Annotated in this window: 52 protein-coding genes (2 of these 52 only partly in view); 34 read left to right on the top strand and 18 right to left on the bottom strand. The window is 61.2% G+C overall.

Going from position 1 to position 56,920, the window contains the following annotated elements; genetic code table 11:
* Positions 1-923 carry the 5' portion of a phosphate/phosphite/phosphonate ABC transporter substrate-binding protein gene (phnD, locus tag IEX57_RS11275; RefSeq protein WP_188704408.1) on the bottom strand. 52 nt of this gene lie to the left of the window's left edge, so only the first 923 of its 975 coding nucleotides appear in the window; its start codon is at positions 921-923; the stop codon falls past the left edge of the window.
* A 145-nt stretch (positions 924-1,068) separates the two neighbouring features.
* Here phnD and IEX57_RS11270 point away from each other — a divergent pair, with 145 nt between their 5' ends.
* A complete protein-coding gene (locus IEX57_RS11270) occupies positions 1,069-1,257 on the top strand; it encodes a tautomerase family protein (protein ID WP_188704407.1) in 189 nt (62 codons plus the stop codon).
* A gap of 108 nt (positions 1,258-1,365) precedes the next feature.
* On the opposite strand, the gene IEX57_RS11265 is transcribed toward IEX57_RS11270, so the two are convergent.
* Complete coding sequence (locus IEX57_RS11265; protein ID WP_188704406.1) at positions 1,366-2,400, bottom strand: imelysin family protein; 1,035 nt, start codon at positions 2,398-2,400, stop codon at positions 1,366-1,368.
* 200 nt (positions 2,401-2,600) lie between these two features.
* Here IEX57_RS11265 and IEX57_RS11260 point away from each other — a divergent pair, with 200 nt between their 5' ends.
* The 4 genes from IEX57_RS11260 to IEX57_RS11245 all read left to right on the top strand — a co-directional run bounded on the left by IEX57_RS11260 (position 2,601) and on the right by IEX57_RS11245 (position 7,035).
* Positions 2,601-2,948, top strand: a complete 348-nt coding sequence (locus IEX57_RS11260; RefSeq protein WP_188704405.1) for a hypothetical protein — start codon at positions 2,601-2,603, stop codon at positions 2,946-2,948.
* Complete coding sequence (locus IEX57_RS11255; RefSeq protein ID WP_188704404.1) at positions 2,948-3,661, top strand: N-acetylmuramoyl-L-alanine amidase; 714 nt, start codon at positions 2,948-2,950, stop codon at positions 3,659-3,661. The genes IEX57_RS11260 and IEX57_RS11255 overlap by 1 nt, the downstream gene beginning before the upstream one ends.
* A gap of 167 nt (positions 3,662-3,828) precedes the next feature.
* Positions 3,829-5,541 (top strand): proline--tRNA ligase, encoded by a 1,713-nt coding sequence (locus tag IEX57_RS11250; protein ID WP_188704403.1) that lies wholly within the window; start codon positions 3,829-3,831, stop codon positions 5,539-5,541.
* A 75-nt stretch (positions 5,542-5,616) separates the two neighbouring features.
* Positions 5,617-7,035 (top strand): 3'-5' exonuclease family protein, encoded by a 1,419-nt coding sequence (locus tag IEX57_RS11245; RefSeq protein WP_188704402.1) that lies wholly within the window; start codon positions 5,617-5,619, stop codon positions 7,033-7,035.
* An 8-nt stretch (positions 7,036-7,043) separates the two neighbouring features.
* Here the strand turns inward: IEX57_RS11245 and IEX57_RS11240 are convergent, their stop codons facing one another.
* The gene (locus IEX57_RS11240) at positions 7,044-9,860 is read right to left on the bottom strand and encodes an EAL domain-containing protein (RefSeq protein WP_188704401.1); all 2,817 of its coding nucleotides are present in this window, start codon (positions 9,858-9,860) and stop codon (positions 7,044-7,046) included.
* Between the two features lie 286 nt (positions 9,861-10,146).
* Between IEX57_RS11240 and IEX57_RS11235 the strand changes: the two genes are divergently transcribed.
* Positions 10,147-10,308, top strand: a complete 162-nt coding sequence (locus tag IEX57_RS11235) for a hypothetical protein (RefSeq protein WP_188704400.1) — start codon at positions 10,147-10,149, stop codon at positions 10,306-10,308.
* 188 nt (positions 10,309-10,496) lie between these two features.
* Here IEX57_RS11235 and IEX57_RS11230 read toward each other — a convergent pair whose 3' ends face one another.
* The gene (locus IEX57_RS11230; RefSeq protein WP_188704399.1) at positions 10,497-11,354 is read right to left on the bottom strand and encodes a PIG-L deacetylase family protein; all 858 of its coding nucleotides are present in this window, start codon (positions 11,352-11,354) and stop codon (positions 10,497-10,499) included.
* Positions 11,355-11,528: 174 nt separating this feature from the next.
* Here IEX57_RS11230 and IEX57_RS11225 point away from each other — a divergent pair, with 174 nt between their 5' ends.
* Positions 11,529-12,590 carry a DUF475 domain-containing protein gene (locus IEX57_RS11225; RefSeq protein ID WP_188704398.1) on the top strand — a complete coding sequence of 354 codons (1,062 nt, stop codon included), beginning with the start codon at positions 11,529-11,531 and terminating at the stop codon, positions 12,588-12,590.
* Between the two features lie 129 nt (positions 12,591-12,719).
* Here IEX57_RS11225 and IEX57_RS11220 read toward each other — a convergent pair whose 3' ends face one another.
* The 8 genes from IEX57_RS11220 to IEX57_RS11185 form a co-directional block, all read right to left on the bottom strand.
* A complete protein-coding gene (locus tag IEX57_RS11220; protein WP_188704397.1) occupies positions 12,720-13,625 on the bottom strand; it encodes a carbohydrate kinase family protein in 906 nt (301 codons plus the stop codon).
* A gap of 95 nt (positions 13,626-13,720) precedes the next feature.
* A complete protein-coding gene (locus tag IEX57_RS11215) occupies positions 13,721-16,627 on the bottom strand; it encodes a bifunctional diguanylate cyclase/phosphodiesterase (RefSeq protein ID WP_188704396.1) in 2,907 nt (968 codons plus the stop codon).
* 290 nt (positions 16,628-16,917) lie between these two features.
* Positions 16,918-17,970 carry a septal ring lytic transglycosylase RlpA family protein gene (locus IEX57_RS11210; protein WP_188704395.1) on the bottom strand — a complete coding sequence of 351 codons (1,053 nt, stop codon included), beginning with the start codon at positions 17,968-17,970 and terminating at the stop codon, positions 16,918-16,920.
* A 41-nt stretch (positions 17,971-18,011) separates the two neighbouring features.
* Positions 18,012-19,124 carry a rod shape-determining protein RodA gene (gene rodA, locus IEX57_RS11205; RefSeq protein WP_188704527.1) on the bottom strand — a complete coding sequence of 371 codons (1,113 nt, stop codon included), beginning with the start codon at positions 19,122-19,124 and terminating at the stop codon, positions 18,012-18,014.
* A complete protein-coding gene (gene mrdA, locus IEX57_RS11200; protein ID WP_188704394.1) occupies positions 19,117-21,009 on the bottom strand; it encodes a penicillin-binding protein 2 in 1,893 nt (630 codons plus the stop codon). The genes rodA and mrdA overlap by 8 nt, the downstream gene beginning before the upstream one ends.
* Positions 20,999-21,514: a rod shape-determining protein MreD gene (gene mreD / locus IEX57_RS11195; RefSeq protein WP_188704393.1), complete on the bottom strand. Its 516-nt coding sequence runs from the start codon at positions 21,512-21,514 to the stop codon at positions 20,999-21,001. The genes mrdA and mreD overlap by 11 nt, the downstream gene beginning before the upstream one ends.
* Positions 21,514-22,413: a rod shape-determining protein MreC gene (gene mreC, locus IEX57_RS11190; RefSeq protein WP_188704392.1), complete on the bottom strand. Its 900-nt coding sequence runs from the start codon at positions 22,411-22,413 to the stop codon at positions 21,514-21,516. Before mreC ends, mreD begins: the two co-directional genes overlap by 1 nt.
* A 97-nt stretch (positions 22,414-22,510) precedes the next feature.
* Complete coding sequence (locus IEX57_RS11185; RefSeq protein WP_188694203.1) at positions 22,511-23,557, bottom strand: rod shape-determining protein; 1,047 nt, start codon at positions 23,555-23,557, stop codon at positions 22,511-22,513.
* Positions 23,558-23,819: 262 nt separating this feature from the next.
* Here IEX57_RS11185 and gatC point away from each other — a divergent pair, with 262 nt between their 5' ends.
* The 5 genes from gatC to gatB all read left to right on the top strand — a co-directional run bounded on the left by gatC (position 23,820) and on the right by gatB (position 28,460).
* On the top strand, positions 23,820-24,107 hold the full coding sequence (gene gatC, locus IEX57_RS11180; protein WP_188704391.1) for an Asp-tRNA(Asn)/Glu-tRNA(Gln) amidotransferase subunit GatC: 288 nt from the start codon (positions 23,820-23,822) through the stop codon (positions 24,105-24,107).
* The gene (gene lpcA / locus IEX57_RS11175; protein ID WP_188704390.1) at positions 24,104-24,688 is read left to right on the top strand and encodes a D-sedoheptulose 7-phosphate isomerase; all 585 of its coding nucleotides are present in this window, start codon (positions 24,104-24,106) and stop codon (positions 24,686-24,688) included. Before gatC ends, lpcA begins: the two co-directional genes overlap by 4 nt.
* Positions 24,689-24,803: 115 nt before the next feature.
* On the top strand, positions 24,804-26,255 hold the full coding sequence (gene gatA / locus IEX57_RS11170) for an Asp-tRNA(Asn)/Glu-tRNA(Gln) amidotransferase subunit GatA (protein WP_188704389.1): 1,452 nt from the start codon (positions 24,804-24,806) through the stop codon (positions 26,253-26,255).
* 4 nt (positions 26,256-26,259) lie between these two features.
* Positions 26,260-26,997 carry a GNAT family N-acetyltransferase gene (locus IEX57_RS11165; protein WP_188704388.1) on the top strand — a complete coding sequence of 246 codons (738 nt, stop codon included), beginning with the start codon at positions 26,260-26,262 and terminating at the stop codon, positions 26,995-26,997.
* Between the two features lie 35 nt (positions 26,998-27,032).
* A complete protein-coding gene (gene gatB, locus IEX57_RS11160) occupies positions 27,033-28,460 on the top strand; it encodes an Asp-tRNA(Asn)/Glu-tRNA(Gln) amidotransferase subunit GatB (RefSeq protein WP_188704387.1) in 1,428 nt (475 codons plus the stop codon).
* A gap of 141 nt (positions 28,461-28,601) precedes the next feature.
* Here the strand turns inward: gatB and IEX57_RS11155 are convergent, their stop codons facing one another.
* The 4 genes from IEX57_RS11155 to IEX57_RS11140 are packed head-to-tail and all read right to left on the bottom strand — an operon-like array spanning position 28,602 to position 31,948.
* Positions 28,602-29,894 (bottom strand): dihydroorotase, encoded by a 1,293-nt coding sequence (locus IEX57_RS11155; RefSeq protein WP_188704386.1) that lies wholly within the window; start codon positions 29,892-29,894, stop codon positions 28,602-28,604.
* 17 nt (positions 29,895-29,911) lie between these two features.
* Positions 29,912-30,874, bottom strand: a complete 963-nt coding sequence (locus tag IEX57_RS11150; RefSeq protein ID WP_229708971.1) for an aspartate carbamoyltransferase catalytic subunit — start codon at positions 30,872-30,874, stop codon at positions 29,912-29,914.
* 45 nt (positions 30,875-30,919) lie between these two features.
* Positions 30,920-31,375: a Holliday junction resolvase RuvX gene (ruvX, locus tag IEX57_RS11145; protein WP_188704385.1), complete on the bottom strand. Its 456-nt coding sequence runs from the start codon at positions 31,373-31,375 to the stop codon at positions 30,920-30,922.
* 21 nt (positions 31,376-31,396) lie between these two features.
* Entirely contained in the window at positions 31,397-31,948 is a 552-nt protein-coding gene (locus tag IEX57_RS11140; protein WP_373285178.1) for a YqgE/AlgH family protein, read from the bottom strand.
* 128 nt (positions 31,949-32,076) lie between these two features.
* Between IEX57_RS11140 and IEX57_RS11135 the strand changes: the two genes are divergently transcribed.
* The 3 genes from IEX57_RS11135 (at position 32,077) to argS (ending at position 37,983) form a co-directional block, all read left to right on the top strand.
* Positions 32,077-33,468, top strand: a complete 1,392-nt coding sequence (locus tag IEX57_RS11135; protein ID WP_188704383.1) for a cryptochrome/photolyase family protein — start codon at positions 32,077-32,079, stop codon at positions 33,466-33,468.
* 207 nt (positions 33,469-33,675) lie between these two features.
* Positions 33,676-36,183, top strand: a complete 2,508-nt coding sequence (locus IEX57_RS11130) for an ATP-binding protein (protein WP_188704382.1) — start codon at positions 33,676-33,678, stop codon at positions 36,181-36,183.
* 81 nt (positions 36,184-36,264) lie between these two features.
* On the top strand, positions 36,265-37,983 hold the full coding sequence (argS, locus tag IEX57_RS11125) for an arginine--tRNA ligase (protein ID WP_188704381.1): 1,719 nt from the start codon (positions 36,265-36,267) through the stop codon (positions 37,981-37,983).
* Between the two features lie 74 nt (positions 37,984-38,057).
* Here the strand turns inward: argS and IEX57_RS11120 are convergent, their stop codons facing one another.
* Positions 38,058-38,798: an LOG family protein gene (locus IEX57_RS11120; RefSeq protein WP_188704380.1), complete on the bottom strand. Its 741-nt coding sequence runs from the start codon at positions 38,796-38,798 to the stop codon at positions 38,058-38,060.
* A gap of 240 nt (positions 38,799-39,038) precedes the next feature.
* Here IEX57_RS11120 and IEX57_RS11115 point away from each other — a divergent pair, with 240 nt between their 5' ends.
* Together IEX57_RS11115 and IEX57_RS11110 are read left to right on the top strand one after the other, a co-directional pair.
* Entirely contained in the window at positions 39,039-39,728 is a 690-nt protein-coding gene (locus IEX57_RS11115; RefSeq protein WP_188704379.1) for a hypothetical protein, read from the top strand.
* A 69-nt stretch (positions 39,729-39,797) separates the two neighbouring features.
* Positions 39,798-40,295 (top strand): Fur family transcriptional regulator, encoded by a 498-nt coding sequence (locus IEX57_RS11110; protein WP_188694257.1) that lies wholly within the window; start codon positions 39,798-39,800, stop codon positions 40,293-40,295.
* A 17-nt stretch (positions 40,296-40,312) separates the two neighbouring features.
* Here IEX57_RS11110 and IEX57_RS11105 read toward each other — a convergent pair whose 3' ends face one another.
* Positions 40,313-40,645, bottom strand: coding sequence for a YnfA family protein (locus IEX57_RS11105; protein WP_188704378.1), 333 nt, complete (start codon positions 40,643-40,645; stop codon positions 40,313-40,315).
* A 247-nt stretch (positions 40,646-40,892) separates the two neighbouring features.
* On the opposite strand from IEX57_RS11105, the gene galT reads away from it, so the two are divergent.
* The 17 genes from galT to IEX57_RS11020 all read left to right on the top strand — a co-directional run.
* Positions 40,893-41,942, top strand: a complete 1,050-nt coding sequence (galT, locus tag IEX57_RS11100) for a galactose-1-phosphate uridylyltransferase (protein ID WP_188704377.1) — start codon at positions 40,893-40,895, stop codon at positions 41,940-41,942.
* The gene (gene galK, locus IEX57_RS11095) at positions 41,942-43,093 is read left to right on the top strand and encodes a galactokinase (protein WP_229708970.1); all 1,152 of its coding nucleotides are present in this window, start codon (positions 41,942-41,944) and stop codon (positions 43,091-43,093) included. The genes galT and galK overlap by 1 nt, the downstream gene beginning before the upstream one ends.
* 7 nt (positions 43,094-43,100) lie before the next feature.
* A complete protein-coding gene (locus IEX57_RS11090) occupies positions 43,101-44,075 on the top strand; it encodes an aldo/keto reductase (protein ID WP_188704376.1) in 975 nt (324 codons plus the stop codon).
* Positions 44,076-44,205: 130 nt separating this feature from the next.
* Complete coding sequence (locus tag IEX57_RS11085) at positions 44,206-45,450, top strand: cation:proton antiporter domain-containing protein (RefSeq protein WP_188704375.1); 1,245 nt, start codon at positions 44,206-44,208, stop codon at positions 45,448-45,450.
* 115 nt (positions 45,451-45,565) lie between these two features.
* The gene (locus tag IEX57_RS11080; protein WP_188704374.1) at positions 45,566-46,273 is read left to right on the top strand and encodes a beta-ketoacyl synthase chain length factor; all 708 of its coding nucleotides are present in this window, start codon (positions 45,566-45,568) and stop codon (positions 46,271-46,273) included.
* Positions 46,270-47,052 carry a lysophospholipid acyltransferase family protein gene (locus IEX57_RS11075; RefSeq protein ID WP_188704373.1) on the top strand — a complete coding sequence of 261 codons (783 nt, stop codon included), beginning with the start codon at positions 46,270-46,272 and terminating at the stop codon, positions 47,050-47,052. Before IEX57_RS11080 ends, IEX57_RS11075 begins: the two co-directional genes overlap by 4 nt.
* Positions 47,033-47,293 (top strand): phosphopantetheine-binding protein, encoded by a 261-nt coding sequence (locus IEX57_RS11070; RefSeq protein WP_188704372.1) that lies wholly within the window; start codon positions 47,033-47,035, stop codon positions 47,291-47,293. Before IEX57_RS11075 ends, IEX57_RS11070 begins: the two co-directional genes overlap by 20 nt.
* Before the next feature lie 84 nt (positions 47,294-47,377).
* The gene (locus IEX57_RS11065; protein ID WP_188704524.1) at positions 47,378-47,623 is read left to right on the top strand and encodes an acyl carrier protein; all 246 of its coding nucleotides are present in this window, start codon (positions 47,378-47,380) and stop codon (positions 47,621-47,623) included.
* 39 nt (positions 47,624-47,662) lie between these two features.
* Entirely contained in the window at positions 47,663-48,193 is a 531-nt protein-coding gene (locus IEX57_RS11060; protein WP_229708969.1) for a COG4648 family protein, read from the top strand.
* Complete coding sequence (locus tag IEX57_RS11055; protein ID WP_188704371.1) at positions 48,186-49,871, top strand: ApeI family dehydratase; 1,686 nt, start codon at positions 48,186-48,188, stop codon at positions 49,869-49,871. The genes IEX57_RS11060 and IEX57_RS11055 overlap by 8 nt, the downstream gene beginning before the upstream one ends.
* On the top strand, positions 49,868-50,620 hold the full coding sequence (locus IEX57_RS11050; protein ID WP_188704370.1) for a glycosyltransferase family 2 protein: 753 nt from the start codon (positions 49,868-49,870) through the stop codon (positions 50,618-50,620). The genes IEX57_RS11055 and IEX57_RS11050 overlap by 4 nt, the downstream gene beginning before the upstream one ends.
* A complete protein-coding gene (locus tag IEX57_RS11045) occupies positions 50,620-51,573 on the top strand; it encodes a lysophospholipid acyltransferase family protein (RefSeq protein ID WP_188704369.1) in 954 nt (317 codons plus the stop codon). Before IEX57_RS11050 ends, IEX57_RS11045 begins: the two co-directional genes overlap by 1 nt.
* Positions 51,570-53,105 carry an HAL/PAL/TAL family ammonia-lyase gene (locus IEX57_RS11040; RefSeq protein ID WP_188704368.1) on the top strand — a complete coding sequence of 512 codons (1,536 nt, stop codon included), beginning with the start codon at positions 51,570-51,572 and terminating at the stop codon, positions 53,103-53,105. The genes IEX57_RS11045 and IEX57_RS11040 overlap by 4 nt, the downstream gene beginning before the upstream one ends.
* Entirely contained in the window at positions 53,086-53,508 is a 423-nt protein-coding gene (locus IEX57_RS11035; RefSeq protein ID WP_188704367.1) for an acyl-CoA thioesterase, read from the top strand. The genes IEX57_RS11040 and IEX57_RS11035 overlap by 20 nt, the downstream gene beginning before the upstream one ends.
* On the top strand, positions 53,505-54,107 hold the full coding sequence (locus IEX57_RS11030) for an outer membrane lipoprotein carrier protein LolA (protein WP_188704366.1): 603 nt from the start codon (positions 53,505-53,507) through the stop codon (positions 54,105-54,107). The genes IEX57_RS11035 and IEX57_RS11030 overlap by 4 nt, the downstream gene beginning before the upstream one ends.
* The gene (locus IEX57_RS11025) at positions 54,091-56,418 is read left to right on the top strand and encodes an MMPL family transporter (protein WP_188704365.1); all 2,328 of its coding nucleotides are present in this window, start codon (positions 54,091-54,093) and stop codon (positions 56,416-56,418) included. The genes IEX57_RS11030 and IEX57_RS11025 overlap by 17 nt, the downstream gene beginning before the upstream one ends.
* Positions 56,419-56,420: 2 nt before the next feature.
* Positions 56,421-56,920 carry the start of an NAD(P)/FAD-dependent oxidoreductase gene (locus tag IEX57_RS11020; protein WP_188704364.1) on the top strand. It continues 742 nt past the right edge of the window, so the window shows 500 of its 1,242 coding nt (coding positions 1-500); the start codon lies at positions 56,421-56,423; the stop codon falls past the right edge of the window.

The raw sequence follows: 56,920 nt of genomic DNA, 5'->3' as shown, positions 1-56,920 counted from the left end.
GCTTTCTCTTTTTGCGCCGAGGCCGTCGCGCTGCTGTTTTTGTCCAGAGCCAACTGGAACAAGGCGTAGAACAGCTGCAAGTCCGTGACCTCACGCAACTGGCGGTTGCTGGAAGGCAGGAAACCCGACAGTTCATCGGCGTAATACAGCTTTTCTTTTTCGTGCGTGGCGTTGGCGCCCTTGCGGCCATAGTTCAGGAAGAACTGACTGACTTTCTGCTGCATGGCCGGCGCCAGATCCTTGCGCATGATCAGCGGGTCATAAGAGAACGCGGGCGATTCCCAGATCACGCGCAATTGCTGATAGTCACGCGGGTATTTGTCGTGCAGTTTTTCCAGGTCATCACTGTTGATCGAGGCCACGTCTGCCCGGCGTTCGACCAGCGCGCGGAAATTGTCCTCGCTGGGGCCGTTGCTGATCTGGCTGAAAAACTGCGTGACCAGCACGTTGTTCTTGGCAAAGGCGTAGTACTGCGGGATCAGATAGTTGGCGGTGGAATCCTTGGTGCCCGTGGCGTAGCGCCAGTGTCTGGGTTCGCGCAGCACGTCATCAAGCGAAGCCGGGCCGTCTTTGCGGGTCAGCAATACCGAGCGGAACTCCGACACTCCACCGGTGAGCGCCAGACGGGCAAAGATTTGCCCCTGTTTTTGCTCTACGCTGGTCAGTGCTGCCTGCGTGCCCAGACGGGCAATCTGGATATGGTTCTGGCCGAACTCGCTCAGGAGTTCCTGCTCGGTCTTGAGTGCAACCAGTCTGACGTTCTGGCCGGTGGCAGCCGACAGATCGTCCACGATGGGTTGCCAGTCTGCTTCGGCTTCTTCCACGCCACGGCTGGCCAGCACACCCATGACAATTTCCGGGCGGGCGGCGTGCGCAGTGGCGGTCACCAGTGAGAGTACCAGGAAGAGCGCGCGCGGTGACATGACGTTTAAGCCTTTGCTTATTTTCAGTAAGTGGGCGAGCTTACAAGCCGATTGTGACGATCGGATGACAAGTGGCACGCATTGGTAAGACAGTGTTGCGCGCCAGTCGGAAATCCTTCTTCAGTGCCTTGAACGGAGCCAGATCATGCCGTTTATCAACATCAAGATCGCAGGCGAGCTTTCCCGTGAGCAGAAAAAGCAGATCGTGGACGAGATCACCGACACCATGGGGCGGGTGGCCAACAAGCCCAGGCAATACGTGATTGTGAATTTTGATGAAACCCCGGAAGAGAACTGGGGCTGGGGCGGGACGTTGCTGGACGGAAAAGGCTGATGGCCGGCTGGCCGCGCTGCCACTGCGCGGCCAAAAGCCCGGTACATCCATGGCAACAGCAAAACCCGCGTCAGCGCCGACCACGGGTTTTGCTGTTGCGGGTGTGGTTTATTTCTTGAACGGTACACCCATCGCGTCGGTCATCGGGCCTTCGATATAGTCAGCCAGCTCATTCAGGCGCCGTTGCAGGATGACAATTTCGCCGCGGCTGGCGCCAGGCTGGCTGGCGTAGTTGCCCGGCAGGGCGGTGAGGGCAAGCCGGGTGTTGATCAGTCTTTCTTTCAGCCCGTCCACAATGTCTTGCCGGTCATGCGCGATCAGCATGTCGTCAAACCCCATGCCTGACGGCGAGCCCAGCAAGACGTATTCGATACCGTCGATACCGGCGGTGACATCGGCCTTGCTGGTTCCGGCGCGCCAGCCAGGGAAAAAGTCCGGCAGGGGCGATACCTCGCCAGCGGCAAGCTGGTGCGTGGCAATGGTGCGGGCCCCCACGGCAGCGTTCTTGAGGGCTTCGGTCAGAAAGGGCGTGTGATAGGCCGGGTTGTATTTCATGCCCTCGGCCATAGAGTTCCACTCAAAAATCAGCGTCTGGCCGCGTCGGGCCATGCCACCGGCAACCCAGCGGCCAAACTGGCAGCTTTTGCCTTTTTGCAGGGCGGGCAGCGGCGGGGCCTTGCTGTCAGCGAACAGCAGTTTTTCCAGCGCCGGCAGGCCACTGGCACCAGCGGGCAAGTGGGCAGACTCAAACACGGATTTGGGCGAGACCGGGTCATCCGGTGTGGTGGACACGGTTTTTTTAAGCAGCGCGTCGTCAACCGCGGCAGCTTCGAATGTCAGCATGACGTCGCGCTGGCGATTGGGGCCAAGGCGCAGCGGCGCAATGCGGTTCCAGGTGTTGCTGGTGTTTTTCCACGCGCTTTGGGCGGCGGCCAGCGTGGTGTCGTTGGGTCTGGCGCATAGCGCATTCATGCTGCTGGCCAGTTGGGCGGTATTGTCGGCCAGCGCGCGCTGGGCTGGCATGACTACATCATTGAAGAGACTCAGGCTCAGGTCACTTGTCTGGGCGCCGGTCAGCTCTGCCCGGGCGGGCGCAATCAACAACATCAACAAGCAAGGCAAGGCGGGAATGCAGTACTTCATGTCTCGATCCATCCATCATGAACCGGCGACCATCCAGTGTTTGTGGTCTATCCGTTTGTTTTATCGGTTATTCCTGCAGACTGCGCAGGCATCATAACCTGACTGCGCAGCATGGCAAACGTCTTGCGGCTTCCTTGATTTTTGGCGCCTGTCGGGCGACACTGGCGCGCTCATAAAGTGATCTTGATGGATGCAACAGCATGGCTTTTTATTTCCGCCCCGATGATGTGCCCGAACTGCAAGGGCTGACCCGCTGGGAACAACGCGTTTTGTTGCGCGGTACCTTCGTCAAAGAGCGGCTGATTTCTACAGTGGTGCTCTTGCTGGCCGTGCTGGTCTCGGTGCAGTTCGGCATCAACCCGGTGCTGCATGCCGTGGCACCGCAAGTGACCAATAATTCTTTCCCTTATATGGCTGTGTTGCTGGTCTGGCTGTTTGTGCTGATCTGGCTGCGTGACACCGTCATGATGAACCTGTTGCGTGGCAAAATTGCTGCGCGCCGCGCCCAACTGGCTGCTGCTGCGCCGGCGGCACCAGGAAACGAATAATGAACAAGCTCCTTGCCGCGCTGGCGCTGGTTGGCGTGGCTGCCGCACCGCTGGCCATGGGCAAGCCGCGACCGCTGACTGTGGCCGTGGATGTCGGCCACTATCTGGACGCGCCAGGTGCGACCAGTGCCTATGGCGTCACCGAATTCACCTACAACAGCAAGCTGGCCGATGTTCTGACCGAGCGCTTGCTGGCGGCCGGCTACACGGTGCGGTTGATCGGTGACGACGGCCAGAGCAAGGATCTGCAAAAACGCGCCAAGGCTGCAGAAGGCGCCGATGTCTTTGTCTCTTTGCATCACGACTCCACCCAGCCGCAGTTCCTGCAGGAATGGGAAGTAGATGGCCAGAAGCAGAAATACGCCGATCGCAGCCACGGTTTCTCTGTTTTTGTGAGCAAGATCAACCCGCAATACAGCAAGAGTCTGGCCTGCGCCAAAGCGCTGGGCGGCCAGATGAAAGCGCAAGGCTTTGAGGTGAACGCCAGCCACGCCGAGAAAATTGAAGGCGAAGGGCGCGAGTGGGCGGATGAAGCCAACGGCGTGTACACCGCAGACTTTGTGGTCCTGCGCGCCACCACCATGCCTGCGCTGTTGCTGGAGTCTGGCGTGATCGTGAACCGGGACGAAGCAAAAAAGCTGGATCTGATCACGACACGGAACAAGATTGCCGATGCCGTGATTGCGGCCCTGGGCGAATGCATGAAGAAGTGATGCGTTAACGTATAGCCGGGTTGCCGCTGCGCTGAGCCCGCCCTCCCGGCGCAGCCCGGGATGGGGCAAGAAATAGCGGCGGCCCGTAGCCCTCTCGCCGGCCCACACGCCGCACGCCCTTCACGCTACAATTGGCGGTTTGCAGATTCCCTACAGACCGACCCACAATGCGTACCTCCCAGCTTTATCTCAACACCCTGAAAGAAGCGCCTTCCGAGGCCGAACTGACTTCGCACAAGTTGATGGTGCGCGCCGGGCTGATCAAGAAGCTTGGCTCGGGCCTGTATACCTGGATGCCGCTGGGCATGCGCGTATTGCGCAAGGTAGAAGAGATTGTGCGCGACGAAATGAACGCCGCCGGCGCGCAAGAGTTGCTGATGCCGACCATCCAGCCGGCTGAACTGTGGCAGGAAACCGGCCGCTGGGCGTTGTTTGGCCCGCAGATGCTCAAGATTAAGGATCGCCACGAGCGCGATTTCTGCTTCGGCCCGACGCACGAAGAAGTCATCACCGATATCGCCCGTTCCGAGCTGCGCTCCTACAAGCAACTGCCGGTGAACATGTACCAGGTGCAGGTGAAGTTCCGCGACGAAATCCGCCCGCGTTTTGGCGTGATGCGCGCGCGTGAATTCGTGATGAAAGACGCGTACTCGTTCGACGCTGATTTTGCCGGCCTGCAAGTGTCTTACGGCAAGATGTATACCGCGTACTCCAACGTGTTTACCCGCCTGGGTCTGAAGTTCCGCGCCGTGGCCGCCGATACCGGTGCCATTGGTGGCGATGGCAGCCATGAATTCCAGGTGCTGGCCGATGCCGGCGAAGACATCCTGGCCTACGCGCCCGAATCCGATTACGCCGCCAACGTCGAACTGGCAGAAGCGCTGGCCCCGGCCACCCCGCGTGCTGGCGCTGCAGAAGCCCTGCGCGATATCGACACCCCCAAACAGACCACCTGTGAAGCCGTGGCTGAACTGATGGGCATTGGCATTGAGCGCACAGTGAAGCTGATTGCGCTGGTGAACAACGACGGCAAGTTTATCGTGGCGCTGTTGCGCGGCGATCACTCGCTGAACGAAGTCAAACTGGGCAAGGTAGAAGGCGTGGGCGAGTTCCGCTTTGCCACGGAAGAAGAAATCCGCGCGCGCTTCAACTGCCCGCCGGGGTTCCTTGGCCCGGTCGGGATCGATGCCGATATCCTCGTGGTGGCAGACCGCTCCGTCGCCGTGATGAGCGACTTTGTCTGCGGCGCCAACAAACCCAAGTTCCACATTGCCGGCGTGAACTTTGGCCGCGATCTGCCGGAACCCAACGTGGTGGCCGATATCCGCAACGTGGTGTCGGGTGATCCGTCGCCGGATGGCAATGGCAAACTGGAACTGTGCCGCGGTATCGAAGTTGGCCATATCTTCCAGCTGCGCACCAAGTACTCTGAAGCCATGAACGCCACGTACGTGGCGGAAGATGGCCAGCCGAAGTTCTTTGAAATGGGCTGCTACGGGATTGGCGTATCGCGCATTGTGGCCGCCGCCATTGAGCAGAACTACGACGAGCGCGGCATTATCTTCACACAAGCCATGGCACCGTTTGCCATCGCCGTGGTGGCCGTGGGTTATCACCGTTCGGAAGCCGTCAAGGCCGCTGCGGACCAGCTCTACGCTGATCTGAAGGCCGCAGGCGTGGACGTGCTGCTGGACGATCGCAACGAGCGCCCGGGCTCCATGTTTGCCGATATGGAACTCATTGGCATTCCGCACCGCATTACCATTGGCGACAAGGGTCTGGCGGATGGCCTTGTTGAATACGTGGCCCGTGCCGGTGGCGAGATGCAGAAGATCGCGCTGGCCGATGCCGTGAGCTTTGCCAGAAAACAACTGGCCTGATCAGGGCTGACTGGCCTGCCTTACCAGGCCGGTGGCGCGCAGGCGTCACCGGCCGCTGTTTTTTTTGAGCCCAGGATGAACAACGCGTATTACGACGAACCGCTGGTGCTGGTGGATCTGGAAACCACCGGCGCCAATGCCACGCACGACCGCATTACCGAGATCGGCCTTGTGCAGATCGACGAACACGGCGTGCGTTCGTGGTCGTGCCTTGTGAATCCGCAGAGAAGCATCCCGCCCTTTATCCAGAATCTGACCGGGATCAGCAACGACATGGTGGCCGACGCGCCGGTTTTTGCCGATGTCGCCCAGGATTTGCTGACGCGGCTGGCTGGCCGCGTATTCATTGCGCACAACGCGCGCTTTGACTACGGGTTTCTGAAAAACGAATTCAAGCGCGCCGGGATCGCCTTTCGCGCCAAAGTGCTGTGCACGGTCAAACTGTCACGCAAGCTTTACCCGGCCGAATACAAGCACAGTCTGGATGCGCTGGTAGCACGCCATGCGCTGGCCATTGAGGGCGACCGCCACCGCGCGCTGACCGATGCCGCTTTGCTGCAGCAGTTTCTGGAGGCCGCCGGCCGCGATCTGGGTCAGCCGCAGGTTCAGGCGGCCATGGCTGAGATGCTGCGCCAACCCGCGCTGCCGCCAGGCATAGACCCGGCCATGATCGACGATCTGCCGGAAACCGCCGGCGTGTATCTGTTCTATGGCGACAATGACGCGCTCTTGTATGTGGGCAAGAGCACCAATATCCGCAAACGGGTGCTGAGCCATTTCGCGGCGGATCACCGGGCCGGCAAGGAAATGCAACTGGCGCATCAGTTACGGCGGATCGACTGGCAAGAAACCGCTGGCGAGCTGGGCGCGCTGTTGCTGGAAATGCAACTGATCAAGACGCGCGCACCACTGATGAACCAGCAACTGCGCCGCACGCGTGAGTTGTGCGCATGGCGACTGGATGAGACTCCGACAGGCGCGCTGGTGCCCAGTCTGGTGTTGCTTGATGAACTGGCAACGGGCGGTACAGCGGCGCGTCCGTTTGTGTTTGGCCCGTATCGCAGCAAGCGTGAAGCACAGAACGTGCTGACCAAAGTGGTGGAAGGCAACGGCCTGTGCCGGCAGGTGCTGGGGCTGGAGGCCAAACCGCGCTCAGGCAGCGGGCCGTGTTTTGCCGCGCAGTTGCATCAGTGCCGTGGTGCTTGTGTGGGCAAGGAGCCGCTGTCGGTCCACAACGCGCGCTTGCTGACGGCGCTGGCCAAACAAAAGCTGACTGACTGGCCATTCCCCGGCCCGGTCGGCCTGCGTGAAGGCAAGTATGAAGGCGCGCCGTTGCAGGTGGTTGACCAGTGGTGCTGGCTGGGCACGGTGTACGAGGCAGGCGACCTGGCCGACGTGCTGGCCAGCCCGCGCCCGGCGTTTGATATTGATGTCTTCAAGCTGATCAAGACCGAACTCAAACGCGGGCAATATCCGCTGGTGCCGCTGTACTGACAGGGCGGTCAGGCGGCGCGGCTGTCGGCCGAGAGATCACTTTGCATCAGCCGGAAAGGCTCCGGCATGGCCAGGCCATAACCCTGACCGAAGTCCACGCCCATGCGGCGCAACTCGTCGGCAATGGCCTGGTTCTCGACAAACTCGGCCACCGTTTTCTTGCCCATCAAATGGCCGATTTCATTGATGGCGCCGACCATGGCGCGGTCGATCGGGTCGGTCAGCATGTCTTTGACAAAGCCGCCGTCGATCTTCAGGTAATCCACCGGCAAATGCTTCAGATAACCAAATGACGACATGCCGGCGCCAAAGTCATCCAGCGCAAACTTGCAGCCCAGTGCAGACAGTTGCTGCATGAAATGCGTGGCACGGGTCAGGCTGGCAATGGCGGCGGTTTCAGTCAGCTCGAAACACAGGCGGGAGGCATCGACACCGCTGCGGGTGATCTGGTCGAGCACATAGCCCAGAAAGTGTTCGTCGCCAATCGAGGTGCCCGACAGATTGATGGCGCACACGGCCAGCGCCTCCAGCCCCGCCCGGTCACGGGCGCTCAGCGTTTCCAGCGTATTGCGCAGCACCCAGCGGTCGATCTCCGGCATCAGGCCATACCGTTCTGCCGCGGGGATGAACGCCATCGGCGGGATGATCTCGCCATTGTCGGCCGCAAGCCGCAGCAAGACTTCCACATGCCGTGCCGCCGTGCCGGACTGCAAACGCACGACTTCTTGCGCATACAGGCGGAACTGGTTTTTCTCCAGCGCGCGGCGCAGCCGGTTGACCCATTCCATTTCGCCATGGCGCAGGCTGACTTCGCTGTCTTGCGGAGAATAGCGCTGCACGCGGTTGCGGCCTTTTTCCTTGGCCATATAACAGGCGGCATCGGCCGCACGCAGGGCTTCTTCCGGCACGATGGAGGCGTCGGCCAGTTCCACCAGACCGATACTCACGCCGACGGTGAACGACTGGTTGCCAAACGAATACGGGAAGTCGAGCACGGCCTGGCGCAGCGTCTCGCCAATGCGCAGGGCCGCTTCGATCTGGCAGTTTTCCAGCAGCACGCCAAACTCGTCACCGCCAATGCGGGCCAGCGTATCGGACTGGCGCAGATGCTGTTGCAGCGCGCTGGAAAGCTGACGCAGCAACTCGTCGCCCGCCGCGTGGCCGCAGGTATCGTTCACGATCTTGAACTGGTCCAGATCCAGGAACATCAGCGCATGTTCGCCCGGGCGCTGCACCAGCCGCGCGTGCAGGCCAGACAGGCGCCGTTCGAACTCACGCCGGTTCACAAGGCCGGTCAGCGCGTCGTGGCTGGCTTGCCAGGACAGGCTGGCGGCGTACTGGCGCTCACGGGTGACGTCGTGCAATACCAGCACCACGCCGGCGACCCGGCCTTCGCGATCATGCACCGGAGAAATCGCCCGGTTGACCGAGATCTCGGTGCCATCGTTGCGGATAATGTTGAGATCACGCTCCAGCGGGGCGATTTCATAATTGCGGATTTCGCCCAGCAGCGACACGGCGGCGTTCTCGTGGCCCGGGTCCATGGCCTTGAACAGCGTATCGAGCGGCTGGTGCACGGCTTTATCAAGCATGATCCCGATCATGCGTTCGGCCGCCGGGTTCATGTATTCCACGCGGCCGACGGTGTCGGTGGTGATGACCGCGTCGACAATCGATGCCAGCGTGACCTGGGCTTTTTCTTTCTCGCGGTGCAGCGCGGCTTCTGCTGTTTTGGCGCGGGTAATGTCGGTGAACGAACCGGCCATGCGTACCGGGTTGCCCGCCTCATCAAAAAACGCCCGGCCCCGTACGCGGAACCAGCGGTAAACACTCTCGAACGCCTGGCCCGTGCGGACGCGGTATTCAATATCGTGCGGTTCGCCATCGTTGAAATGGCGACGATGGGCATTGAGGATGACGTTTTTGTCTTCCGGATGCACCCGCGCCAGCCAGGCATCGGCACGGTTGGGCAGTTCGTCGTCGGTGACGCCCAGCAAATGCCGGAAACGCGGCGAGAACCAGGCGTGGCCAGTCAGCAGGTCCCAGTCCCAGATGCCGTCATTGCTGCCGCCCACCGCGCGCTGAAACCGGGATTCGCTGGCGCGCAGCGCTTCTTCAGACTGGTTGCGCTGATCCAGAAACCGCGCCGTGCGCCGCAACGCCAGGAACACCAGCAAGACGGCCGCCAGCAGGTAGGCAATGGCAATCCAGGTGCCCGTCATGCGCAGGCCGACAGCGATGCTTTCGGAAAACTCGCGCTCGATCGGCGTGAGTTTTTTGTTGATGTCCTGGATTTCTGCGCGGATCTGCACAATACGGGCCGCTTGCAGATCGCCCTGATTGGCGTGGGTGTGCAGTTCTCCGGCCAGCCGCTGCAACTGCGCCAGGTATTCGTCCCCCTCGCCCCACAAGGCAATGGAACGATCGACAAACGGGACATGCCGGAAATTGCGGAACAGCCGGATCATGCCGGGGATGTCTTCGGGCAGATTGCCGCCTGCCAGCAGGCCTTCGCGCGCGGTATACAGATCAGGCTCGCTGATATCCAGAGCCCGGCGGGCGCGTTCATCTCCTTGCGGTACCGCCAGCGCGTTCAGATAGGCTTCGTATTCGCGCTCATCAAGCGTAGAGGCGTAGCGGTCCAGATAATAGATGGCGTCTTTCTGCCCTTTGGACCACAAACTCTCGCCGCCGACAAAGGCCCGCCCGGCCGACAGGATGTCCAGACAGGCCCATTGCAGCAGCACCAGCAGCGACACAATAAGCATGTAAGGCCAGGCGATCGGCAAGATACGCTTGATGTAGATCCAGCGCGAAACGGGCATGACGGCTTCGTTCCTCCACGGCGCTCAGGGTGAGCTGGTGTCAGGTGCGGCGATTGGACAGGCTGGGTACGACGCTTGCGGCCTACTTACGGTTGCGCATAAGAAATCCATTGAATACTAGCCGGTTTTTGATATGCCAAATGCAAATACCCGGTTAGTGGTGCAGTTCCGTAACATTTTGTGGACGGTGATACGGCTCACCAGTACGTGCATGCTGTTACACAAGCGGTCGTCGGCGCTTTTTTCATACCCGTTATAGGGATATGAACCTCACAAGGAGAGGCCGATGAAAACCGTTCTGATCATGCTGGGTCTGCTCGCCGGGCTGACTGGCTGTGTGGTGGTGCCTGCGGGCCCGCCGCCGCGTGCCTACGTGCGCGCCCCCGTTATTGTTGAGCCCGCGCCGGTGGTGGTCGCACCGGCGCCGTGCTGCTGGCACCGGTACTGAGGGGAGGGCGCATCATGAAATGGCTGCTTGCCCTGACACTGTTGCTGCTGCTGGCGGGGTGTGTCGTCGTCCCCGCGCCGATTTACGTGCCGGTACATCACGGCTACTGGCGGTGATACCGGACGGTGATCCGGTGCCATAAAAAAAGCGGCCAGGCTGGCCGCTTTTTTTTTGCTGGATGCCTGCGATCAGGCAAACAGTTTTTTGATGTCATCGCCCGCGGTGACCGTGAATTTCTTGTCGGTCGGCTGCACGGCTTTGCCATCGAAATATTCAACGCGGTACAGCGTGCCGAACGAAAAGCTCGGTGCGGCTTCACCCTGGCCGCCGACCACTTCGGCGCCACGACGCACGTTGTCGGCCATCCAGCCCGGCAGGCGCAGGTGGTACGGATTGCGTTCCACTTCACCCACGTGGCAGGCCAGTGCGGTGATCAGATCGGCCGTGTCTTGTACATTGGTTTCGATCAGCGTGTTGGGCTTGTCCATCTGGCGCCAGAATTCGCTGTTGGCCACGTAGCAGGCGTGGCCAATGCTGGCCAGCGCATCCATGGTCAGGTAGTGCGTGCCAATGTGTGCAGAGTGATAGTCGTTGTCGTTGGGGAACACGCACACGGCCGGCTTGTATTCCTGGATCAGACCGGCGATCACCGCCACTTTCTCGGCCCACTCGGCCGGTGCGCCATCGCGCGTTTTGGTCGATACATTACCCAGGCCGCCCGGGATGGTTTCACGCAGGCTGAAGCCCAGGTAATCGCAGGCATTGGACAACTCTTCCCAGCGCGGTTGCTTGCGGGCGGCATTGGAGCCCTGTGTCACGGCGACGTTGACGACGTGATAGCCGGCTTCGCGGGCAAGGCGCAGCGGCAGCGCGCCGATAATGCATTCATCATCCGGGTGCGGGGCGAAAATCATCACCACCGGGGCACCGGCTTTGGCGGTCGAGGCGGCCGGGTTCAAGCCATCCAGCGAGCTGTACAGGGGCGCATCTTTTTTCTGCAGCAGCGCGTCGTGCGCTTTGACGAGTTCGAGGTATGCCTGACTCATTGTTGTTTCCATCCTTTTTTACGTGGTTTCGTGCCGCGTCCCGATTGCACTGTGGGTCGTGCTTGCGGCGCAACAGGTCGAGTATAGGCGTACAAGCGGGTGCACTCAAAGCCCTGTATGCCGCTGGCAAACGGGCATAATGCCGGTTCAGCCGCAGAACAGAACAAACCATAAATGAAGACACTGAAATACTTTCATCACGCCATCTGGGTCAGCTGTGCCGGTCTGGCCATTGCCGCGGTACTGGGCGGCAGCGCCGGCTTGTGGGCCGCGTTCAACCTAGCGTTGTTGGAAACCAGCCTCAGTTTTGATAACGCCGTCGTGAACGCCAGCATTTTGCGGCACTGGGACAAGCGCTGGCAGCAGCGTTTTCTGGTGTGGGGCATGATCGTCGCCGTGTTCGGCATGCGCGTGCTGTTCCCGCTGGTGATCGTCGCCATCATCGCCCACGCTCCGCCCCTGCCCGGGCCCTTCTCCGTGTACGAATGGATCAGCAGCGGCCAGTGGCCGGCCTCGGACGTCCTGACCATGGCCATCGTGGCGCCGCAGCGCTATGCCACCACCTTGCAGTCGGCGCATATCGAAGTCATGGCCTTTGGCGGGACGTTCCTGTTACAGGTGTTCTGGCATTTCTTTCTGAACCAGAACAAGGAAAGCCACTGGCTGCGCCCGCTGGAACGGGCCATGCAGCAACTGGGCCGCCTGGAAATGGCCGGCGTGGTGCTGACCTTGCTGATCTTGCTGGCGCTGGCCAGCGCGCTGCCATTGCCAGAGGCCTGGCGCTTGCTGGTCGCCGGGGTATGGGGGCTGATCGCGTATACCGTGGTCAACGGCATCAGCGCCTTGATGGGCCAGGACAGTAGCGTGGTGCGTGCCGGCTGGGGCGGGTTTATCTATCTGGAACTGCTGGACGCCTCGTTCAGCTTTGACGGGGTGCTGGGCGCGTTTGCGCTGACCCGCAACATTTTCCTGATCGCCATCGGCCTTGGCATTGGCGCCATGTTTGTCCGCAGCTTCACGCTGATGCTGGTCGACAAAGGTACGCTGTCAGAACTGCGCTACCTGGAACACGGCGCCTTCTGGGCCATTGGCGCGCTCGCCGTGGTCATGCTGATCGCCCCGATTGCCGAAGTCCCCGACGCCGCCACTGGTGGCATCGCCGCAGTGCTGATCATCCTGGCCGCCCTGCATTCCTGGCACGCGAACCGGAAGGATCGGCGGGAAGGGCGGGGGTAGACGGGATTTTGCAGCGGCCACTGGCGGTGGCCATGCTGGATTCTGGCTCAAGGCCGGAATGACGAGTCAGTGGTGGGCAGATAAACACGCAACTGCACATCCACCAACTCACACCGGCCTTGCCACTCCTTAGCCTTGCGCCATCAGCGCCAACACCTCATCCATCGTCGGCGCATAAGCCCCATGCTGCCGGCAAACTGTCGCCGCAGCCGCAGCCGCAGTATCAATATGCGTCTGCAACGGCGCATCAGGGTTATTCAGCACACTGGCAATCCAGCCACCCATGCTGGCATCACCCGCGCCGACGGTGTCGGCCACATCCACCTTGTACACCGACCGGCTGGCTTCGCCTTGCGGGGTCAGCAGGGTCATGCCGTCGCCGCCTTTGGTCAGCAGCACCCAGGCGTCCGGGGCCCACTCGCGCAGGATATCCAGCGCGCCGTTGACGGTCTTACCCGGGAACAGGTGCAGCAGGTCTTCGTCAGAGACCTTGATGTAATCGGCCAGCTCGCTCATGCGCTGCAGCGTGGCGCGGTAGCCGGGGTCTTCCATCAGGTTGCGGTAGTTGGGGTCAAAGCAGATGCGCTTGCCCAATGCCTTGATCTGCTCTGCCGTCTGCACCAGTCTGGCGGCCAGCGGCTGGCGCACAAGGCTGATACAGCCAAAATGGGCGATCTGCAGATCGTTCATCCAGTTTTGCGGAAAGCGGGCGAAATCCAGATGCTGGTCAGCGCTATCGTTGCCAATGAAGAAATAGCGTGGCGGATGCTTGGACGGCACCATGGCCAGGAAAGGCGGGCGATCAACCTGCTGCATAAAGCGCATGTCCAGCCCGGATTCACGGGCAAGGCGGACCAGGTCATCACCGAAATTATCTGCACTGACCGAGCCCGCGTACGCCGTGGGCAAGCCCAGGCGTGAGGAGACGCGTGCCACGTTCCAGCAAGAGCCGCCAGGCACGGCACGCCACAGGCCATCGCCTTCTGAAATGAAGTCGGTCAGTGCTTCGCCAAATACGACAAATTTCGGATTCATTGCCTTTGTTCCAGAAAATCGGTGGGGTGGGGCTGGCTTGCGCCAGTGCTGTTTTGAGCATTATCCCAGTGCGCGAGCATTTGCGGTGATCGGGTTTATACCGTAGCGTCGGGCAAGGTGCGCTGGTGCGGGGCGTCGATCGGGGTGAGCAGGGCTTCGAAAGCATCAGGGCTGATCGGGCGGCTCAAGAGATAACCCTGTACCGAGTCGATGCCCGCCAGTTCCAGGAAGGCCAGCTGATCCTTGGTCTCCACACCTTCGGCCAGCACTTTCATGCCCAGCGTTTTACCCAGGCCAATAATCGCCAGCACGATGGCTTCATCGTTCGGATCGGTCGACAGATCACGCACAAAGCTCTGGTCCACCTTGAGTTTGTCGAAGGCAAAGCGCTTGAGGTAAGACAAGCTGGAGTAGCCCGTCCCAAAGTCATCAATCGACAATTTTACGCCCAGCTTCTTGAGCCGGTGCAGCGCCATGGTCACCTGCTCGCCTTCTTGCATGATGACTGACTCGGTGACTTCCAGCTCTAGATACTGCGCATCAAGACCCGCGTCGGCCAGCGCCTCGGCCACAATTTCGGGCAGATTGGGCTGATGCAGTTGCAGTGGCGAAAGGTTGACCGCAATGGTGATCGGCGGCAGGCCGGCGGCCTGCCATTTTCCGGCCTGACGCACCGCGCTTTGCAGCACCCACGTGCCCAGTGCGACGATCATGCGCGAGTCCTCGGCAATCGGGATGAAGCGCGAGGGCGAGATCAGGCCATGTTCCGGGTGCTGCCAGCGGATCAGCGCCTCTGCGCCGATGATCTGATGATCGGGCAGGCTGACCTGCGGCTGGTAATGCAGCTTGAATTGCTCGTTGTGCAGCGCCATGCGCATGCTGCTTTCCAGTTGCAGCCGTTCCGAGGCGCGCGCGTTCAGATCGGCGGTAAAGAACTGGAAATTGTTGCGGCCGTTGGCCTTGGCCTGGTACATGGCGACGTCAGCATTGCGCACCAGCACATCCGGGCTTTCCGCGTCGGTCGGGTAGACGCTGATGCCGATCGAGGTAGAGGTAGCAAAGCTGCCGGCTTCCAGCTCGAACGGATCAGAGAACACCGCCAGGATATGCGAGGCGACGTCGGTAACTTGTTCGCTGCTCTTTACATCGGTCAGGACCACCACAAACTCGTCGCCACCCAGCCGCGCCAGAATATCTGAACGGCGCACAGTGCCGCGCAGGCGCTGGGCTACCTGCTTGAGCACTTCGTCGCCCGCCGCGTGACCCAGCGAATCGTTCACGGTCTTGAAGCGGTCCAGATCCAGGAACAGCACCGCCAGCAGATGCCCACGCCGTTCGGCGGAGGCAATCGACAACCTCAATTCGTCGCGCAGCAAGTTGCGGTTGGCCAGCCGGGTAACCGGGTCAAAATTGGCCAGTTCGGTAATACGGTCCTGCGCCTGTTTGCGCTCGGTGATGTCGGTCACCGTGCCGATCAGCCGCGTGGGGCTGCCGCTTTCGTCATGCTCCACCAGCCGGCCGCGGCACTGGAACCAATGATACTGGCCGTGGCGCGTGCGGCGGCGGTACTCAATGGCAAACTGGGCGGCGGCGCCGTTGTAATAACTGCGCAGGGCGTCGAGCACGTCTTCGCGGTCATCGGGGTGCAGCTGGTTTTTCCACTTCTCGAACGTCTCGATCATCTCGCCGGGCTCGTAGCCCAGCAGCCGGTCATATTCCGGGCTGGTGACTGCGGGCGTGCGGCCATCAAGCGGCATGTCGAACAGACCGGTGGCAGAGGCTTCCAGAGCCAGTCGCAACTGTTGTTCGCTGCGCACAATGGCTTGCTCGGCCATATGCCGTTCCGAGATATCACGCACCACCGCGCAGTTGTATTCCTCGCCCTTGAAGACGATGTAATTGGAATAAACCTCAATCGGGAACACCTGCCCTGTGCGCGTGCGCAGCGTGCTTTCTTCCACCAGGTGCTTGTGGCGCGACAGGCGCTCCCAGAATTTGGGCCAGACCTCGCCACGGATGGCCGGGTTGATGTCAGAGAGGCGCATATGGCGCAGTGCCTGTTCGGTATATCCCAGGCGCTGACAGGCAATGGTGTTCACGTAACAAATGCGCCCGTTGCGATCCAGCCAGACCGCCATATCCGCGCCGCGCTCGACCGCTGCTTTGGTCAGGTAGAGATCAAATTCGGCTTTTTCCAGGCGGGTGAGCTGGCGCAGCACATAAAACAGCAGCAAGGCGCCGGCCGCGATCATCAGCAACAAGATCATGCCGTTGACCACAATGGAGCGCTGCCAGGCCACCAGCACCGTTTGCTGGTTGACGCCCACGGCAATGCCCAGCGGCCATTTGTCGATGCGCTGCCAGCCATAGATCAGCGTCTGATGGTCAACCGGGCTGGTCTCGGTCATCACGCCGCCGGTATTACGGGCGAACACCTGATCAAAAAACCGCATGAAAGAGATATCACGGCCGATTTCGGCCTCATCTTGCGGATAGCGCAGCAGCAAAATGCCGTCGTTGCGGAACAGGCGGATCGTCAGGTGGCTGGTTTGTTCGCTTTGATAGAAACGGTAGAAAAAGTCCGGGCTCAGGCTGGCTACGATTACCGCCGCCGTCACGCCGTGGGCCGCTTCCATATTGCCCACCAGCGGCAGCACGTTCTGGCTGCCGGCCGGGTCAGGCTGCTGTTCTGCCACATACCAGGGCAGGCCGGGCTGGACGTTGACGAGGCGGAAATACCGCATTTGCGACACATTGCGCGGCGGCACCTGTGGCATGGCCGAAGCCGCCAGCAAATCGCCATTGGGGGCGATCAGGGTGAGGTTGGATATTTGCGGAAAGCGCGCGGCAATGTGCTTGAGTTCGTTGTGCAGGCAGGTTTGGTCGTTGCTGATCAGGCAGGCTTTGATCTGCGGCGTATCGCGCACCATTTGCAGCGACTCGGCGGCGGCATCGGCAGTGCGGCCGACATGCTCTTCCAGCGCCCGGGCAAGTGTCAGCATCTGTTGCTGTGCGGCACCGATGCGGTCCAGATAACTCTGATAAATGGACCATCCGATGACACAAAGTGTCAGCAACAGAACGAGCAAAAACAAAGAAATCAGGATGCGCCTGATTTGACCAAATGATTGGCCCGCATCCTGCTCTTGCGAAGTTTGGGGCCGCTGCACAAGCAAAATTCTCAAAAACGAGGATGCTCATTTTTGAGTCAATTGCTGTCAGTTGGCAACGCGAAGTCGGGCAGAAGAGACACTTCTGACGACCGTTTAGGCCTTTACCTGACAGAAGCCGATTAACGGGCGATGACCGCCTGCAGATTATGTTCGCCTGTCAGCTTCTCAGCGGCAGCCAGGGCCGTGGCGCGGTCCGGGTAGGGGCCAAGACGGACACGGTGCACGCTGCCGGTCGACTGGATATTGAGCCGGGCGACATCGCCATCCAGATCACGGGCCCAGTGGTCGCGGAAATTCTCTGCGTTGGAACGCGAGCCAAATGCACCCAGTTGCAGATAAACGCCTGCGGCCGTCATGGTCACCGGCACGGCTTGCGGTTTGTCGGCCGGAGCCGGCGCGGGCAAGGGCTGGCTGGTGGTCACGGGGGCCGCATCGGCCAGCGGGGTAGTCACAACCGCGGCGGGCGCGGCGGCCAGTTGCGGGGTATCACCGGGGATGGGTTCGCCCGGGGTCAGGCTTTCCACGACCACATCGGTACTGCCATTCATGGCGTAGCCCAGGCGGCAGGCAGCCAGGAACGAGAGATCCATCACGCGCCCTTTCTTGAACGGGCCACGGTCATTCACCCGCACCACCACGCTGCGACCGTTTTTCAGGTTGGTCACGCGGGCATAGCTGGGAATCGGCAGGATGGGGGAGGCTGCTGTCATGGTGTACATGTCATAGACCTCGCCACTGGAGGTTTTCTGGCCATGGAACTTGCGGCCATACCAGGACGCAATGCCTTGCTGCTTGAGGCCGCCGGGCGCCTTCAGCGGGGTAAAGCTCTGGCCCAGCACGGTGTACGGATTATTGGCGAAGCGGTTCAGCACCTCGGCGCGCGGGGTGGGTTCGGGCACGTAGTCCAGCCAGGCGGGCAGGGTTTCGTGCGGGCCGTCATCCAGATAAAACTGGCCAGAACCGGGTGCGCCGGCGGTATAAGCGCAGTGATAGGGCGAGGCCGTGCTGGAAAGCTGGGATGGCGGCGCTTCAGTTGATTGCGGCAAGTTGCCGGCCGAACCCTGAACCGGGGCGGGCGAACGCGGTGTGGTACTACATGCCGCCAGCAATGCAACCGTGGCGGCCAGTGCGACGCGTTTCAGCCAGACAAGGGTATTCGGGGTAAAGCGCACGCCAGACTCCAGATTTACGTATTGTGTGCAGGGCCGGCCGGTCAGGCCTTCATCAGCTTGCGATCCTTGCCGACGCTCATCAGGATGCCGAAGGCCGCCATCAGCGACACCATCGACGTCCCGCCGTAAGAGACCAGCGGCAAGGGCACGCCCACCACGGGCAGAATGCCGGACACCATGCCCATGTTCACGAAGGCATAGGTAAAGAACGTCAGCGTCAGCGCGCCGGCCAGCAAGCGGCCGAACAGGGTGGCGGCGTTGTTGGCAATGGTCAGGCCGCGCACGATCAGCATCAGGTACAGCAACACCAGCACGATATTGCCGACCAGGCCGAATTCTTCACCGAACACGGCAAAGATAAAGTCGGTGGTGCGTTCCGGAATGAAATCCAGGTGTGTCTGCGTACCGTTAAGCCAGCCCTTGCCCAGCAGGCCGCCAGAGCCGATGGCAATCGTGCCCTGGATAATGTGATAACCCGCGCCCAGCGGGTCTTGCATCGGGTCCAGCATGGTTGCCACGCGCTGGCACTGGTACTCCCGCAGGATATGTATGCACAGATTCCAGTGCGTCACCACATAGGCCAGGCCGCCACCGGCCATGACCATCAGCCCGATCAGTTTCCAGGACAGGCCAGCAAAGAACAGCACATAAAAACCGGCTGCGGCGATCAGCAAACTGGTGCCCAGATCGGGCTGCTTCATGATCAGGCCCACCGGCACCACCATCAGCACCGCCGCGACGATGAAGTGTTTCCAGTTGAGCGTGGCTTCAAAATGATGGAAGTACCAGGCCAGCATCAAGGGCAGGGCCAGTTTCATCAGTTCGGAAGGCTGGATTTTGGTCACGCCGATATTGAGCCAGCGCTTGGCGCCATGACTGCTGGAGCCAAACAGCGCCACCGCAATCAACAGCAATACGCCAAAGACATACATGGGCAGTGCCAGTCGCATCAGCACTTGCAGCGGCATGCTGGCCAGCGCCCACATGACACACAGCGCTACGCCCAGGAAGGTGAACTTGTCGCTGATCTTGTCCATGTCCTGGTTGGAGGCCGAATACAGCACGATGCAGGACAAGAGAAAGACCAGGAACGTGAACAGCAAGAGCCAGGGGTCGATCGGGCGGACAAAGCGCCGCAGGAAATCCTTAATCACTGTCACTGCTCTCCACGTCCGACGCGGCCTGCGCCGGTTGCTTGCCGGTCAGGTAGTAATCCAGCACCTGGCGGGCGATCGGGGCCGCTGCCGCGGCGCCCCAGCCGCCGTTTTCCACCAGCACGGCCAGTGCGATCTTCGGGTGGTCGGCCGGCGCATAGGCAATAAACCAGGCGTGATCGCGCAGATGGGCCTTGGTGCCGCTTTCTGAATACTTGCTGCCCTTCAGGCTGAACACCTGTGCCGTACCGGTTTTGCCCGCAGCCGTATACGCGGCGCCGGCAAAGGCTTTGGCGCCGGTGCCTTCCTTGATCACGCCTTCCATGGCGTGCTGTACTGTCGCAATATTGGCCGGCTTCCACGGCAATACGCGCTCTGGCCTTGGCTCGACCACGGTTTTGTTCCCGTTCACGCCATCGACAATGTACTGTACCAGGTGCGGGTGGAACATGACACCGGAATTAGCGATGGCCGCCGTGGCATGCGCCATCTGCAGCGGCGTATATGCGTTGTAGCCCTGACCAATACCAATGGACACCGTTTCACCGGCGTACCACTTTTGCGTCGCCGGGGTGCGGAAGCGCTTGCGCTTCCATTCTTGCGACGGCAGTACACCGCTTTGCTCGCCGTCGATATCAATGCCGGTCGGGCTGCCGAAATCCAGCGTGGCCATGAAGCGGGAAATCGCGTCGATCCCCATGGTGTTGGCCAGCGAGTAGTAATAGACGTCGCACGACACCACGATGGATTTATACATATCCACCGCACCGTGGCCGCCCACCTTGTCGTCTCGGAACGCGTGGCCGCCAAAGTTGAACACGCCGGTATCATTGATCACTGCGCCGGCAGAGCGGTAATTGCCTTCCAGCGCGCCCAGCGCCATGAACGGCTTGAAGGTGGAGCCCGGCGGGTAAGTACCCCGCAGTGCGCGGTTGTTCAGTGGTTTGTCCGGATCGGTATTCAGGTCATTCCAGCTTTGCGGATCAATACCATCCACGAACAGGTTGGGATCAAATCCGGGCTTGGACACAAACGCCAGCACGCCGCCGTTTTGCGGGTCAATGGCGACCAGCGCGCCCTTGCGATCGCCAAAGGCGTCTTCGGCAATCTGCTGCAATTTGATATCAACCGACAGTACCAGGTTCTTGCCCGGGGTCGGCGGTGTGCGCTTGAGCGTACGGATGGCGCGGCCACCGGCGTCGATCTCGACTTCTTCAAAGCCGGTCACGCCATGCAGATCGCTCTCGTAGCTCTGCTCTACGCCCACCTTGCCGATATGATCGGTGCCGCGGTAATTGGGCAGATCGCCAGAGTCATCCAGGTCTTTCAGGTCTTTGTCGTTGATCCGGCCGATATAGCCAATCAGGTGCGAAGCCACCTTGCCCAGCGGGTACTGGCGGAACAAGCGCGCTTTGACTTCCACGCCGGGAAATTGATAGCTGTTGGCGGCAAACCGCGCCACTTCTTCATCGTTCAGGCGGGTCTTGATCGGCAGCGACTCAAAATCCTTGGTGTCTTCCATCAGCTTTTTGAAGCGACGGCGATCCTTGGGCGTGATGTCGATGATGGTGGCCAGCCGGTTGATACAGTCTTCCAGCGGGCCAGCCTTGGATGGGGTGATTTCCAGCGTATAGGCCGAGAAATTGTGGGCCAGCACCACGCCGTTGCGGTCATAGATGACGCCACGCGGCGGCACGATCGGCACCAGCGAAATGCGGTTTTGCTCAGCCAGCGTCTGGTAGCGGCCATGCTGGGCCACCTGCAACCAGGAAAAACGCGCGATCAGGATGCCAAACAGAACCAGGACAAACAGCGCCGCAGCGGCAAGGCGGAGCTGGAACGCATAGCGCTCCGCCAGCTGGTTCTTGATCTCGCTACGATTCATATTTCGATTCAGACTTCGGTTTGCGCTGGTACATCAGCAACAAATTGGAAAGCGGCGTCCAGATTAGCGCAGACAGGAAGCAACCGGCAAAGTAACCCCAGCCTACGAACGGGCTGCCCAGCGCCAGGCGAATCAGCACCATCAGCAACTGCGAGAGCAGCAAAAAGCCCAGCGCGACAAACGCCTGCTGCCAGAACGGGAACACATTGAGCTGGCGCTGGCGGGCCAGCGTCAGATAAGCGATCACGCTATAGGCAAATGCATGTTGCCCCAGCACGTTGCCATCGCCCACATCCATCAGGATACCAAGCACAAAGGCCCAGCCCACCCCGACGCGGCGCGGCTGGTTGAGCGTCCAGTACACAATGAACAGGGCGACGAAGTCGGGGGCGAAGTTGGCCAGGCCGACTTGCCACGGCAACAGGTTGACGACCAGCGCCACCAGGAAGGTAAAGAAAATGAGCGTGCCGCGAACTGGCCGCAACAACTGGCTGGATACCGGCATCAGCGTCCCCGTTTCTTTTTGTTGTTTTCCGGCGCGGTTTGCGGTTCGGCCGGGTAGGCGGGCAGGGGGCGCGGCGGTTCAAGGACCAGCAAGAAGCGGTGCTGATCCACCTGGGCCACCGGGGCGCAGACGATATGGGCAAACGCGCTGCTGGAAGAACGATCAACCCGCTGTACTTTGGCCACCGGCAAGCCTGCCGGGTAAATCCCGTCAATGCCTGAGGTCACCAGCACGTCGCCGTTCTGGATATCGACATTGGGCGCCATGTTGCGCACTTCCAGCGGCTGGTTGCGGCCCATGCCGTACACGACGGCGCGCAACTGGTTCCGCTGCACCATGACCGGCACCATCTGGTCGCGGTCGCTGATCAGGCGCACTTCAGAGGTCAGCGGCTGCACGCGGATCACCTGGCCGATCACACCTACGGTATCGATCACCGCCTGCCCGGCCACAATGCCGGCAGACTGGCCGCGATCAACAATCAGCCTGGCGGTGAACGGGTCACGCCCGTTGTAGAGCACTTCAACCAGTTGGGACGGATTGCCAAATGAGGATTGCCGTTCCGTCAACTGGCGCAGATGCGCGTTCTCGGCTTCGAGCGCATGCATCTTCATGGCCTGGGCCTGGGCGACCAGCTGGGCATCGTTCAGCTTGCGGTTCTCCGCCAGCAGATCGGCCTGGCGGGAAAGGAAGTTGCTGGCGTTGCGGGCGGCCTCAAACGGCGTCGTGGCCAGCCATTGCAAGGGGTAGAGCACGACCGAGACCTCTTCGCGCACCTTGCCCAGCATCTGGAAGCGGGCATCAGCCACCACCAGCGTGAGCGAGAGCGCCGAAAAGATCAAAAGCCGCGTCAGCGGCTTTGGGCCTTGCTTGAAAAAGGCGGGTTGAGTTGCTTGCATCGTGTCGCCGTTGCGACGAGAACCAACAAGCGGGCCGAACGCTTACGCTGCCGGCCCGCTGCTTTTCCCGGGGTGAGAAACAGTAATCCTGCGTCTGTCAGTCGTTGGTGAAAATCACCACGCCGCCCTTGTCGAGCTTTTCCAGCGCCTTGCCGGAACCACGCACCACGCAGGTCAGCGGATCTTCAGCCACGATCACCGGCAGACCAGTTTCTTCCATCAGCAAACGGTCCAGATCACGCAACAGCGCGCCACCGCCGGTCAGCACCATGCCCTTTTCGGCAATGTCGGCGCCCAGTTCCGGCGGGGTTTGTTCCAGCGCTTGCTTCACGGCCGAAACGATCTGGTTCAGCGGTTCAGTCAGTGCTTCCAGAATTTCGTTGGAAGAAATGGTGAACGAACGCGGGATACCTTCCGCGAGGTTACGACCCTTCACTTCCATTTCACGCACTTCGGCGCCCGGGAAAGCAGAGCCGATGCGCTTCTTGATTTCTTCAGCGGTGGTTTCACCGATCAGCATGCCGTAGTTACGACGGATGTAGTTGATGATGGCTTCATCAAACTTGTCGCCGCCCACGCGCACGCTGCTGGCGTAAACAATACCGCCCAGCGAGATCACGCCCACTTCGGTCGTGCCGCCACCGATATCGACAACCATGGAGCCGGTGGCTTCTTCGACCGGCAGGTCAGCACCAATGGCAGCGGCCATCGGTTCTTCGATCAGCTCTACCTTGCGTGCACCGGCGCCCAGGGCCGATTCACGAATGGCGCGGCGTTCCACCTGGGTAGAACCGCAAGGTACGCAGATGACGATACGGGGAGGGCTGGAGAACAGACGGCTCGGGTTCACCTTTTTGATGAACTGCTTGAGCATTTGTTCGGTAATGGTGAAATCCGCGATCACGCCGTCTTTCATCGGACGGATGGCGGTAATGCTGCCCGGGGTGCGGCCAAGCATTTTCTTGGCTTCGGCACCGACGGCCAGAATGGTTTTCTTGCCGGACGGGCCGCCTTCTTGCTGGATGGCGACGACCGAAGGTTCATCCAGCACAATGCCTTTGCCCTGCATGTAGATCAGGGTGTTCGCGGTGCCAAGGTCGATGGCGATATCGTTGGCAAAATAGCCGGAGAGGAGGCCAAACATCGTGTGCTCTCAATCAATAATCGGGTCGGGTAAGAAAGTGGTGCCTGCCTGTTCAGGCAGACAACCGCGAATTTTTTATGCGTTTCCGGCATGTGTCACCGGCAAAAGTTCCGGTTTCACATGTACAAAATAGCCATCAGTGTGAGGCGGGCGGGCGTTTTTCATGCCACTGTCAAGTGGCGTTTTCGCAAGGTCCGCACGCTTCGGTGAATCAAGGGCGGTATGATACCCTATCCCGTTGATGTTAATGAAGGCTAATACCATGTCCCTTTCGCTAGATGACGTAAGGCGCATCGCCCGGCTGGCGCGCGTGGCCGTGACAGATGACGAGGCGCAGGCAACGCAGATGCAGCTTAACCGCATCCTTGGCCTGATCGAAGAGATGCGCGCCATAGATACGACGGGTATTGAACCCATGGCTCATGCCCAGGACGTCCATCTGCGTCTTCGGGAAGACGTGGTGACGGCGACGGACCGCCGCGAGGCTTTCCAGCGCGTGGCGCCGGAAAAGGAAAACGGTCTGTATCTGGTACCGAAGGTGATTGAATGAGTGTTGATCGCGTAGCGCAGCATTTCAACGAAGCGGCCGAGGTCCTTGCCCGCGTCTGTACCGACCGTCAGTTGCTGGCCTCCATCGATGCCGCCGGCGATCTGCTGGTCAATGCATTCAAGGCTGGCGGCAAGGTGATTTCCTGCGGCAATGGCGGTTCGCACTGCGATTCCATGCATTTTGCCGAAGAGTTGTCCGGCCGTTATCGCGGTGATCGCCCGGCGCTGCCGGCCATGGCGGTAGCTGATCCATCGCACATTACCTGCGTGGCCAACGACTACGGTTTCAACGAGATTTTCTCCCGTTACGTGGCCGCGTTTGGCAAAGAGGGCGATGTCCTTGTCGGCATTACCACCAGCGGTAATTCGGCCAACGTGATCCGCGCCGTGGAAGAAGCCCAAGCCCGTGGCATGAAGGTGCTGCTGTTGATGGGCAAGGATGGCGGCAAGCTCAAGGGCGTGGCGGATGTCGAGATCATCGTGCCGCATTTCGGGTTTGCAGACCGCATCCAGGAAATCCACATCAAGGTCATTCACACCCTGATCGACCTCGTGGAAGTCGGCATGGGTTACAGCAATTAATCAGAAATAATCACGGTTTAAAACGCGTGATTTAAGAATTTTCCTGGGCGAATGTCATTACATTGGTCCACGGTTGCCGATTGATTCGGCCGTCCGTTCACAGGAACAACGACACATGGTTGAAAAAAGTATCAAGCAACTGGCCGCGTCTCTGGCGGCCGGTGAGTTTTCTGCAGTTGAACTGGCCAGCGAATATCTGGCACGGGCCAAGGCGCACAACGGCGCACTGAACGCCTTCATCACGATCGATGAAGACAAGACCCTGGCCGAAGCCGCCGCCGCTGACGCCCTGCGCGCTGCCGGCAACGCCGGCGTGCTGACCGGCATTCCGCTGGCGCACAAGGACATCTTTTGTCAGGAAGGCTGGCGCACGAGCTGCGGTTCCAAAATGCTGGAAAACTTCGTGGCGCCGTATTCCGCCCACGTGGTCGAACAGTGCCGCAAGGCCGGTCTGGTGACCCTGGGCAGAACCAATATGGATGAATTTGCCATGGGTTCGTCCAACGAAAACAGTTTCTTTGGCGCGGTAAAAAACCCGTGGGATACGCAAGCCGTGCCCGGTGGTTCGTCCGGTGGTTCTGCCGCGGCCGTGGCCGCACGCCTGGCTCCGATTGCCACGGCGACTGATACCGGCGGCTCCATCCGTCAGCCCGCCGCGTTTTGCGGCGTGACCGGCATCAAGCCGACTTATGGCGTGGTCAGCCGCTTTGGCATGATTGCTTACGCCAGCTCGCTGGATCAGGGCGGCCCGATCGGCAAGAGCGCCGAAGACTGCGCCATGCTGCTCAATGTCATGGCCGGGTTTGACGAGCGTGATGCCACCAGCCTGCAGCGTAACAAGGAAGACTACACGCGGGATCTGAACCAGCCGCTCAAGGGCCTGAAAGTGGGCCTGCCCAAGGAATACTTTGCCGAAGGCCTGGATGCCGAAGTGGCAGGTGCGATTGACGCGGCCATTGCTGAATACAAAAAGCTGGGCGCCGAAGTGGTCGAAATCAGCCTGCCGAACACGCGCATGGCCATCCCGTCTTACTACGTGATCGCGCCGGCCGAAGCCTCCAGCAACCTGAGCCGTTTTGATGGCGTGCGTTACGGCCATCGTGCCGCACAGTACGACGGCCTGACCGAAATGTACGAAAAGACCCGCGCCGAAGGTTTTGGCTGGGAAGTGAAGCGCCGTATCCTGACCGGTACCTATGTGCTGAGCCACGGCTACTACGACGCCTACTACCTGCAAGCGCAAAAGGTGCGTCGCCTGCTGGCTGAAGATTTCCAGCGTGGTCTGGCCCAGTGCGACGTGATCGCCGCGCCGGTCGCGCCGACCGCCGCCTGGAATATTGGCGAGAAGAGCGATGATCCGGTCGCGATGTATCTGGCGGATATCTATACCCTGGGCGTGAACCTGGCCGGCTTGCCGGGCCTGTCGCACCCGATCGGCTTTGCCAGCAACGGCCGTCCGATCGGCATGCAGCTGATCGGCAACTACTTTGCCGAAGCCCGACTGCTGAACGCAGCGCATCAGTTCCAGCAAGTGACCGACTGGCATACTCGCGCGCCGGCACTGTAAGCGCATGCAAAGCCGGATCGCCCTGTTTGAAGCCATGACGCAAAGCGCGTGGCCAGCCTTGTCGACCGAAGTGTTCGACGGCTGGTTGCTGCGTTTTGCCAATGGCTATACCAAACGGGCCAATTCGGTCACCCCGTTATACGCCGGCACGTTAAGCGATGCCGAGAAAGTGGCTTACTGTGAACGTCGCTTTGCCGATGCCGGTTTGCCTGGCATCTTCAAGCTGACACAGGAACACGCCGCGCTGGATGCGGCGCTGGCTGAACGTGGCTATGCGCAGATTGATCTGTCCAGCGTGCAGACGGCCGAACTGGCTACGCAAACGCTGGTGCAGGATCCGGCCGTGACCTTGCAGGCCAATGCCGATGCCGGCTGGATTGACGCCTTTGCCCGGCTTGGCAACCTGAACACGGCGCAGCGGCATGCGGCAGAACGCATGCTGGCGCAGTACGCGGCCTCAACCGCGTTTGGCGTGCTGGAGCATGAAGGCGAAGTGCTCGCCTGCGGCTTTGCCGTACGCCAGCATGACTACGTGCTGCTGTTTGATATCTGCACCGATCCGGCCTGGCGCCGCCAGGGCTTGGGTCGCCGGCTGGTCGCCAGCCTGCTGGCCTGGGGCGCGGAGCGGGGTGCGACGCAAGGTTTGCTGCAGGTCGTGGCCAGCAATGAAGCGGCGGTGGCCTTGTATGCGGGTTTTGGTTTTGTTGAGCAATATCGTTACTGGTACCGCCACCGCGCGTGACGACGGTACCCACTGACTGACAAGAGAGACTGACCATGAAATGGGAAGTGGTAATCGGGCTGGAAGTACATACCCAGCTCACGACACAATCGAAGATTTTCTCCCCGGCCAGCACGGCGTTTGGCGCTGCGCCGAACACCCACACGGCCGAGGTTGATATCGCCTTGCCGGGCGCGCTGCCGGTCATGAACAAGGCTGTGGTGGAAAAAGCCATCCAGTTTGGTCTGGCCATTGGCGCCAAGGTGAACCGCCGCTCTGTGTTTGCGCGCAAAAACTACTTCTACCCCGACCTGCCCAAGGGCTACCAGATCAGCCAGTTTGAGCTGCCGGTGGTCGAAGGCGGCGCGATCACCATCAATGTCGATGGCGTCGAGAAAACCATCAACCTGACCCGCGCCCACCTGGAAGAAGATGCCGGCAAGTCGGTGCATGAAGGCTTCCTGGGTGTCAGCGGGATTGACCTGAACCGCGCCGGTACGCCGCTGCTGGAAATCGTGTCGGAGCCGGAAATGCGCTCTGCCGCAGAAGCCGTGGCCTACGCCAAGGCGCTGTACAGCCTGGTGACGTGGATCGGTATTTGCGACGGCAACATGCAAGAAGGCAGTTTCCGTTGCGACGTGAACGTATCCGTGCGTCCGGAAGGCCAGAAAGAATTCGGCACCCGCCGCGAAATCAAGAACCTGAACAGCTTCCGGTTCATTGAGCAAGCCATCAAGTCTGAAGTGCAATGGCAGATCGAAACCATTGAAGATGGCGGCAAGATCCAGCAAGCCACCGTGCTGTTCGACCCGGATACCGGCGAGACCCGCATGATGCGCAGCAAGGAAGACGCGCACGATTACCGCTACTTCCCTGATCCTGACCTGCCGCCGCTGGTGATCAGCGAAGAGTGGATTACCCGCGTCCAGAACGAGTTGCCAGAGTTGCCCGCCGCCATGCGCGCGCGCTTTGAAACGCAGTACGGCATTCCGGCCTATGACGCCGGCACGCTGACTGCCAGCAAAGACATGGCCGCTTTCTATGAAGCGACGGTGGCCGCCGGTGCCGATGCCAAACTGGCCTCCAACTGGATCATGGGCGATATCAGCGCCACGCTGAACCGCGAAGAAAAAGACATCGCCCAAAGCCCGGTATCAGCCCAGGCGCTGGCCGGTTTGATCAAGCGCGTGTCGGACAACACCATCAACAACAAGACCGCCAAAGACGTGCTCAAGAAGATGTGGGAGTCTGGCGATGCTGCCGACGCCATCATCGAGCGTGAAGGCCTCAAGCAAGAGACCGACACCGGCGCGCTGGAAGCGATTGTGGATGAGGTGATTGCCAACAACGCCAAGTCGGTTGAGGAGTACAAGGCCGGCAAGGAAAAGGCGCTGAATGCGCTGGTGGGACAGTGCATGAAGGCCAGCAAGGGCAAGGGCAATCCGGGGGTGCTGACGGAGTTGCTCAAGCAGAAACTGGCGTAATCGTCTGGTTTTGCTGCTGAAATAAAAAACGCCGGTGTTGAACCGGCGTTTTTTATTGGCACTGCGGATTGCACACCACTTCGTCATTCCGGCCTTGAGCCGGAATCCAGCAATGCCCCAGGCATGCTGGATACGCCAGAGTTAATGACCAATCTGCGGCACAGCCGCATAAACCAGCTTGCCCTTGACCAGTGTAAACACCACCTTGCCGCGCATTTCGTAACCGGTAAACGGGGTGTTCTTGCCCTGGCTCTTGAGCGCTTCGGGCGTGACACGCCAGGTGGCGTTGGGGTCGAAGATGGCCAGGTCGGCGCGGCTGCCGACCGAGAGGCTGGCAGAAAAGCCCAGCATGCTGGCCGGTTCGCTGGTGATCTTGGTCAGTGCCATGGCCAGCGGAATATGTGCTTTCTCGGCCCATGCCAGCGTCAGCGGCAACAACAACTCCATGCCGGTTGCGCCGGGTTCGGCTTCGGCAAACGGCAGCAGTTTGGCGTCGTCATCCACCGGGCTGTGGTCAGAGCAGATGGCGTCAATGGTGCCATCGACCAGCGCGGTCTGAATGGCTTCGCGGTCGCGGATGCTGCGCAGCGGCGGGGTGACGCGGTACAGGCTGTTGAAGAAACCGATGTCAATATCAGCCAGATGCACGTGATTGATCGAAACATCACACGTCAACGGCAAACCTTCGCGGCGGGCGGTGCGGATCATTGCCAGACCGGCCGCGCTGGAAACCCGGCACAAGTGCACGCGGGCGCTGGTGGCGCGCATCAGTTCCACAATCGTGGCAATGGCGACGGTTTCGGCAATCACGGGGATACCGGTCAGGCCGAGGCGGGAGGCGTATTCGCCATCATGAGCCACGCCATGGCCGGCCAGGGTGGCGTCTTGCGCGCGCAACCGCAGCGGGATATCAAACGTGGCGGCGTATTGCATGGCGCGGTAGAGCACCTGCAAGTCGGTGATCGGGTGTTCTGCTTGTGAAAACGCGACGCAACCGGCGTCACGCAGTTCGGCCAGTTCGGTCAGGTCTTTGCCGTTCAGGCCGCGGGTCAGGGCGCCAACCGGGTACAGGCGCGCCAGATCAATCTGGCGGGCGCGCTGGCGCAACATGGTGACAAGGCCAGGTTCATCCAGCGCGGGGTCTGTATCTGGCGGGCAGACAATGCTGGTGACGCCGCCGGCCACGGCCGCGTTCATTTCAGAGGCCAACGTGGCCTTGTATTCAAAGCCAGGTTCGCGCAGGCGGGCGGCCAGGTCCACAAGGCCAGGAATAATGGTCAGGCCCGTGGCGTCAATGGTCTGGTCCGGCTTGAAGCCTTCGGGCTCGGAGCCGACCGCGACAATCTTGCCGTGGTCCAGAAACAGGTCGCCGACCTTGTCAGTGCCATGCGCCGGGTCGATCAGGCGGCCGTTACGAATCGCGATTCTTTTCATTGTTGTGATCCCTTGTCTCAGCCGTTCACTGCCTGGTTTTCAGCAACCAGCGCCATGACTGCCATGCGTACGGCAATGCCGAATGTCACCTGCGGCAGGATCACTGCCTGGTTGCCGTCGGCCACGGCAGAGTCGATTTCCACGCCGCGGTTCATCGGGCCCGGGTGCATGACAATGGCGTCGGGCTTGGCCAGTGCCAGTTTCTCTGGTGTCAGGCCGTAATATTTGAAGAATTCCTGGGTAGACGGCAGGTACGCCCCCGCCATGCGCTCGTTCTGCAAGCGCAGCATGGCGACCACGTCCACGCCTTTCAGGCCCTCGGCCATATCGTGATAGACATGCACGCCCAGTTGCTCGACCCCCACCGGCAGCAAGGTTTTGGGGGCGATCACGCGGATTTCCGGGCAGCCCAGCGTAGAGAGCGCATGAATCTGCGAGCGCGCCACGCGCGAATGCAGCACATCGCCCACAATGGCGACGGTCAGACCGGTGAAATCGCCCTTGAAATGGCGGATGGTGTACATGTCCAGCAACGCTTGCGTGGGGTGCGCGTGGCGGCCGTCGCCGGCGTTGACCACGGCAATGCCCGGCTTCACGTGTTCGGCAATCAGGTGCGCGGCGCCCGATTGCGCGTGGCGCACCACGAACATGTCCGCGCCCATGGCTTCCAGGTTGTGGATGGTGTCCAGCAGGGTTTCGCCCTTGGCGGTAGACGATGCGTTGATATTCAGGTTGATCACATCGGCCGACAGGCGCTTGGCCGCGATCTCGAAGGTGGTGCGGGTGCGGGTGGAGTTCTCGAAAAACAGATTGAAGACCGACTTGCCGCTGAGTACCGGAAACTTCTTGTGGCCCGCTTCCATCTCGGCCACGTAGGTCGCGGCGCGATCCAGAATCTGGGTGAGGATGGCGCGGGGCAGACCTTCAGTGGTCAACAGGTGGATCAGCGCTTTGTTCTTGTTCAGTTGCGGATTGTGCATGCGCGTTATGTCCTGAAAATGCGGGGCAGGGGCGGTGGTACGGGGTCAGTCTGACTGGGGCTGGCCGGGTGGATCGGCCGGCGGTTCGATCACCGCGCCGTCAAACCAGCCTTGCAGAATCTGCATGGCGGCCACCTGATCGAGCGCGGTTTTCTGTTTGCGGCCCTTGACCCCGGTTTCGTTCAAGGCCTGGCTGGCGGCGGCAGAGCTGAAGCGTTCATCGACATACACCACTGGCAGTTTGAAGCGGCCATACAGGCGCTGGCCAAACTTGCGCGCCAGAAAGCTGACCTTGTGCGGCTCGCCATCCAGCGAAAGCGGCATGCCGACGACCAGCACGTCTGGCTGCCATTCCTTGATCACCTGGGCGATGCGGGCAAAGCGGGTGTCATTATCAATGGCAGAAATGGTGCAAACCGGATGCGGGATGCCAAGCTCGGACGAGCCCGTGGCGACGCCAATGCGGGCCTCGCCAAAGTCAAACGCCAGCGCACTCGTCATTGCCGCACCTTGGCGCGGTGATCAGGCATGGCCGGCTTCTTTGCTGAGCATGGCCATATCGATGCCCATCAGCGCCAGCGCGGCTTCGTAGCGTTCTTCTGGCGGCAGATCAAAAATGATCTTCGGATCGGCCTGGACCGAAATCCAGGCGTTCTGGCTGATTTCGTTTTCCAGTTGGCCTGCTTCCCAGCCGGCATAGCCCAGCGTGACAAACAATTGTGCCGGGCCGGCGCCTTCGCCCACCGCCAGCAGAATGTCTTTGGAGGTCGTCAGGCCGATGTCATCGGTCACGGTAAGGGTGGATTGCCACTCGCCCAGCGGCTGGTGCAGCACAAAGCCGCGGTCGGTCTGGACCGGGCCGCCAAAGTAAACCGGTAGCTCGATGACATCCGGCCGGTGCAGTTCTACATCGATCTGTTCAAACAAGGCGGACAGCGGCATACCCAGCGGACGGTTCACGATCACGCCCATGGCGCCACGTTCGTTGTGGTCGCAGATATAGGCCAGCGTGCGTTCAAAAACCGGATCGACCAGATTGGGCATGGCAATCAGGAAATGGCGCGTGAGATTCATGTTCATGCTTCCAATTATCGCACAAAGCGGCGGGTTCACTTCGCCCTGGCGTTGCGGTTTTTCATGACGATGTATTAAAGCGCGGTCCCTCTCGTACAATAGCCTGCATTCGTCCCCGGAAAATGCTGATGGTTCAACGGACCTTGCTCTGGTTCCGCCGCGACCTGCGGTTATTCGATCAGGCCGCGCTGTATCACGCGCTCAAAGACGCCCGCGAAGTGGTGCCGGTATTCATTTTTGACCGCGACATCCTTGACGCGCTGCCACGCCATGATCGCCGCGTGGCGTTCATTCACGGCAGTATCAAAGCGTTGCAGGCCGCCTTGCGCCAGGCCGGCAGTGATCTTGTGGTGCGCCATGCCAGCGCGCCCGATGCCATCGTGCAACTGGCGCGTGAATATGGCGTTGACGCCGTTTACACCAATCATGACTATGAGCCGGCAGCCATCGCCCGGGATGCGCAAGTAAGCCGTGCTCTGGAACAGATGGGCGTCACCTTGCAAACCTTCAAGGATCAGGTGATCTTTGAGCGCGACGAAATCCTGACCCAGGCGGGCGGCATGTTCAGCGTGTTCACCCCCTACAAGCGTGCCTGGCTGGCAAAGCTGGATGACTTTTATCTGCGGGCTTACCCGGTGCAGCGTTACCTTGGCAGCCTGGCGCATTTGCCGCCGCAGACGCTGCCCACGCTGACGCAACTGGGTTTTGATGAAGATACGCTGGCCGGCCTGCCCGTTACACCGGGCATGACCGGCGGCGAGTCGCTGTTTGAGGATTTCCGCCAGCGCATCAACCGCTACCATGAGGCCCGGGATTTTCCCGGCGTGAAAGGGCCATCGTATCTATCGGTGCATCTGCGTTTTGGCACGGTATCGATTCGCGAACTGGCCGCCGTTGCGCACGCCCAGGGCGGGGCCGGGGCAGAGACCTGGTTGTCTGAATTGATCTGGCGCGAGTTCTATCAGCAAATCCTCTGGCACCGGCCAGAAGTGGTCCAACACGCCTTCAAGCCGGAATACGACGCGCTGCCGTTCCCTGACCGCGCCGACTGGTTTGCCGCCTGGTGCGATGGCCAAACGGGTTACCCGATTGTCGATGCCGCGATGCGCCAGTTGAACCAGACGGGCTATATGCACAACCGCTTGCGCATGATCACGGCCAGTTTTCTGGTGAAAGACCTGCTGATCGACTGGCGGCGGGGCGAGCGCTATTTTGCAGAAAAACTCATCGATTTCGATCTGGCCGCCAACAACGGTGGCTGGCAATGGGCCGCCAGCACCGGCTGCGATGCCCAGCCGTATTTCCGGATTTTCAACCCGGTAACGCAATCGCAGAAATTTGACCCGCAAGGCAAGTTCATCCGCCGTTATTGCCCGGAACTGGCATCGCTGGATGACAAGGATATCCACGCGCCCTGGCTGGCCCGCGTGCCGCACGGACTGGATTACCCGGCTCCGCTCGTGGATCACGCGGTACAGCGCGAGCAAGCGCTGGCGCTGTTCAAAATGGCGCGGCACTGAGCGCGCCGCCAGGTGTTTTGGGCACTTGCCGCTTTATACAGGCTGTTAAATGTGGAAAAAGGCGTAGATTGTCGCCCCGCGCTAGCCTAAACCGGTAGAAGTTGGCTTGCGTCGATTGATGACGTGGGCATAATTCAGCGCATACTCGCCCGGTCTACCTAACAAAAACAGGCCGCCTGTTCCAGGGACGGCTTCACGCAGGACAACATGCCGCAGCTGCCGGTCCGCACTTCGCTTGCCCGCCGCGCCCTCACCAGAATGGGGCTGCGTATTGCTGCCGTCATTGTGTTGATCACACTGGCGGCGTACTGGCATTTTTATCACAGCCTTGAAGAAAGCATCGACGAAGGTCTGCGCAATTACGTGCAGGCGCGGGCTGATGGTGAAAGCGAACATTTTTTGCTGGCTGAAACCCAGACCCGCATGCTGGCAGATGAAATGGTGCGCCGGCTCAAACAGGCGGGTGACGAGGACTACAGCGCGCGCTTTGACGCCCTGTTTGCGCCGGGCAAGGACGGCGTGGTCCGCGTGCGGCCAGAGGTCAGCGACTACCGCCACAAAGCCACGCTGTTTGTCCGCAACGACGTCCCGCTCACGCCTGATTTCAAACGCCGTATCGTGATCGGGTTTGATCTGCTGACCGCCTGGGGCCCGCTGACCACCAACCGTTTCCTCGACAGCTTCATGAACATGCCAGAGCAAATGTCGCTCAATTACGCGCCATTTGTAGACTGGAGCCTGTCGGCCACGCCCAAAACCAATATCTACGAATACGAAACGGTGTGGCGTTCCTCCCCGCAAAGTAACCCGCTGCGCAAGCCGTTCTGGACCACGGTCTATTTTGACGATGGGGCGCGCAAATGGATGGTTTCGCATGTCACCCCGGCAGACGTGGACGGGCGCTGGGTGGCCACGGCTGGCCAGGATATCGTCATTGATGATCTGGTGCGCCGCACCGCCAACGACCACCTGGCCGGCACCTATAACCTGATCGTACGGGCGGACGGGCAATTGATCGCTCACCCGCGCCTGAGCCGGGAAATCCAGCTGGCCGGCGGCAACCTGGATGTCTCGCACCTGCATGACGCGGAACTGGAAGCCATTGTGCACAGCGCGCTGACGGTGGGGGACCAGGCCGATGTGGTTGAAACTCCCGACGAAGCCTTTCACCTTGGCGTCGGCCGCATTCGCGGGCCGGACTGGCGGCTGATTGTGGTTTACCCCAGCGCGCGGATTGCGGCGGTGGCGCGCTCCAACGCCCGGTATGTGCTGATTCTGGGCGCGATATCGCTGGTAGTAGAACTGCTGATCTTGTGGAGCGTGCTCAGAAAACTGGTGTCCGAGCCGCTGCATGAACTGGTGGAAGCCGAAGCGCGCGTGGGTGACGGCAATTACGATGTGCTGCTGTCCAGCACGCACCGGCCCGATGAACTGGGCCGGCTGGCGCATGGCTTTGAAATGATGGCCCGCCGCGTGGGCGAGCGTGACCGGCAACTGGTGCAGGCGGCCAATGATCTGGCGCGGGAAGCCGATACCGCCCGCATCAACGCCGCGCGGCTGGCGGCGCTGTCGCAAATCCTGCCCGACCCGGTGTTTGTGGTGGCGGCCGACAGCCGGGTATGCGAAGCCTTTGGCAATACCTCGCGCCTGTTTGAAGGCCAGCCGATCGGGCATTCGATTTTTCATACCATGCCGCCGTCGGTGGTCGATGGTGGCCGCATGGCGCTGGATATCGCGGTGCAATCGGGCCTGGCGCAGCGCATGGTGTACGACGCCGAACTGACCGAGGGCGTGCGCTGGTTTGAGGCGCTGATTCTGCCTTTGCCCGGCTCGGATACCGAAGGCCCGCAAGTGCTCTGGCTGGTGCGTGACATTACCGCGCTCAAACTGACCGAGAGTGAGCTGCGTGATGCGCGCGATCACTTGCAGGACATTGTCGCCGCGCAAACGGCAGACCTGCGCGGCGCGCGCGATCGCGCCAATGACGCCAACCGTGCCAAAACCCAGTTTGTGTCGAATATCTCGCACGAATTGCGCACGCCCATGCACGCCATTCTGTCCTTCGCCCGCATTGGCCTGGACAAGGTCGACAGCAGCCGGCCCGAGAAACTCAAACGTTATTTCGAGAACATCATCATGTCGGGCGAGCGTTTGCTGGGCATGGTCAATGACTTGCTGGATATCGCCAAGCTGGAATCGGGCAAGATGGATTACCACCTGGCGCCGCACCGGCTGGGCCGGATTGTCGATGGCGTGGTGAGCGAACTGGAACCGCTGGCCGCGCGCAAACTGGTGGTGTTCGAGCGGCGTATCGGTGACGACGACGCGCTCGATTGCGATGCCACGCGCGTCGCCCAGGTGTTGCGCAACCTGATTTCCAACGCCATCCGCTTCAGTCCGGAAAGCGGCCGGATCGGGGTGGAAGTCTGGCAGGAAGGCACCATGCTGGTGACCACGGTCGAGAACGACGGCCCGCCGATTGCGCCGGAAGATCTGGAGCGCATTTTTGAAAAATTCGTGCAGGGCAGTGGTCTGAACCCGCCCGGTAGTTCCGGTCTGGGGCTGGCGATCTGCCGCGAAATCGTGGAGGCCCACGGCGGCCAGATCAGCGCGGCCAACCGTGAAAACAGTGGCGCGGTGTTCCGCTTTACCTTGCCCCGCCGTCAGCCGATGCTGCCAGGGGAAACCCCGGCGGGTGGCCGCGTGACCATCTGAAACACCGCAGCGTTCGCGGGTGATGGCGGCAGTTTGCTACAATACGCTGTTTCGCATTCTCTCTATTCCGGAATCCGCTCCATGACTTTGCTTCAGCTTCTCGCGCAGCGTGCCGCCGCCGCGTTTGCCGCCATTGGCGCGCCAGACGCGCAACCGGCCGTGCAACCGGCCTCTCGGCCGGAGTTTGGCGACTACCAGATCAACGGCGTAATGGCCGTTGCCAAGGCCCAGAAAGCCAACCCGCGAGAACTGGCTGCACGCGTGCTGGAGCACCTGGATCTGGCCGGCATTGCCAGCAAGCTGGAGATCGCCGGCCCTGGTTTTATCAATGTCACACTGTCTGACGAATTCCTGGCCGGCCGCGTGCTGGCCGGCCAGCAAGACGTGCGTCTTGGCGCTGGCGTGGCGCACCCCGAAACGGTGGTGATTGATCTTTCCTCACCCAACCTGGCCAAGGAAATGCACGTAGGTCACCTGCGCTCGACCATCATTGGTGATGCGCTGGCCCGCGTGTTCGAATTCATGGGCAACAAGGTGATCCGTCAGAACCACGTCGGTGACTGGGGTACCCAGTTCGGCATGCTGACCGCCTACCTGTTTGAACAAGAATCGAGCAAGCCGGCCGAGATGGCGCTGCACGATCTGGAAACCTTCTACCGCGAAGCCAAAGGCCGCTTTGACGAAGACCCGGCGTTTGCCGACACCGCGCGTGATTACGTGGTGCGCCTGCAAGCCGGTGACACCCGCGTGCTGGCGTTGTGGGAGCGTTTTCGCGAGATCTCGCTGGCGCACTGCGCTGCCGTGTACCAGCAACTGGGCGTGAAGCTGACCGAAGACGACGTGATGGGCGAATCGGCCTACAACGACGATCTGGCCAATGTCATTGCCGACCTGAAAGCCAAAAACCTGCTGACCACCAGTGAAGGCGCGCAGGTGGTGTTCCTGGACGAATTCCGCAACAAGGAAGGCGAGCCGGCGGCCTATATCGTGCAAAAGCAGGATGGCGGCTATCTGTATTCCACCACCGACCTGGCCGCTGTGCGTTATCGCAACAACGTGCTGCATGCCGACCGCGTGCTGTACGTGGTCGATGCCCGTCAGGGGCTGCACTTCCAGCAAGTGTTTACCGTCTCTCGCAAGGCCGGTTTTGCCCGTCCTGAAATGCAGATGGAGCACGTGGCCTTCGGCACCATGATGGGCAAGGACAACAAGCCCTTCAAGACGCGGTCCGGCGGCACGGTCAAGCTGGTGGAGCTACTGGATGAAGCCGAAACCCGTGCTTTTGATCTGGTAACCAGCAAGAATGCTGATCTGCCCGAAGCGCAGCGCCGCAAAATTGCCCACGCAGTCGGCATTGGCGCCGTGCGTTACGCCGATCTGGCCAAGCATCGCACCAGCGATTACGTGTTCGACTGGGACAGCATGCTGAGCTTTGAAGGCAACACCGCGCCGTATCTGCAATATGCCTATACGCGGATCGCCAGTATCTTCCGCCAGGCCGGCACGGTAGACGCCAGTGCCGCCCTGCATCTGGCCGACCCGGCAGAACACGCGCTGGCACTGACGCTGGCGCAGTTCCCGGAACAGCTGCAACAAGTGGCGCAGGAAACCGCGCCGCACTTCCTGTGCGCATATCTGTACACGCTGGCCACGCGCTTCTCGCGCTTTTACGATGCCTGCCCGGTGCTCAAGTCTGAAGGCGCCACCCGCGCCAGCCGTCTGCGTCTGTGCGCTGCCACCGCGCGTACCCTGCAAACCGGTCTGTCGCTGCTGGGCATTGAAGTGCTGGAAGAGATGTAAACCGTCAGCGCAGCTTCATCGCAAAAAAACGGCCGGGTTCACCGGCCGTTTTTTTATGGGTGCAATACAACCACTCAGGCGGGTTGTTGCGACACCGGGTCCAGCGCCTTGCCCACATCCAGCCAGGCGGCGTGGTGTTCGCGAATCAGTTGCACGGCGTCTTCAATGCTGTCGACCACCACCGGAATCTGCATATCGCGCTCGCCCGCCAGGCCCGCGCCATTGCTGACCATGTTCAGGCTGGCCCAATCGACCAGCCCGTGCCACATGTCACCGATCAGGATCAGCGGGGTGTCGTACAGTTTGCGTACCTGCAACAGCTGCCAGACCATGGAGAGTTCCAGCAGCGTGCCAATGCCGCCCTCGGTCACGATGAACGCGTTGGAGCGCTGGACAAAGTGATGCAGGCGCGAGAAGAACGTCTTGTGTTCATACGCGCGGCCGACAAAGTCGTTCACGTGTTGTTCAAAATCCAGATCAACCCGGATACCGACCGAGGCGTCCGGATCATCCGGTTTTGCCTGGCGGGCGCCTTCGTTGGCCGCCTGCATCAGCCCCGGGCCGCCGCCCGTGACAATGCGGCAACCCATGGCCGCCAGTTGCGACGCGAGTTGCTTCACGGCTTCATAAGACGGCGTGTCTTCCTGGATACGGGCAGAGCCAAAAATGGTGACGTGATACTGGTCGGTGTGGGCAGGCCGCAGGCGGGAGAGGTCGTCCACGGTGTCCCACAGCTTGAGAACGGCATCTGAAACAATGCGCAGGGCTTCGGCGTCATCGACCACGCCGACGGGTTTGTTGTTGGGATTGATCATGATGTCCTTAACGATCTGCGCCGGCGTCACCCGGTCTGTTCGGCTGCCGGCAGCTTGATCTGCCGGCAGGGGAAAGGGCAGTCTAGCGGCATCGGCCCGGCTTTCAAAGGGCTTTCATGAAGATAGAAGGCCTATCGGGAAAATGTCACGCTATCGAAAATGGGTGAAGGCTTGCCTGCGCGATACAATGGCAGCCGATCAACCCGCTTTTTTACATAAACCGCTCATACGGGACCCGACATGAAGATGCGCCAGCTTTGCACTTTGTCTTTGTTGCTGTTGCCCATGGCCAGTGCCTGGGCCGCCGGCGCCGGCGTACAACGCCTGCGTTGCGATGTACTCAGCCCGGACAAACCGCCGCGCACCAGTTATCTGACCGTGCAAACCGTGGATATGGGCAATTACTGGTTCTGGCGTGCCGATGGCGATTGCGCCACGTTCCTGGTCGACAGCCCGCGCTCCAGCACGGTTGCGCCGACGTATTTCCCCAAATCACTGCCCGGGGGCGACTGGAAAGACAAGCTGGTGATCGATTTCACGGGTAAAGGCGGATATGGCCTTGGCACCGGCCAGTTGCGTTATCACGTTTCGCCCGGACATATGACGGGTGGCGGCCAGGATATGGACGTCGACGTGAAGATCAACCACCAGGTTGCCGGCGCGCAAAATGAAAACCAGTACGAGGAAGAATCTGCCCTGACCTATGTGCCGGCAACCGGCGCGCTGCTGCGCATGAGCGGCAAGGTCAAGGGGCTTTCCAGAGAGTGGAACTCGTTTACCGTGATCAATTGCAGCACCGCCGGGGTGAACTGCCCGGGTGGCGCACCAGCGGCGGCGCAAGCCGCGCCGGAATCGGCGGCCTCGCCGGAACCGGCGTATGACAAGGGTGGCGGTCAGGCCGAAGTGCAGATCAAGCCGCTGGCGCCCTGAGTGCATCACCTGGGTTAGAATCAACCATCAACGGGCGCGCCGGTGCGCCCGCTCTGGTCTGGCAGGCTCATGAATACACAAGAATTTCTGGATTACGCTGAAGATCGTTGCCGTGAACACGGTACGCGGCTGACCACCATCCGCCGTCAGGTGCTGGAACATATTGTCGAGCAGCCTGGCTATAGCAAGGCGTATGACGTGCTGGAAGCATTGCGCCCGGAAACGGCCTCGTTGACGCCGCCCACCATCTACCGGGCGCTGGAGTTCCTTGAGGCCGAGGGCCTCGTCCACCGGCTTGAGGTGGTGAACGGTTACGTGGCCTGCCAGCAGCACGACCACACGCATGAAACGCTGTTCATCATTTGCCCGTGCTGCGGCAAGGTGGCCGAAGCACGCGGCGATACCTACGCCGCCTTCTTCAAGGGCATTTTGGTCGATAACGGGTTTGGCGCGGTACCGCAGCATCTTGAGGTCAAGGCCTACTGCAATGAATGCCAGGCCACGGGCGCCACGTGCGTGCATGAAAACATGGCGCCGCACCGGCACCATCACGGGCACGATCACTGAGCGGATCAGCCCCTGCGTTACGTCCCGCGTGGCGCAAAAAAGATAATGGCCATGCCGGCCAGCGACACCAGCGCCCCGATGGCATCCCAGCGATCGGGGCGCACGCCTTCTACCAGCCACATCCAGGCCACGGCCACCATCACATAGACGCCACCGTATGCCGCATAGGTGCGCCCCGCGCCTGTCGGATGCAGGGTGAGCAAGCCGGCAAACGCAGCCAGACTGATCAGGGCGGGGATCAGCAACCAACTGGGAGCGCCTTTGCGCAGCCACAACCAGGGCAGATAGCAGCCCAGGATTTCCGCCAGTGCAGTGATGATGAACAGGGTCAGTGTTTTCAGTGCGAGCATGACAATATCATCCGGGTGATGACGTAATTATCTATATGTGAAGCGGTTTGACCGCCCTTGTGTAGCTATTTAGTCCATATGACCACTGGCTTGTGTCCATACGAAAACTAATTTATTAGTAATAATATCTATGCGGGTCTGGAAGGCGCTACAATGCCAGTCCGGTCATGCCCCGAGCATGGCATGATGAACGATTCTGCCGGCCTCTGCCCAGCCGTCGCCGGTAGCCCCAAGCTCAGGAGTTTTGATGTTTGATCCCGTCGATCACCCGCATCGCCGCTACAACCCGCTGACCGGGCGGTGGGTGCTGGTTTCTCCGCATCGGGCCAAGCGCCCCTGGCAAGGCCAGATGGATGCACCGGTTGTTGAAGCCCGGCCCGCCCATGATCCCACGTGTTACCTGTGTGCCGGTAACCAGCGTGTCTCTGGCGATCACAATCCCGATTACAAACACACTTATGTGTTCGGCAATGATTTTGCCGCGTTGCTCAACGACACCCCGGCACCGCCGGACAACCAGGACCCGCTGTTTCGCGCCAGTGCCGCTCGGGGTCTGGCACGGGTGATCTGTTTCTCGCCTGATCACAGCAAGACGTTGCCGGAACTCTCGCTGGATGATCTGGGCTACGTGGTGAACACGTGGTGCGAGCAAGTTGCAGAACTCTCGGGCGAGTGGGAGTGGGTGCAGGTGTTCGAGAACAAGGGCGCGGCGATGGGCTGCTCCAACCCGCACCCGCATGGCCAATTGTGGGCCAGCAATTTCCTGCCGACCGAAGTGGCGGCAGAAGACGAACACCAGGCCGCGTGGTTTGCCGGGCACGGCACGCCCATGCTGCTTGATTACATCCAGCGTGAGCAGGCCGATGGCACGCGCACGGTGGTGGAAACCGAACACTGGATTGCCGTGGTGCCGTACTGGGCCGCCTGGCCGTTCGAGACGCTGCTGACGCCCAAGGCCCATGTCACGCATCTGGACAAACTGGGTGCCGCGCAAAAACAGGATCTGGCCGTGATCATCAAGAAGCTGACCACGCGCTACGACAACCTCTTCAATACGTCTTTCCCGTATTCGATGGGCTGGCACGGGGCGCCATCCAACGCGCTGAACGATGGCGCGCACTGGCAACTGCATGCGCATTTCTATCCGCCTTTGCTGCGCTCGGCCTCGGTGCGCAAGTTCATGGTCGGCTACGAAATGATGGCGGAAACCCAGCGGGACATTACCCCCGAACAAGCGGCTGCACGTCTGCAGCAATTATCTGAAGTGCATTATCTGCAAAACGAAAAGGGGCTGTGATGCCTGGTCCGGATATGCGCGTCAATGCGCGCTTTATTGAAACGTTTGGGGTGCTGCCGCGGCACATCGTGCAGGCGCCTGGTCGCGTCAACCTGATCGGTGAACATACCGATTACAACGATGGCTTTGTGTTGCCGTGCGCCATCAACCACTTCACCGCGATTGCGTGTTCCCCGCGTGATGACAACACGGTGCGCGTGGTGGCGGCCGATTATGAAAACCAGGTCGACATGTTCTCGCTCGATGACGAAGTCGGGCAGGCCAAAGACATGCTCTGGGCCACCTATGTGCGCGGCGCCATTGTTTACCTGAAAAAGCGCGGCTACCGCTTTGGTGGCATGGATATGGTCATCAGCGGCGATATCCCGCAAGGCGCGGGCCTGAGTTCTTCTGCCTCGCTGATGGTGGCGGTGGGGCAGGCGTTCAAGACGGCGTATGAACTGGAACTCTCGCCCGCTGACAACGCGCTCAATGCCCAGAAGGCCGAGAACGAGTTCGTGGGCTGCCATTGCGGCATCATGGATCAACTGATCTCTGCCAGTGGCCAGCCAGAACACGCGCTGCTGATTGATTGCCGCTCGCTGCAAACGCGTTCGGTATCCATGCCGGCCGGTTACACCGTGCTGATCCTCAATTCGCGCATCCAGCGTGGTCTGGTGGGCAGCGAGTACAACACCCGCCGCCGCCAGTGCGAAGAAGCCGCCGCGTTTTTTGGCGCGAAGGCGCTGCGTGATGTCACGCTGGGCCAGTTGCAGGCCGCCGTCGGCAAACTGGACCCGGTGGTGTTCCGCCGCGCGCACCATATCATCACGGAAAACCAGCGCACGCTGGATGCCGCCGAGGCACTGGCCAGTGGTGACATGACCCGCATGGCCGTGCTGATGGCCGAATCGCATGTATCGATGCGCGATGACTTTGAAATCACCGTGCCGCTGATCGATGAGCTGGTCGACATCGTCAAGCTGGTGGTGGGCGCTGAGGGTGGCGTACGCATGACGGGTGGCGGCTTTGGCGGCTGCGTGGTGTCGCTGGTGCCCGATGCCATGGTCGAAGACGTCAAGGCTGCCGTGGCGGAGCACTACCGCAACGCGCAAGGCTTGCCGGCAGAGCCCTACGTTTGCCACGCCAGCGCTGGCGCCAGCGAACTGTGAGCCACGCATGAGCATCAGCCCGGAGGTGTTGTTCCGGCGTTGCGGTCATAGCGGCGTCAAGCTGCCGGCCGTTTCGCTGGGTTTGTGGCACAACTTTGGCGACAACCGCGCCATGGTGGATATCCGGGCCATGCTGCACCGCGCCCTCGATCTGGGCGTGGTGCATATGGACCTTGCCAACAATTACGGCCCGCCGCCTGGCAGTGCCGAAACCCGGTTTGGCGAGGTCCTTTCCAGCAGTTTGCGCGGTCATCGGCACGAACTCTTTATCAGTACCAAGGCCGGCTATGTGATGTGGCCGGGGCCGTATGGCAACTGGGGCAGCCGCAAGAGTCTGCTGGCCAGCCTGGATCAAAGCCTCAAGCGCATGCGGCTGGATCACGTTGACCTGTTTTACTCGCACCGTCCGGACCCTGAAACACCGGTGGAAGAAACCATGGCGGCGCTGGATGCCGCCGTGCGCCAGGGCAAGGCGCGCTATGTGGGTTTGTCCAATTACACCTTGCCGCAAACCATTGCGGCTGTCACAGCCCTCAAGCAACTGGGTACGCCATGTCTGATTCATCAGGCGCGGTATTCCATGTTCGAGCGCTGGGTAGAGGGCGGTCTGGTGGATTACCTCAAGGCCGAGGGCATCGGGCTGATTGCCTTCAGCCCGCTGGCGCAAGGGCTGCTGACTGATCGCTATCTGGATGGCCTGCCGGAAGGCTCACGCGCCATGGACCCGGACAGCCCTTTTCTCACGCCGGAAAAAGTCCTGCAACGCGTGGCCAAGGCCCGGCAACTCAATGCCCTGGCGCTGGCACGCGGGCAGTCACTGGCGCAAATGGCGCTGGCCTGGGTGCTGCGCAATGCAACCTCGGCCATTATCGGCGCCAGCCGTGTCGCGCAAATCGAACACAATCTGGCCGCGCTGAACCACACCGCCTTCGGTGACGACGAGATCGCCCGGATTGAAGCCATCCTCGCGCAGGCTGATTGAACGGGCGTAAGAATACCCATCTGGCATCTTGAGCCCGTGATGTCGCCAGGCCGGGCAAATCCGTGTCGGCAAGCACCGAGTCAGCCGTAAGACGCCTTCTGATATACTGCGGCGCTCCCGAACCGCATGATTGCCTGATTACCCCGACGGCCCCGCCATGTTCTTGCTCTTGCCTTTGCAGATCACTGTTGTGATTGCCGCATGCCTTGCTGCGGGCTGGCTGGCGCGCCGCAGTGGCCAGCCACGCGTGGTGGGTGAGATGGCGGCTGGCTTGCTGCTGGGCCCGTCGGTACTGGGCGCGGCGTTGCCGGCGGTATCGGGCTGGTTGTTTCCGACACAGGGTATGGCCGCGCTGGGCTGGGTAAGCCAGGCGGCGATTGCGCTGTTCATGTTTTCGCTGGGTCTGGAACAGCAGGCCAGCGTGATGCGCCGGCAAAAGTGGACGGTGATCGCGGTCAGTCTCTGCGGCATTGTGTTGCCGTTTGCACTGGGCTGTGCGCTGGCGCTGTGGTTGTACCCGCAATACGCGCAAGGCCAGGTGCCGCAACTGGCTTTTGTGCTGTTTACCGGTACGGCGCTGAGCATGACTGCGCTGCCGGTGCTGGCCCGTATCCTGCGCGAAAAAAACCTGCTGGCCACCGAGGCCGGCGGTATCGCCATGGCCGCCGCCGTGTTCAGCGATATTTGCATGTGGGTGCTGCTGGCGGTCGTCCTGATTTTCTGCAAGCCTGGCGCGGGTCAGTTGCCCAGTGTTGTGCTGGGTCTGGCCTGGGTGGGCTTCATGCTGTGGCTGGTGCGTCCGGCCCTGGCAAAACTGGTGCAGTGGCAGCCGTCATTGCAGGTTTATCTGATCACGAGCCTGATGGTGCTGATCAGCTTTGCCTGGCTGGCTGATCACCTGGGTCTGCATATGTTGCTGGGTGCCTTTCTGGCTGGCGTGGTCATGCCGCGGCATCCGGTACTGGTGCCCCGGGTGTTGCGCCTTGTGGCGCGGCCCATGGTCTGGGCGCTGCACTTGTTTTTTGCCTTCACCGGCTTGCGTACGCATTTGCAACTGACCGGCATGACCGACGTGTTGCTGGTCGCCGCGGTGATTGGGGTGGCCTGCGCGGGCAAGGCGGGTGGGGCGTTTATCGGGGCGCGGATGACGGGTTGTACCGCCGCAACCTCGGCCTTGGTCGCGGTGTTGATGAATGCCCGCGGCCTGATGGAACTGGTGATTTTGAATATCGGCATGGACCTGGGGCTGCTCACCGCGCCGGTCTTTGCCGCAATGGTGTTGATGGCCTTTGTCACCACGCTGATGACCGGGCCGCTGGTCAACCTGTTACAGGTGTGTCGTCAGCGCAAACTGCAAGACGGCCTGCAGTATTGAGTACACACGCGGGCTATGGCAGCATGGGCGCGCTTTTTGGCGGCAGCATCATGTTTTTAATGGATTTTCCGCGTTATATGCGACTGCGACGCGATCTTGCCAGGGTGGGTCGGTAGTGGATGCATTGCAATTCGGGCTGGAAAGCTGGGCCGCCTGGGCGCCGGACCTGACCAGTGCGCAAGCCTGGCAAGACTGGGCCGCACAGGGCGCGCCGGCGCGTGCGCCGGAAGGTGCTGAGCCCGGTGTCGCAGGCATGCCACCCATGTTGCGCCGACGCGCGCAGCGTCTGGGGCGCATGGCGCTGGAAGTGCTGTATCAGTCTGAAGCGGACAGTGCGGCCAATATCGTGTTTGCGTCGCGCTTTGGCGAGATCCAGCAATCGACGGCCTTGCTGCGTGAACTGGCGCGCAGCCACGCGGTATCGCCCCAGGCATTCAGCATGTCGGTGCATAACGCGGTGGCTGGTTTGTACACCATTGCCCGCAAAGAGCCGGCCCGCGTCATGGCGCTGGCCGCAGGCACGCAAACGGCGCAGGCCGGTTTGTTTGAGGCCGCCATGCAAGTCACCGATGGCGCACCGCGCGTGCGTCTGGTGTTTTGTGATGAACCGCTGCCGGCGCTTTACAGCCCGTTTGCAGAACCGGAAACGCCCGCGTTTGCCATCATGCTGACGCTGGTGCCAGGGGATGACTATGCGTTGTCCTGGCAACTGGAAGAAGCCGCCAGCGATGCCAACGCGCTGGATGTGCTGCGCTTTGTGCTGACTGAGGCGCCGCAGCTCTCGTTGACGAAGTCTGGCTGGGTCATGACAAGGCGCGCATGAAGAACGCATTGTCCCGGTGGTGGCGTGCTGCGGTATTCGGGCTCTGTTTTGCCCTGTTCGGGCTGGGCTGCGCGTTGATCGGCCTGTTTTTGTGGCCGTTGTCGCTGTTGTTGCCGCGCCATGGCTGGCGTGAAAAAACCGCCAAGAATTTTATCCGCCGCGCCATCGGTTTGTTTGTGTGGATCATGCAGATGACGGGTGCCATGAACCTGACCGTTCAGGGCGCCGAAAAACTGCAGCGCGAAGGGCTGCTGGTGCTGGCCAATCACCCGTCGCTGATTGACGTGGTGATCTTGATGTCGCTGATCCCGCGGCCCGATTGCGTGGTCAAGGCCGCGCTGTGGCGCAACCCGGTGACGGCAGGCCCGGTGCGTCTGGCCGGGTATATCAGCAATGCCACCGGCCCGCAGCTGGTGGCGGACGCCGTCAGCTCCATGGAGCGCGGCAACAATCTGATCGTGTTTCCGGAAGGCACGCGCACCGTGCCAGGCGGGGACATGCGGTTTCAACGCGGTGCTGCCAATATTGCAGTGCGCGGCCAGCGGCTGATTACCCCTGTGGTGATTACCGTGTCGGAACAAACGCTGACCAAAGGCAGCAAGTGGTATCGGCCACCACCCCGTCGCCCGCACTTTCATGTTGAAGTGCTGGATGATGTGGCGGTCGGGACCTTAGTCGCGGGTACAGAAGAGCCCGCACTGCAGGCACGCTGGTTGACCACGTGGCTGGAGCAGTTTTTCAAGAGGGAGATAACCGGATATGGACCCGCTGATCGCTGAGATCAAAACACTGATCATCGAGAGCCTGAATCTCGAAGAAATAACCCCGGACGACATCGACGCCGATGCGCCCCTGTTTGTAGATGGCCTGGGCCTGGATTCCATCGATGCGCTGGAACTGGGTGTGGCGCTGCAAAAGAAATATGGCCTGAGTTTTGCGGCTGATTCAGAAGAAACACGGCGGCATTTCGCGTCGGTCAGCGCGCTTGCTGCGTTTGTGGGCAGCCACCGGACGAAGTAACAGATAACAAATGCAGATTGCTGGCAAAGCGCCGGCAAAACCACCTGCCGCCGCAAGGATGAAGCCATGAGCACTGTGACAAGCATGACCAAAGAAGAAATCTATAACTGGATCGCCAAAGATCTGGTCGAGTCGTTTGAGACCGATCCCGCCCGCATCAGCCCGGATGCGCGCCTGTATGAAGATCTGGATATCGACAGCATCGACGCTGTCGACCTGATCGTGAAACTCAAGCAAGTCACCGGCAAGCGCCTGCAGCCCGAGGCGTTCAAGTCGGTGCGCACGATCAACGATGTGGTGGAAGCTGTTTACCAGCTGATCCAGCACTAAGCGGTATTGCGACGATCACCTTGTTGCTGGTCTGCTGATATGCCCGCATGGCTTGCCGCGCTTGCCGGCCTGATCATTCCTGCGCTGTTCTGGCTGTTTCACGCCCTGGGCTGGCCGCTCTGGCTGGTGGGTGTCGTGTTGCTGCCGTTTGCGTGGCGCCGTCGCGCCCTGTTGCCGGGTTTGTCCTGGCTGGCGCCGGCTGCGGCAGTGTTCGGCGTACTGGCCTTGCTGCTGCGCTCTGATTTGCCGGTGCGCTTGTACCCGGTGCTGGTCAACCTTGCCATGCTGATTGTTTTTGCGCTGAGTCTGAAAGCGCCGCAAACCATGATTGAACGGATTGCCCGTCTGACTGAACCTGATCTGCCGGAATCCGGCGTGCGTTACACCCGCCGTGTCACGGTGGCCTGGTGCGTGTTTTTTGCCGCCAACGGGCTGATTGCGCTTGCCACTGCGCTGTATGGCGATGCGCGGGTGTGGTCTATCTATAACGGCTTGATCGCCTACGGGCTGATCGGGCTGATGCTGGGCGGCGAATGGTTGATTCGCCAGCGGGTGCGTCGTCATGGCTGAGTGTTTCTCTCTGGTGACGGGGGCGCTGGCCGGGGCGGATGATCTGCCGCTGGCGTATGTCCGTGGTGCGTTGATCACGCGTGGCCAGTGGCGGGCCGATGTTGCCCGTGCGGCCGCCACGCTCTTTGCACTGCCCGCCGGCGATGTCGCGCTCTACAGCACGGATTGCTATCAGGCCTGCGTCTGGCTGCTGGGTGCCTGGCATGCCGGCCGCTGTGTCATCTTGCCGGGTGACAACACGCCGCAAACCACCGCGCGGGTCAAAGCCCTCTCGGTGGCGCTGGTGGGGGAGTTTGCCGACGCCGACATCACCCGTTGGGCTGATGCCGCGCCACTCACCCTGACCGCATTGGCTCCTGAACTGCGCGCGGTAGAAGTGTTTACCTCTGGCTCGACCGGGGAACCTGGCCGCATTCCCAAAAAACTGGCGCAGCTTGATGACGAAATGCGCGCGCAGGAGGGGGTGTTCGGCGGGCAGATATCCCGCCAGGCGTGCGTGGTGGCCACGGTCTCGCAACAGCATCTGTATGGTTTGTTGTTCCGCATTATCTGGCCGCTGGTCGCCGGCCGGCCATTTGCCGCGCACCTGCTGACCTTTGCCGAAGAACTGGCGCAATGGCCCGGCAACACGCCGCTAGTGCTGGTCAGCAGCCCGGCGTTTCTCAAGCGCCTGCCTGATCAGGTGGATCTGAGTGCATTTGCCGCCCGCTGCCAGGCGGTGTTTTCGTCAGGCGGCCCGCTGCCGGCCGCCGCTTCGCATCATCTGCGGGAACGCACCGGCCTTGCCACGCGTGAGATTTTCGGGAGTTCGGAAACCGGCGGCATTGCCTGGCGCAATCACCCTGATCACCCGTGGCAAGCGCTGCCGGGGGTGGACGTGGCGCAAACAGAAGACGGCCTGCTGCAATTGCGCTCGGCCTATCTGCCGGACGCCGCCTGGTACGTCACCGCTGATCGCATGCGCTTTGATGCCGATGGCCGCTTTGTCTTGCTGGGCCGGGCTGACCGCATTGCCAAAATTGAAGAAAAACGGATATCGCTCACCGCGCTGGAAACGGCGCTGTTCAGCACCGGCCTTGTCAGCGAGGCGCGGGTGATTGTGCTGGAAGGCGCCCGGGTTGAACTGGGCGCGGCCCTGGTATTGAACGACGCCGGCCAGCGGCAACTGGCGCAGGCCGGGCGCAAGGCGCTGATCCATGCGCTGCGTGAGCATCTGGCGCAAGGTGTGGAACGGGTGGGTTTGCCACGGCGCTGGCGCTTTGTAGAGGCCTTGCCCCAGACCAGCATGGGCAAAACCACCGAACTGGATGTACGCATGTTGTTTGAAAAACCGCGCTGGCCGCAGGTCCTGGCCACGCACACCACCGAGGACGCGACTGTTCTCACGCTGGCCATTACGCCTGATCTGGCCCATTTTGAAGGCCATTTCAAAGAGGCCGCCGTTTTGCCCGGAGTGGCGCAACTGCACTGGGCCGTGCATTTCGGCCGGGCGCTGTTTGCCATGCCGCCTGCGTTTAAAGGCATGGATGCCATCAAGTTCCAGCACGTGATCCTGCCGGGAGCCGAAGTCACGCTGACCTTGCGTTACCGCGCCGACAAGCAGCAACTTGCGTTCAGTTACAGCACGGGCGGGCGCACGCATTCCAGCGGCCGGATTGTGTTTGGAGAGGCCGCATGAAGCTCGCCGTTGTCATCCCGGTGTACAACCATGAGCGGGCGATTGGTCAGGTGGTCGGCAAGCTGCGTGAGCTTGAGCTGCCCGTGATTCTGGTCGACGACGGCAGCGACCCGCTGTGCGCTGCGGTGCTGGATGAACTGGCCACGCAACCGGGCATGACGCTGACGCGCCACGCGCAAAACCTGGGCAAGGGCGCGGCGGTCATGACCGGCATGCGGCTGGCGGCCCAACTGGGTTACAGCCATGCGCTGCAGATTGATTCAGACGGCCAGCACGAGATCGCGGATTTGCCGCATATCCTCGCCCTGGCCCGGCAATATCCGGATGACGTCATCGCTGCGTATCCGGTCTATGACGCATCCGTCCCCCGGTCGCGTCTTTACGGCCGCTATGTCACGCACGTACTGGTGTGGCTCAATACGCTGTCCTTGCGCATCAAGGACTCGATGTGCGGCCTGCGCATCTACCCGCTGCCGCCCACGCTGGCGTTGATCGGCCGGGCGCATATCGGGCTGCGCATGGATTTTGATACCGAAATCCTGGTGCGGCTGGACTGGGCCGGCGTTCACGTCGTCAATACGCCGGTGCGGGTGAGCTACCCGCTTGATGGCGTCTCGCACTTTGATCTGCTGCGGGACAACCTGCGTATTACCGCCATGCACACACGCCTGTTTCTGGGCATGCTGCTGCGGCTGCCCATGTTGTTGTGGCGCATTCTCAATGGCCGCGCGGCCATGCGGAGAGCGTGATGCATTGGGCGCGCATCGGCGAGGCCGGTTTTGTCTCGGGCATGAAGTTCATGTTCATCGTTTACCGCAAACTGGGTCGCTGGCCGTTCCGCCTGATGCTGTACCCGGTGCTGGCCTGGTATGTACTGACGCGCCGCACCGCGCGGCTGGCCTCGCGCCAGTATCTGGCGCGGCTGCATGATTTCAGCGGCGGCCAGACACCGCCAGACAGCCTGTTGAACGTGCTGCGCCATTTCGCCGCGTTTGCAGAAACGCTGATCGACAAACTGCTGGTCTGGAGCGCGCCCGAGCGCATCGGCCCGGTGGCAGTGGAAGGCGGCGAGCCCTTGCTGCAATTGCTGGCAGAAGGGCGGGGCGGTGTGATCATCGCCTCGCACATCGGTAATTTCGAACTGTGCCGCGCGCTGGCCAGGCAACGCCGCGCCGCGCTCAAGTTGACTATCTTTGTGCATACCCGCCACGCCCAGCAATTCAACCGCGTCATGCGGGAACTGGCGCCCGACAGCCAGGTGGATTTGCTGCAAGTCACCGAGTTGTCCTCGGCCACGGCCATCATGCTGGCCGAACGCGTTGCCCGGGGCGAGTTCATTGTCATTGCCGGCGATCGCGTGCCGGTGTCAGACCAGGGGCGTGAGGTTGCCGTCCAGTTTCTGGGGCAGGAAGCGCCGCTGCCGGCTGGCCCCTATCTGCTGGCCGGCATTCTCAAATGCCCGCTGTTTGCGCTGATTGCCAGCAAGCGCGACGCGCAGACGCATATCACCATTCGCAAGCTGTCAGACCGGGTGTTGTTGCCCCGCCAGAACCGCATGGGCATGGCGGTGCAACTGGCCCAGCAGTTTGCCGATCTGCTGGCGCAAGAGTGCTGTATTGCGCCCTTGCAGTGGTTCAATTTCTTTCCTTTCTGGGCACAGCCGGGCACGGTGGTGTCGCGTGCAGGATCAGTCTCGTCATGAACAACATCGTATTTGGCCCGGCCCGTCTGACTATCGAAGACATTGTGGCCGTTGCGCGCCGCGCCCGTGCCGTGACCCTGGCCGATGACCCGGCGTTTGTCGCCCGCGTCAGCGCCGGCGCGGATTATCTGGACCGCCTGCTGACCGAGGAAGGCCTGATCTACGGCGTCACCACTGGTTATGGCGACTCGTGTACCGTCGGCATCCCGATGGATCTGGTCGCCCAGTTGCCGCATCACCTTTATACCTATCATGGCTGCGGTCTGGGCGAACTGTTTACCCCGCCGCAAACGCGCGCCATCCTGGCTGCCCGGCTGGCCTCGCTGACCCGTGGGTATTCGGGCGTCAGCATGGGGCTGTTGCAGCAACTCACGGCGCTGATCAGCCATGACATCCTGCCGTGTATTCCGGCCGAGGGCTCGGTCGGCGCCAGTGGCGATCTGACGCCGCTGTCTTACGTGGTGGCCGTGATGTGTGGCGAGCGCGAAGCCGTGGTCGGGCAACAGACAGTCAGCGCGGCCCAGGCTCTGGCCGCGGCCGGACTCACCCCGCTACAACTGCGCCCCAAAGAGGGCCTGGCGATGATGAATGGCACGGCGGTTATGACTGCACTGGCGTGCCTGGCCTGGGACAAGGCGCGTTATGTCTCGGCCCTGGCCACCCGCATTTCCGCACTGGCGGTGGCCGGTGCGGCCGGTAACGCCTATCACTTTGATGCCGCACTGTTTGCCGCCAAGCCGCACGCCGGCCAGCAGCGCGTGGCTGAACGTATCCGCAGCGATATCTCGGATGTGGGCAGCGAACAGCGCCTGCAGGACCGTTACTCGCTGCGTTGCGCGCCGCACGTGATCGGCGTGCTGGAAGACGCGCTGCCATTCCTGCGCGACACCATCGAGAACGAACTCAACAGCGCCAACGACAATCCGCTGATTGATCCGGACGAACAACGCCTGCTGCATGGCGGCCATTTCTATGGCGGCCATATCGCCTTTGCCATGGATAGCCTGAAGAATCTGGTCGCCAACGTGGCTGATCTGCTGGACCGGCAAATGGCGCTGTTGGTCGATGCCCGCTACAACCACGGCCTGCCGGCCAACCTGTCTGGCGCTACCGGCGCACGCGCGGCCATCAACCATGGCTTGAAGGCGCTGCAGATTTCGGTCTCGGCGTGGACGGCAGAGGCGCTCAAGCTGACCATGCCGGCCTCGGTTTTCAGTCGTTCTACCGAGTGTCATAACCAGGACAAGGTCAGCATGGGTACCATTGCCGCGCGGGATTGCCTGCGCGTGCTGCAGCTGACCGAACAAGTGCTGGCCGCCATGCTGATCACCGTGCGCCAGGCGCTGGTGCTGCGTGAGCGCGAAGGAGGCGCGACCGTGGCGCTTTCTGCCCAGGCGCAAGACTTTGTGGCTGCGCTGGCCGGGCCGATTGCGTTCATTGAAGAAGACGTGGCGCTGGAGCCCCTGCTGCGGCAGTTGCTGGTGTTGATTGGTGAACAAACCTGGAGCGTGTATGAGCCGGCCCATTCGTGAAGCCACGGTCACGCTGACCATCCCGTTTCATGATCTGGACCCGCTCAATGTGGTCTGGCATGGCAATTACGTGCGCTATTTCGAACATGCCCGCACGGCGCTGTTCCAGGCGTTTGATTACGACGTGCCGCAGATGAAGGCGTCCGGTTATGTCTGGCCGGTGATCGAACTGAATATCCGTTACGCCCGCCCGCTGGTCTATCAGCAGGAAATCACCATTACCGCCGGCGTGGTGGAGTGGGAAAACCGCGTCAAGGTGAACTACGAGATCCGCGACGCGCAAACCGGCGCGCGCCTGACCCGCGGCCACACCATTCAAGTGGCCGTCGACATGAATACCGAAGAGATGTGCTACGTCTCGCCAGCCATCCTTTATGAAAAACTGGGAGTGCCCCACCCGTGAAAACATTGTTGTTTGCTGCCTGCCTGTTGCTGGCGGGCGTCGCTCAGGCCGATGACGCGCTGTTCAAGGACATTGAAAGCAAGCTGGTGGATGCGCCGGTGATCCGCGGCCAGTTCACCCAGTCGCGCCAGTTGCAGGGCGTGAAAAAACCGCTGACATCCACAGGTTCGTTCCTGGTGGATAAACAGCGCGGTGTGATCTGGAAGGCCGAAAAACCGTTCCCCAGCACATTGCGCGTGACGCGCGGCGAGATACTGCAAAAGAACGGCGATCAGGTCATGATGAAACTGTCGGCCGACAAGGAACCGACGGTCAAAACCGTCAGTGGCCTGCTGTTTTCGCTGTTCTCTGGCGATGTCGGCTCGCTGGGCAAGGTGTTCAACGCCCAGGGCAATGTCAGCGGCAAGAACTGGAAGCTGGCGCTGACCCCCAAAGATGCCGCGCTGGCCAAGCTGATTGCCGGTATCCAGCTGCAAGGGGCGGGGACGGTGGAACACATCCAGTTAAATGCCGCCAGCGGCGACGTGACGCAGATCGACATGCATGACGTCACCACCGGCCAGAGCCTGACCGCGACCGAGAATGCCTTCTTTGAATAAACCTGGCCGTTTGCTGGCCGCATTGTGGCTGCTGGTGGTGCTGGCGCTGGGCCTGACACTGCTGCTGGAGCGCGGCACGCTGGGCCAGCGGATCGATACCGATCTCTTTGCCCTGTTGCCGCGTGACCAGCGCAACCCCATGGCCGAGGTCGCCCTGCAATCGCTGGCCAGGCAGGGCGAACGCCATCTGGTGTTCATGCTGGGCAATGCTGATCCAGACCGGGCTGCCGCTGCGGCGCGGATGTTTGAACAAGACATCGCGCAACTGCCGCTGACCTCGCAACCCTTGGGCCAGACGCTGTCTGCCATCAGCAATTTCTATGCGCCGTACCGGCACAATTTGCTGTCACCGGCGGATGCCGCCGCGCTGCAACAGCCAGATACCGACTGGACCCAACGCGCGCTGGCGGGGGCTTACTCGCCCGTGGCCGGCGCCACCCTGGCGTTCAAGGATGATCCGTTTGGCTTCTTTGGCAACTGGCTGCAAAGCCTGGCCGGTGCCAACAAGGTGCGTCCGCAAGACGGTTTGCTGCGGGCCTCCAGCCAGGGCATGAGTTATGTGGTGCTGCCGTACACGCTCAATGGCAACGCGTTCTCGCTTGGTTTGCAGGAACAAGTGCTGACCGGGCTGGAAGCCGCTGCGCAAAAACTCAAGGCGCAATACCCGGATGTCCAGTTGCGCCGCGCTGGCGTGGTGCTGCACGCGGCCACCGCGGCGCGCAGTGCCAGGGCTGAGATGTCGACCATCGGCGTGGGTTCGACCCTGGGCATCATTTTGCTGGCGCTGGTGGTGTTCCGTGGCCTGCGGCCCTTGCTGCTGGCGGCGTTGTCGGTGCTGGTGGGCAGCCTTGTCAGCACGGTACTCACGCTGGCCTGGTTTGGTCATATCCACATGCTGACACTGGTGTTCGGCACCAGCCTTGTCGGGGTGGCGGTGGATTACAGCTTGCTGGCGCTGGCGTCCGGCATTGATAGCACCGGTCCCGTTGCCGCGCGCTACCGCAAACTGTTGCCGAGCATGCTGTTTGCGGTGACGACCATGTCGCTGGGTTATCTGGGCCTGGCGCTGACGCCGTTTCCTGGTCTGGCGCAGATGGCCGTGTTTGCGGTGATCGGCATTGTGGGCGCCTGGCTTACCGTGATGCTGTGGTTCCCGGTGCTGGAAAAACAAGGCCTGCAATCGACCGCCCTGAGCCGCGCCATTGCCGGCTTGCTGGCACGCTGGCCGCGCCTGTACGGGCGGCGCTGGTGGTGGCTGTTGCCGCTGGCGTTGCTGATCGGCACCGGGCTGGCGCAACTGAAACAGAATGATGATATCCGTGCGCTGTCTGGCATCAACCCGCAATTGCTGGCAGAGCAGATCGACATCGGCCGCGTGATGGGGCTGCCCAGTCCGGCGCAGTTGTTCATTGTCAGCGGCGACACGCCAGAGCAAGTGCTGGAGCGCGAAGAAGCCCTGCGCGACAAGCTGGCCCCGTTGATTGCCAGTGGCCAGCTGGCCGGCGCCGAAATGGTCAGCCGCTGGGCGCCTTCTGCCGCCATGCAGGCGCGCAATGCGGCGCTGTTTGCCACGGCGATCGGGCAACGCCCGGGTTTGCTGGAACACCTGGCGGAGGAGATTGGCCTGGCGCCAGAGTGGGTGGCTGAACAACGCCATGCCACACCACCGTTGCGCTTTGAAGACTGGAGCAACTCCCCGGCCGCGCTGGCTGCCAGTTATCTGTGGCTGGGCCAGCAGAACGGCGGTTATGCCAGCATGGTATTGCTGGAGGGCCTGGGCGACAAAGCCGCCACCGCGCGCGTTGGCCAGATCAAGGTGCCCGGCGTGGTGTGGGTAGACAAGGTAGCGGAAATTTCTGACCTGATGACGCGTTATCGGCAATTGCTGACGCGCGTGCTGATCGGGGCCTATCTGGTGGCGTTTGCGGTGCTGTCGCTGCGCTACGGGCGCCAGACCTGGCGTATCATGCTGCCGCCCGCACTGGCAACGCTGACCACCCTGGCCATCATGGGCGCGGTGGGCATGCCCTTGCAGTTGCTCAGCATGGTGACGTTCTTGCTGGTGCTGGGTATGGGTATGGATTACGGCATTTTCTTGCTGGAACACCCGGACGACGGCCGCGTCTACCTGGCCGTCACGCTGGCCGCCATCTGCACGCTGTTGTCATTTGGCTTGCTGGCGCTTAGCCACACCCCGGCGCTGCATGCTTTTGGTTTTTCCACCCTGTGCGGTATCGGCCTTGTCTGGCTGCTGGCGCCCTTGTTTCGTCAAACCGCCATTGAACCTGTTGTGCCTGAAACCGGAAAATAACGATGCAAACCACGCAACACGCTGAAGTCGTCATCATCGGCGCCGGCCCGGCAGGCGCGATCGCCGCTGCGCTGCTGCGCCAACAAGGCCGCCAGGTGCTGGTGCTGGAGCGCGAAACCTTCCCGCGCTTCTCGATTGGCGAAAGCCTGCTGCCGCAAAGCATGGCCTACATCGAAGAAGCCGGCCTGCTGCAAGACGTGGTCGAGGCCGGGTTCCAGTACAAGAACGGCGCCGTGTTTGCGCGCGGTCTGGATGCCACCACCTTTTTTGATTTCCGTGACAAATGGGCCAAAGGCTGGGGCACTACCTATCAGGTGCAACGCGGCAACTTTGACAAAGTGCTGGCAGATGGCGCGGCCCGTGCCGGCGCGCAGATCCGCTATCAGCAAACCGTGCTGGCTGCGGATGTCGACAGCGACACGCCGTCGTTGCGGGTGAAAGACAACGCCAGCGGCGATGAATACACCGTGACCTGCCGCTTTGTGCTTGATGCCAGCGGTTT

This window comes from Silvimonas iriomotensis (assembly GCF_014645535.1).
Taxonomy (GTDB): Bacteria; Pseudomonadota; Gammaproteobacteria; order Burkholderiales; family Chitinibacteraceae; genus Silvimonas; species Silvimonas iriomotensis.
Note: the sequence above shows the minus strand (reverse complement) of the source record. Positions and strands in the feature narration are given on the sequence as shown.

Excerpts from the sequence above, each read along its gene's own strand:
- IEX57_RS11165 (WP_188704388.1), top strand. The coding sequence starts at position 26,260 with ATGCAAAGCCGGATCGCCCTGTTTGAAGCCATGACGCAAAGCGCGTGG.
- IEX57_RS11135 (WP_188704383.1), top strand. The coding sequence starts at position 32,077 with ATGGTTCAACGGACCTTGCTCTGGTTCCGCCGCGACCTGCGGTTATTC.
- IEX57_RS11270 (WP_188704407.1), top strand. The coding sequence starts at position 1,069 with ATGCCGTTTATCAACATCAAGATCGCAGGCGAGCTTTCCCGTGAGCAG.
- IEX57_RS11225 (WP_188704398.1), top strand. The coding sequence starts at position 11,529 with ATGAAGACACTGAAATACTTTCATCACGCCATCTGGGTCAGCTGTGCC.
- IEX57_RS11245 (WP_188704402.1), top strand. The coding sequence starts at position 5,617 with ATGAACAACGCGTATTACGACGAACCGCTGGTGCTGGTGGATCTGGAA.
- IEX57_RS11105 (WP_188704378.1), bottom strand. The coding sequence starts at position 40,645 with ATGCTCGCACTGAAAACACTGACCCTGTTCATCATCACTGCACTGGCG.
- IEX57_RS11045 (WP_188704369.1), top strand. The coding sequence starts at position 50,620 with ATGCATTGGGCGCGCATCGGCGAGGCCGGTTTTGTCTCGGGCATGAAG.
- gatC (WP_188704391.1), top strand. The coding sequence starts at position 23,820 with ATGTCCCTTTCGCTAGATGACGTAAGGCGCATCGCCCGGCTGGCGCGC.
- IEX57_RS11220 (WP_188704397.1), bottom strand. The coding sequence starts at position 13,625 with ATGAATCCGAAATTTGTCGTATTTGGCGAAGCACTGACCGACTTCATT.
- IEX57_RS11240 (WP_188704401.1), bottom strand. The coding sequence starts at position 9,860 with ATGCCCGTTTCGCGCTGGATCTACATCAAGCGTATCTTGCCGATCGCC.
- IEX57_RS11065 (WP_188704524.1), top strand. The coding sequence starts at position 47,378 with ATGACCAAAGAAGAAATCTATAACTGGATCGCCAAAGATCTGGTCGAG.
- argS (WP_188704381.1), top strand. The coding sequence starts at position 36,265 with ATGACTTTGCTTCAGCTTCTCGCGCAGCGTGCCGCCGCCGCGTTTGCC.
- mreD (WP_188704393.1), bottom strand. The coding sequence starts at position 21,514 with ATGCCGGTATCCAGCCAGTTGTTGCGGCCAGTTCGCGGCACGCTCATT.
- IEX57_RS11050 (WP_188704370.1), top strand. The coding sequence starts at position 49,868 with ATGAAGCTCGCCGTTGTCATCCCGGTGTACAACCATGAGCGGGCGATT.
- IEX57_RS11235 (WP_188704400.1), top strand. The coding sequence starts at position 10,147 with ATGAAAACCGTTCTGATCATGCTGGGTCTGCTCGCCGGGCTGACTGGC.
- IEX57_RS11090 (WP_188704376.1), top strand. The coding sequence starts at position 43,101 with ATGAGCATCAGCCCGGAGGTGTTGTTCCGGCGTTGCGGTCATAGCGGC.
- IEX57_RS11260 (WP_188704405.1), top strand. The coding sequence starts at position 2,601 with ATGGCTTTTTATTTCCGCCCCGATGATGTGCCCGAACTGCAAGGGCTG.
- IEX57_RS11060 (WP_229708969.1), top strand. The coding sequence starts at position 47,663 with ATGCCCGCATGGCTTGCCGCGCTTGCCGGCCTGATCATTCCTGCGCTG.
- IEX57_RS11250 (WP_188704403.1), top strand. The coding sequence starts at position 3,829 with ATGCGTACCTCCCAGCTTTATCTCAACACCCTGAAAGAAGCGCCTTCC.
- IEX57_RS11075 (WP_188704373.1), top strand. The coding sequence starts at position 46,270 with ATGAAGAACGCATTGTCCCGGTGGTGGCGTGCTGCGGTATTCGGGCTC.
- gatA (WP_188704389.1), top strand. The coding sequence starts at position 24,804 with ATGGTTGAAAAAAGTATCAAGCAACTGGCCGCGTCTCTGGCGGCCGGT.
- IEX57_RS11110 (WP_188694257.1), top strand. The coding sequence starts at position 39,798 with ATGAATACACAAGAATTTCTGGATTACGCTGAAGATCGTTGCCGTGAA.
- mrdA (WP_188704394.1), bottom strand. The coding sequence starts at position 21,009 with ATGAATCGTAGCGAGATCAAGAACCAGCTGGCGGAGCGCTATGCGTTC.
- IEX57_RS11215 (WP_188704396.1), bottom strand. The coding sequence starts at position 16,627 with ATGCTGACACTTGCCCGGGCGCTGGAAGAGCATGTCGGCCGCACTGCC.
- galK (WP_229708970.1), top strand. The coding sequence starts at position 41,942 with ATGCCTGGTCCGGATATGCGCGTCAATGCGCGCTTTATTGAAACGTTT.
- IEX57_RS11120 (WP_188704380.1), bottom strand. The coding sequence starts at position 38,798 with ATGATCAATCCCAACAACAAACCCGTCGGCGTGGTCGATGACGCCGAA.
- IEX57_RS11150 (WP_229708971.1), bottom strand. The coding sequence starts at position 30,874 with ATGCACAATCCGCAACTGAACAAGAACAAAGCGCTGATCCACCTGTTG.
- IEX57_RS11040 (WP_188704368.1), top strand. The coding sequence starts at position 51,570 with ATGAACAACATCGTATTTGGCCCGGCCCGTCTGACTATCGAAGACATT.
- IEX57_RS11185 (WP_188694203.1), bottom strand. The coding sequence starts at position 23,557 with ATGTTTGGCCTCCTCTCCGGCTATTTTGCCAACGATATCGCCATCGAC.
- IEX57_RS11230 (WP_188704399.1), bottom strand. The coding sequence starts at position 11,354 with ATGAGTCAGGCATACCTCGAACTCGTCAAAGCGCACGACGCGCTGCTG.
- IEX57_RS11140 (WP_373285178.1), bottom strand. The coding sequence starts at position 31,948 with ATGAATCTCACGCGCCATTTCCTGATTGCCATGCCCAATCTGGTCGAT.
- gatB (WP_188704387.1), top strand. The coding sequence starts at position 27,033 with ATGAAATGGGAAGTGGTAATCGGGCTGGAAGTACATACCCAGCTCACG.
- mreC (WP_188704392.1), bottom strand. The coding sequence starts at position 22,413 with ATGCAAGCAACTCAACCCGCCTTTTTCAAGCAAGGCCCAAAGCCGCTG.
- lpcA (WP_188704390.1), top strand. The coding sequence starts at position 24,104 with ATGAGTGTTGATCGCGTAGCGCAGCATTTCAACGAAGCGGCCGAGGTC.
- IEX57_RS11255 (WP_188704404.1), top strand. The coding sequence starts at position 2,948 with ATGAACAAGCTCCTTGCCGCGCTGGCGCTGGTTGGCGTGGCTGCCGCA.
- IEX57_RS11265 (WP_188704406.1), bottom strand. The coding sequence starts at position 2,400 with ATGAAGTACTGCATTCCCGCCTTGCCTTGCTTGTTGATGTTGTTGATT.
- IEX57_RS11035 (WP_188704367.1), top strand. The coding sequence starts at position 53,086 with ATGAGCCGGCCCATTCGTGAAGCCACGGTCACGCTGACCATCCCGTTT.
- IEX57_RS11155 (WP_188704386.1), bottom strand. The coding sequence starts at position 29,894 with ATGAAAAGAATCGCGATTCGTAACGGCCGCCTGATCGACCCGGCGCAT.
- IEX57_RS11070 (WP_188704372.1), top strand. The coding sequence starts at position 47,033 with ATGGACCCGCTGATCGCTGAGATCAAAACACTGATCATCGAGAGCCTG.
- IEX57_RS11115 (WP_188704379.1), top strand. The coding sequence starts at position 39,039 with ATGAAGATGCGCCAGCTTTGCACTTTGTCTTTGTTGCTGTTGCCCATG.
- IEX57_RS11130 (WP_188704382.1), top strand. The coding sequence starts at position 33,676 with ATGCCGCAGCTGCCGGTCCGCACTTCGCTTGCCCGCCGCGCCCTCACC.
- IEX57_RS11055 (WP_188704371.1), top strand. The coding sequence starts at position 48,186 with ATGGCTGAGTGTTTCTCTCTGGTGACGGGGGCGCTGGCCGGGGCGGAT.
- ruvX (WP_188704385.1), bottom strand. The coding sequence starts at position 31,375 with ATGACGAGTGCGCTGGCGTTTGACTTTGGCGAGGCCCGCATTGGCGTC.
- galT (WP_188704377.1), top strand. The coding sequence starts at position 40,893 with ATGTTTGATCCCGTCGATCACCCGCATCGCCGCTACAACCCGCTGACC.
- IEX57_RS11025 (WP_188704365.1), top strand. The coding sequence starts at position 54,091 with ATGCCTTCTTTGAATAAACCTGGCCGTTTGCTGGCCGCATTGTGGCTG.